The sequence below is a fragment of the Actinosynnema sp. NPDC091369 genome, assembly GCF_044757065.1.
In the GTDB taxonomy this organism is placed as follows: domain Bacteria; phylum Actinomycetota; class Actinomycetes; order Mycobacteriales; family Pseudonocardiaceae; genus Actinosynnema.
Map to the genome: position 1 here is coordinate 96,241 of NZ_JBIVUG010000007.1, position 57,671 is coordinate 153,911.

General features: G+C 73.0%; 49 protein-coding genes and 1 pseudogene (2 of these 50 only partly in view). 36 read left to right on the forward strand and 14 right to left on the reverse strand.

The window, feature by feature from the left end; genetic code table 11:
- The 3 genes from ACIQMJ_RS26530 to ACIQMJ_RS26540 form a co-directional block, all read right to left on the reverse strand.
- Positions 1 to 557 carry the 5' portion of a hypothetical protein gene (locus tag ACIQMJ_RS26530; protein ID WP_499763695.1) on the reverse strand. The gene continues 25 nt to the left of window position 1, outside the view, so 557 of the gene's 582 nt are visible here — the first part of the coding sequence; it begins with the start codon at positions 555 to 557; its stop codon lies beyond the left edge, outside the window.
- 147 nt (positions 558 to 704) lie between these two features.
- On the reverse strand, positions 705 to 1,745 hold the full coding sequence (locus ACIQMJ_RS26535) for an NAD-dependent epimerase/dehydratase family protein (RefSeq protein ID WP_499763696.1): 1,041 nt from the start codon (positions 1,743 to 1,745) through the stop codon (positions 705 to 707).
- A 75-nt stretch (positions 1,746 to 1,820) separates the two neighbouring features.
- A complete protein-coding gene (locus tag ACIQMJ_RS26540; RefSeq protein WP_499763697.1) occupies positions 1,821 to 2,489 on the reverse strand; it encodes a DUF1990 family protein in 669 nt (222 codons plus the stop codon).
- A gap of 95 nt (positions 2,490 to 2,584) precedes the next feature.
- Here ACIQMJ_RS26540 and ACIQMJ_RS26545 point away from each other — a divergent pair, with 95 nt between their 5' ends.
- A complete protein-coding gene (locus tag ACIQMJ_RS26545) occupies positions 2,585 to 3,016 on the forward strand; it encodes an OsmC family protein (RefSeq protein ID WP_499763698.1) in 432 nt (143 codons plus the stop codon).
- Between the two features lie 48 nt (positions 3,017 to 3,064).
- Entirely contained in the window at positions 3,065 to 3,388 is a 324-nt protein-coding gene (locus ACIQMJ_RS26550; protein ID WP_499763699.1) for a BBE domain-containing protein, read from the forward strand.
- Here the strand turns inward: ACIQMJ_RS26550 and ACIQMJ_RS26555 are convergent.
- On the reverse strand, positions 3,289 to 4,224 hold the full coding sequence (locus ACIQMJ_RS26555) for an AraC family transcriptional regulator (RefSeq protein WP_499763700.1): 936 nt from the start codon (positions 4,222 to 4,224) through the stop codon (positions 3,289 to 3,291). The genes ACIQMJ_RS26550 and ACIQMJ_RS26555 overlap by 100 nt on opposite strands.
- Before the next feature lie 81 nt (positions 4,225 to 4,305).
- On the opposite strand from ACIQMJ_RS26555, the gene ACIQMJ_RS26560 reads away from it, so the two are divergent.
- From ACIQMJ_RS26560 to ACIQMJ_RS26615, 12 genes are all read left to right on the forward strand, one after another.
- Positions 4,306 to 5,154 (forward strand): NmrA family NAD(P)-binding protein, encoded by an 849-nt coding sequence (locus ACIQMJ_RS26560; protein WP_499763701.1) that lies wholly within the window; start codon positions 4,306 to 4,308, stop codon positions 5,152 to 5,154.
- A gap of 755 nt (positions 5,155 to 5,909) precedes the next feature.
- On the forward strand, positions 5,910 to 6,866 hold the full coding sequence (gene sbnA / locus ACIQMJ_RS26565) for a 2,3-diaminopropionate biosynthesis protein SbnA (RefSeq protein ID WP_499763702.1): 957 nt from the start codon (positions 5,910 to 5,912) through the stop codon (positions 6,864 to 6,866).
- A gap of 26 nt (positions 6,867 to 6,892) precedes the next feature.
- Complete coding sequence (gene sbnB, locus ACIQMJ_RS26570; protein WP_499763703.1) at positions 6,893 to 7,900, forward strand: 2,3-diaminopropionate biosynthesis protein SbnB; 1,008 nt, start codon at positions 6,893 to 6,895, stop codon at positions 7,898 to 7,900.
- Between the two features lie 28 nt (positions 7,901 to 7,928).
- On the forward strand, positions 7,929 to 9,170 hold the full coding sequence (locus tag ACIQMJ_RS26575) for a phenylacetate--CoA ligase family protein (protein WP_499763704.1): 1,242 nt from the start codon (positions 7,929 to 7,931) through the stop codon (positions 9,168 to 9,170).
- Between the two features lies 1 nt (position 9,171).
- Positions 9,172 to 10,965 carry an asparagine synthase (glutamine-hydrolyzing) gene (asnB, locus tag ACIQMJ_RS26580; protein WP_499763705.1) on the forward strand — a complete coding sequence of 598 codons (1,794 nt, stop codon included), beginning with the start codon at positions 9,172 to 9,174 and terminating at the stop codon, positions 10,963 to 10,965.
- 13 nt (positions 10,966 to 10,978) lie between these two features.
- Positions 10,979 to 11,959, forward strand: coding sequence for an aspartyl/asparaginyl beta-hydroxylase domain-containing protein (locus tag ACIQMJ_RS26585; RefSeq protein ID WP_499763706.1), 981 nt, complete (start codon positions 10,979 to 10,981; stop codon positions 11,957 to 11,959).
- Entirely contained in the window at positions 11,956 to 13,242 is a 1,287-nt protein-coding gene (locus ACIQMJ_RS26590) for an ATP-grasp domain-containing protein (protein ID WP_499763707.1), read from the forward strand. The genes ACIQMJ_RS26585 and ACIQMJ_RS26590 overlap by 4 nt, the downstream gene beginning before the upstream one ends.
- Complete coding sequence (locus ACIQMJ_RS26595; protein WP_499763708.1) at positions 13,239 to 14,516, forward strand: oxamate carbamoyltransferase subunit AllG family protein; 1,278 nt, start codon at positions 13,239 to 13,241, stop codon at positions 14,514 to 14,516. The genes ACIQMJ_RS26590 and ACIQMJ_RS26595 overlap by 4 nt, the downstream gene beginning before the upstream one ends.
- Positions 14,513 to 15,703 (forward strand): MFS transporter, encoded by a 1,191-nt coding sequence (locus tag ACIQMJ_RS26600; protein ID WP_499763709.1) that lies wholly within the window; start codon positions 14,513 to 14,515, stop codon positions 15,701 to 15,703. Before ACIQMJ_RS26595 ends, ACIQMJ_RS26600 begins: the two co-directional genes overlap by 4 nt.
- A 53-nt stretch (positions 15,704 to 15,756) precedes the next feature.
- Complete coding sequence (locus tag ACIQMJ_RS26605) at positions 15,757 to 16,719, forward strand: threonine aldolase family protein (protein WP_499763918.1); 963 nt, start codon at positions 15,757 to 15,759, stop codon at positions 16,717 to 16,719.
- Complete coding sequence (locus ACIQMJ_RS26610; RefSeq protein WP_499763710.1) at positions 16,716 to 17,741, forward strand: DMT family transporter; 1,026 nt, start codon at positions 16,716 to 16,718, stop codon at positions 17,739 to 17,741. The genes ACIQMJ_RS26605 and ACIQMJ_RS26610 overlap by 4 nt, the downstream gene beginning before the upstream one ends.
- On the forward strand, positions 17,662 to 18,273 hold the full coding sequence (locus tag ACIQMJ_RS26615) for a TetR family transcriptional regulator (RefSeq protein WP_499763711.1): 612 nt from the start codon (positions 17,662 to 17,664) through the stop codon (positions 18,271 to 18,273). Before ACIQMJ_RS26610 ends, ACIQMJ_RS26615 begins: the two co-directional genes overlap by 80 nt.
- 11 nt (positions 18,274 to 18,284) lie before the next feature.
- Here the strand turns inward: ACIQMJ_RS26615 and ACIQMJ_RS26620 are convergent, their stop codons facing one another.
- Both ACIQMJ_RS26620 and ACIQMJ_RS26625 read right to left on the reverse strand, forming a co-directional pair.
- A complete protein-coding gene (locus ACIQMJ_RS26620) occupies positions 18,285 to 19,178 on the reverse strand; it encodes an NAD-dependent epimerase/dehydratase family protein (protein WP_499763712.1) in 894 nt (297 codons plus the stop codon).
- Positions 19,175 to 20,101: a ScbA/BarX family gamma-butyrolactone biosynthesis protein gene (locus ACIQMJ_RS26625; protein ID WP_499763713.1), complete on the reverse strand. Its 927-nt coding sequence runs from the start codon at positions 20,099 to 20,101 to the stop codon at positions 19,175 to 19,177. Before ACIQMJ_RS26625 ends, ACIQMJ_RS26620 begins: the two co-directional genes overlap by 4 nt.
- Before the next feature lie 180 nt (positions 20,102 to 20,281).
- Between ACIQMJ_RS26625 and ACIQMJ_RS26630 the strand changes: the two genes are divergently transcribed.
- Positions 20,282 to 20,890 (forward strand): ScbR family autoregulator-binding transcription factor, encoded by a 609-nt coding sequence (locus tag ACIQMJ_RS26630; RefSeq protein WP_499763714.1) that lies wholly within the window; start codon positions 20,282 to 20,284, stop codon positions 20,888 to 20,890.
- A 197-nt stretch (positions 20,891 to 21,087) separates the two neighbouring features.
- On the opposite strand, the gene ACIQMJ_RS26635 is transcribed toward ACIQMJ_RS26630, so the two are convergent.
- From ACIQMJ_RS26635 to ACIQMJ_RS26645, 3 genes are all read right to left on the reverse strand, one after another.
- A complete protein-coding gene (locus ACIQMJ_RS26635) occupies positions 21,088 to 22,596 on the reverse strand; it encodes a pentapeptide repeat-containing protein (protein WP_499763715.1) in 1,509 nt (502 codons plus the stop codon).
- Positions 22,597 to 22,775: 179 nt separating this feature from the next.
- Positions 22,776 to 23,261, reverse strand: coding sequence for a MarR family winged helix-turn-helix transcriptional regulator (locus ACIQMJ_RS26640; RefSeq protein ID WP_499763716.1), 486 nt, complete (start codon positions 23,259 to 23,261; stop codon positions 22,776 to 22,778).
- 92 nt (positions 23,262 to 23,353) lie between these two features.
- Entirely contained in the window at positions 23,354 to 24,517 is a 1,164-nt protein-coding gene (locus ACIQMJ_RS26645; protein ID WP_499763717.1) for an FAD-dependent monooxygenase, read from the reverse strand.
- A gap of 249 nt (positions 24,518 to 24,766) precedes the next feature.
- Between ACIQMJ_RS26645 and ACIQMJ_RS26650 the strand changes: the two genes are divergently transcribed.
- The 7 genes from ACIQMJ_RS26650 (at position 24,767) to ACIQMJ_RS26680 (ending at position 39,191) form a co-directional block, all read left to right on the forward strand.
- Complete coding sequence (locus tag ACIQMJ_RS26650) at positions 24,767 to 26,782, forward strand: chorismate-binding protein (RefSeq protein WP_499763718.1); 2,016 nt, start codon at positions 24,767 to 24,769, stop codon at positions 26,780 to 26,782.
- A gap of 625 nt (positions 26,783 to 27,407) precedes the next feature.
- Positions 27,408 to 29,168: a non-ribosomal peptide synthetase gene (locus ACIQMJ_RS26655; RefSeq protein WP_499763719.1), complete on the forward strand. Its 1,761-nt coding sequence runs from the start codon at positions 27,408 to 27,410 to the stop codon at positions 29,166 to 29,168.
- A gap of 47 nt (positions 29,169 to 29,215) precedes the next feature.
- Entirely contained in the window at positions 29,216 to 33,886 is a 4,671-nt protein-coding gene (locus ACIQMJ_RS26660) for a non-ribosomal peptide synthetase (protein WP_499763720.1), read from the forward strand.
- Positions 33,887 to 33,960: 74 nt separating this feature from the next.
- Positions 33,961 to 35,178: a 3-deoxy-7-phosphoheptulonate synthase gene (locus tag ACIQMJ_RS26665; protein ID WP_499763721.1), complete on the forward strand. Its 1,218-nt coding sequence runs from the start codon at positions 33,961 to 33,963 to the stop codon at positions 35,176 to 35,178.
- On the forward strand, positions 35,175 to 37,091 hold the full coding sequence (locus ACIQMJ_RS26670; protein WP_499763722.1) for an anthranilate synthase family protein: 1,917 nt from the start codon (positions 35,175 to 35,177) through the stop codon (positions 37,089 to 37,091). Before ACIQMJ_RS26665 ends, ACIQMJ_RS26670 begins: the two co-directional genes overlap by 4 nt.
- Positions 37,078 to 37,626 carry a flavin reductase family protein gene (locus ACIQMJ_RS26675; RefSeq protein WP_499763723.1) on the forward strand — a complete coding sequence of 183 codons (549 nt, stop codon included), beginning with the start codon at positions 37,078 to 37,080 and terminating at the stop codon, positions 37,624 to 37,626. The genes ACIQMJ_RS26670 and ACIQMJ_RS26675 overlap by 14 nt, the downstream gene beginning before the upstream one ends.
- Before the next feature lie 14 nt (positions 37,627 to 37,640).
- Positions 37,641 to 39,191, forward strand: a complete 1,551-nt coding sequence (locus ACIQMJ_RS26680; protein ID WP_499763724.1) for a 4-hydroxyphenylacetate 3-hydroxylase family protein — start codon at positions 37,641 to 37,643, stop codon at positions 39,189 to 39,191.
- Positions 39,192 to 39,254: 63 nt separating this feature from the next.
- Here the strand turns inward: ACIQMJ_RS26680 and ACIQMJ_RS26685 are convergent, their stop codons facing one another.
- Positions 39,255 to 39,923, reverse strand: a complete 669-nt coding sequence (locus ACIQMJ_RS26685) for an O-methyltransferase (protein WP_499763725.1) — start codon at positions 39,921 to 39,923, stop codon at positions 39,255 to 39,257.
- Positions 39,924 to 40,227: 304 nt separating this feature from the next.
- Here ACIQMJ_RS26685 and ACIQMJ_RS26690 point away from each other — a divergent pair, with 304 nt between their 5' ends.
- From ACIQMJ_RS26690 to ACIQMJ_RS26730, 9 genes are all read left to right on the forward strand, one after another.
- Positions 40,228 to 40,671 (forward strand): VOC family protein, encoded by a 444-nt coding sequence (locus ACIQMJ_RS26690; protein ID WP_499763726.1) that lies wholly within the window; start codon positions 40,228 to 40,230, stop codon positions 40,669 to 40,671.
- Positions 40,668 to 41,606 carry a 3-methyl-L-tyrosine peroxygenase-related protein gene (locus ACIQMJ_RS26695; protein ID WP_499763727.1) on the forward strand — a complete coding sequence of 313 codons (939 nt, stop codon included), beginning with the start codon at positions 40,668 to 40,670 and terminating at the stop codon, positions 41,604 to 41,606. The genes ACIQMJ_RS26690 and ACIQMJ_RS26695 overlap by 4 nt, the downstream gene beginning before the upstream one ends.
- Before the next feature lie 27 nt (positions 41,607 to 41,633).
- The gene (locus ACIQMJ_RS26700) at positions 41,634 to 42,530 is read left to right on the forward strand and encodes an LLM class flavin-dependent oxidoreductase (RefSeq protein ID WP_499763728.1); all 897 of its coding nucleotides are present in this window, start codon (positions 41,634 to 41,636) and stop codon (positions 42,528 to 42,530) included.
- Positions 42,527 to 43,423 (forward strand): PhzF family phenazine biosynthesis protein, encoded by an 897-nt coding sequence (locus ACIQMJ_RS26705; protein ID WP_499763729.1) that lies wholly within the window; start codon positions 42,527 to 42,529, stop codon positions 43,421 to 43,423. The genes ACIQMJ_RS26700 and ACIQMJ_RS26705 overlap by 4 nt, the downstream gene beginning before the upstream one ends.
- A 25-nt stretch (positions 43,424 to 43,448) precedes the next feature.
- On the forward strand, positions 43,449 to 45,239 hold the full coding sequence (locus tag ACIQMJ_RS26710) for a gamma-glutamyltransferase family protein (protein WP_499763730.1): 1,791 nt from the start codon (positions 43,449 to 43,451) through the stop codon (positions 45,237 to 45,239).
- 111 nt (positions 45,240 to 45,350) lie between these two features.
- A complete protein-coding gene (locus ACIQMJ_RS26715; protein WP_499763731.1) occupies positions 45,351 to 47,657 on the forward strand; it encodes an ATP-binding cassette domain-containing protein in 2,307 nt (768 codons plus the stop codon).
- On the forward strand, positions 47,650 to 48,072 hold the full coding sequence (locus ACIQMJ_RS26720) for a MerR family transcriptional regulator (protein WP_499763732.1): 423 nt from the start codon (positions 47,650 to 47,652) through the stop codon (positions 48,070 to 48,072). Before ACIQMJ_RS26715 ends, ACIQMJ_RS26720 begins: the two co-directional genes overlap by 8 nt.
- A gap of 16 nt (positions 48,073 to 48,088) precedes the next feature.
- Positions 48,089 to 48,292 (forward strand): tautomerase family protein, encoded by a 204-nt coding sequence (locus ACIQMJ_RS26725; RefSeq protein ID WP_499763733.1) that lies wholly within the window; start codon positions 48,089 to 48,091, stop codon positions 48,290 to 48,292.
- Positions 48,293 to 48,337: 45 nt separating this feature from the next.
- Complete coding sequence (locus ACIQMJ_RS26730) at positions 48,338 to 49,771, forward strand: flavin monoamine oxidase family protein (RefSeq protein ID WP_499763734.1); 1,434 nt, start codon at positions 48,338 to 48,340, stop codon at positions 49,769 to 49,771.
- 190 nt (positions 49,772 to 49,961) lie between these two features.
- On the opposite strand, the gene ACIQMJ_RS26735 is transcribed toward ACIQMJ_RS26730, so the two are convergent.
- Positions 49,962 to 50,720, reverse strand: coding sequence for an SAM-dependent methyltransferase (locus ACIQMJ_RS26735; RefSeq protein WP_499763735.1), 759 nt, complete (start codon positions 50,718 to 50,720; stop codon positions 49,962 to 49,964).
- A gap of 233 nt (positions 50,721 to 50,953) precedes the next feature.
- Between ACIQMJ_RS26735 and ACIQMJ_RS26740 the strand changes: the two genes are divergently transcribed.
- Positions 50,954 to 51,523 carry a DUF4240 domain-containing protein gene (locus ACIQMJ_RS26740; RefSeq protein ID WP_499763919.1) on the forward strand — a complete coding sequence of 190 codons (570 nt, stop codon included), beginning with the start codon at positions 50,954 to 50,956 and terminating at the stop codon, positions 51,521 to 51,523.
- 21 nt (positions 51,524 to 51,544) lie between these two features.
- Here ACIQMJ_RS26740 and ACIQMJ_RS26745 read toward each other — a convergent pair whose 3' ends face one another.
- Positions 51,545 to 52,462: an AraC family transcriptional regulator gene (locus ACIQMJ_RS26745; RefSeq protein WP_499763736.1), complete on the reverse strand. Its 918-nt coding sequence runs from the start codon at positions 52,460 to 52,462 to the stop codon at positions 51,545 to 51,547.
- 74 nt (positions 52,463 to 52,536) lie between these two features.
- On the opposite strand from ACIQMJ_RS26745, the gene ACIQMJ_RS26750 reads away from it, so the two are divergent.
- From ACIQMJ_RS26750 to ACIQMJ_RS26765, 4 genes and pseudogenes are all read left to right on the forward strand, one after another.
- Positions 52,537 to 53,529, forward strand: a complete 993-nt coding sequence (locus tag ACIQMJ_RS26750) for an alpha/beta hydrolase family protein (protein WP_499763737.1) — start codon at positions 52,537 to 52,539, stop codon at positions 53,527 to 53,529.
- Between the two features lie 54 nt (positions 53,530 to 53,583).
- Positions 53,584 to 54,765, forward strand: a complete 1,182-nt coding sequence (locus tag ACIQMJ_RS26755; RefSeq protein WP_499763738.1) for a hypothetical protein — start codon at positions 53,584 to 53,586, stop codon at positions 54,763 to 54,765.
- A 66-nt stretch (positions 54,766 to 54,831) separates the two neighbouring features.
- A pseudogene (locus ACIQMJ_RS26760) lies at positions 54,832 to 55,050 on the forward strand (FAD-linked oxidase); the annotation flags it as partial.
- 69 nt (positions 55,051 to 55,119) lie between these two features.
- Entirely contained in the window at positions 55,120 to 56,040 is a 921-nt protein-coding gene (locus ACIQMJ_RS26765; RefSeq protein ID WP_499763739.1) for a BBE domain-containing protein, read from the forward strand.
- A 62-nt stretch (positions 56,041 to 56,102) separates the two neighbouring features.
- Here the strand turns inward: ACIQMJ_RS26765 and ACIQMJ_RS26770 are convergent, their stop codons facing one another.
- Both ACIQMJ_RS26770 and ACIQMJ_RS26775 read right to left on the reverse strand, forming a co-directional pair.
- Complete coding sequence (locus ACIQMJ_RS26770) at positions 56,103 to 56,900, reverse strand: alpha/beta fold hydrolase (RefSeq protein ID WP_499763740.1); 798 nt, start codon at positions 56,898 to 56,900, stop codon at positions 56,103 to 56,105.
- 9 nt (positions 56,901 to 56,909) lie between these two features.
- On the reverse strand, positions 56,910 to 57,671 hold the 3' portion of the coding sequence (locus ACIQMJ_RS26775; protein ID WP_499763741.1) for an alpha/beta fold hydrolase. The gene runs 72 nt beyond the window's last position; only the last 762 of its 834 coding nucleotides appear in the window; its start codon lies off the right edge, out of view — the gene reads right to left on this strand; its stop codon occupies positions 56,910 to 56,912.

Consider the following 57,671-nt stretch of genomic DNA (forward strand, 5'->3'; position numbering starts at 1 on the left):
CTGCGAACCGGCATCCGGTTGGTCATCTGCAACACCAGCACCACGCAGGCGACCGCCGCGGCGAGACCGACGAGCCAGAACGCGCCGAGCCCCAGGCGTGCGGGCACCTCGACGCCGTGCCGGCCGAACACGTACCCGGCCGCCCAGCCCAAGGCCAGGACGCTCGCACCGGCGAACGTGAACAACAACGGCAGGGTGGAGCCCAGGAAGTGGGGACGGCGGCCCTGGCGGTCCTCCAACCACCGCTCCCAGAGCAGCCCTCCGGGCACCCGACCGCTCAGCTCCTCCTTGATGTACGTCGCGACCCTGAGCGTCCCGAAGTGCTGCGCCACCAGGCGACCGCACAGGAGGTACGACCCGAACGGAACGATCAACAGCAGTGCTGTCATGCCGGGACGCGTGATGGCGAACCCGAAGATCGCGCTGGTGAACGTCAACTGCAAGGTCAGCAGGTGCTGCTGTGCCTTCACCCTGTCCTGTATCTCATCGCGGAGCGCGGAGTACTCCGCCAGCGGTCCCTCGGTGCCCTCGACGGCGCTTTCGACTGAGATCGACATGACGCGACGGTACGCACGCCGAACGCCCCGCCCGGCGAATCGGGCGCCGGTCACCCGTACGGCCCACGACCGTCCGCGAACTCCGGTCCCGCCTCGAACCGCGGGCACGCGCGCCGGCGGAATCGTCGAGACGGGGTGTGCCGGTCGTCAGGTCAGCGGGGTGGCGCGCTTGTCGTCGCGCAGCCGGTCGCGGCGCAGGGCCGGCGTCGGACCGGGGGCCGCGTCGGCGAGGCCGGTGAGTTGTTCACGGGCGCAGTCGGTGCTGCTCACGCGCGGCGTCCAGGCCAGTTCGGTGCGGGCTCGCGTGGTGTCGACCAGAGGCGACCGGGTGCCCACGTCGAACCAGCCCGGTGACATGCCGATCGCCCGCAGCCGCCACAGCAGCCCCACGGCCGACCGCATCACCGGTCCCGGCACCGGAACGGCGCGGGCACCCGCCACGCGCGCCAGGTCGGACGCGGTCAGCGTGTCCGCGGCGAGGTTGAACGCGCCCGTGGCGCGGCGGCTCAGGATGCGCACGATCGCGTCGCCCACGTCGTCGGCGTGCACCAGCTGCACCAGCATCGCGGCCGGCAGCGGCAGCAGCGGCACCCGGCCGGCGTCGAGCAGCCGGATCAGCCACCGGGGCACCAGGGGGTCGAAGAACAGCGCCAGGAAACTGGCGGAGGCGGCGCGCTGCGCGACCAGGGTCGGCCGCACGACGGTGACCGCGATGTCCGGGTTCTCCCGCGCGAACCGGTCCACGGCCGCCTCGACCTCCGCCTTGCCCGCGCCGTACACCGAGCCCGGCACACCGGTGGCCGGCCACGTTTCCGGCACCGGCTGGTCGCCCGCGGGGTGGTAGGCGGCGATGGACGAGGCGTGCACGACGTGCGGCACCCCGGCCCGCCGGGCGGCTCCGAGCACCGCCGCGGTGCCCTTGTGGTTGGTGCGGTGCAGCCGCTCACCCCGCCTGATCGGCTGGAACATCCACGCCAGGTGGACCACGGCGTCGGCGTCGACCACGGCCCGGTCGAGCACGTCGCGCGCGCCCTCCTCCCCCAGGTCGCACGCCTGCCACACCACCCCGTCGAACACGCCGTCCGCGGGCGGGCGGCGGCACAGGGCCACGACCCGGTGGTCCGGGTCGTCCGCGGCCAGGGCGCGCAGCAGGCCGGTGCCCACGTTGCCCGAGGCTCCCGTGATCACGACTTTCACGACACGTCCCCGTCCGATCGGACCTTCCCGGTCGGCCTGGACTACCCGTCGCCCGGCCCCGCAACCTCACCGCAGCGGATCGGGCAGGCTCACCCCCCGACCGGGTGAGCGCTCCACTGTGGCCGGTGCCATGGCCACCGGGTCGTGGAGCAGGCGCCGCAACCGCTGCCCCGCCCGCCGGTAGAACCGCAACTGCACGCGCCGCCCGAACCACCGCCACCCCCACCGCATCCACCACGGGGCACGCGGGTGCAGCTGGGAATGGCTGCGCGCGACGAACTCCACCTCACCGGTGGCGTGGTGCTTGACCAGCGCGTAATCCACCCGTCCGCGCTCCAGGTGCCCTTCCAGCGTCTCGTACCCCCAGCCCCACACCGTCCGCTCCGCGGACGTCTCCTCCAGCACGCCGGTCACCCGCACGCCCATCAGGAACCGCAGCCCCGGCAGCCGCGCCTCCAGGAGCATGTCCCGACCGGACAACTCCGAACCGGGCTCGAAGTACGCGCGGACGATCTCCGGTGGGCTGAACTCGTACGCCGCGACCAGGGGCTTGGCCCGCCACCACACCCCGCCCTCGACCGGCGGCCCGACCGCCTCACGCCCCAACGCGTGCCGGTGCACGTCGAACGTCCACTCCGGACGCCGCACCTCCGCCGGCTCGTAGTTGAGCCCACGCCTCCGGAGTTGCCGCAGCAACGCCCTCACGTCCACCCGACCGGACCGCACCACGCGCACGACGACTCCAACCTCTCGGCACCTGTCGTCGAGTACCCGCCCGCGCGCCGCGAACACGGCAGGGTGGTCCGACGGCGTCAACGGTTGGCCGACGGGTGACGGGCTACCCGTGGACGACGATCGAGCACAAGCGGACGGCGGACATGACGAAGCTCTACAGCACCGCGGCGGTCTCCCGGGACGGCCGCGTGGAGGTCGACGGCGCCGCGCTGACCGTCACCCAGCCCGCCGAACTGGGTGGCACCGGCGGCGGCTGGGACCCGGAACGCCTCTTCGCCGCGGCCCTGGCCACCTGCCTGCACCAGAGCCTGGTGCTGACCGCCTCGTCCGGCGGGCACGACACGGGCGGGAGCGCGGTCCGCGCCGAGGTGTCGCTGAGCGCGCACGGCGCCCAGCAATACGACCTCACCGCCCGCCTGTTCGTGGAACTGCCCAACGTCACCGACGAGGGACAGCGGCGCACCCTGGTGGACCGGGCCGCGCAGCACTGCCCCCTCGCCGACGGCTGGGAGGTGTCCGTGGCCTGACCAGGAACTTCCGCACCCGCCGGGTGGCTGATCACCTCCTACGGCGGCGTGCCGGCGCCCGGCGAGTTGTACGACGGCTCCTACGTCAACCAGCCGGACGTCGACCTCGCCGACCCGGCCTGGAACACCTCGGGCGTGCCGTGGCACACCCTGTACTACGAGGGGAACTACCCGAGGCTCCGGCAGGTCAGGCCAAGTGGCATCCGCGCGACGTGTTCAACCACGCGCTCCCGGTGCGGCTGCCGAGCTGACCGCGGACCGGCGTGGCGGGCTCAGCCGGCCCGCCACGCCGGTTCCGGGCTGCGGTGGTCGCTCGGCCGCGTGCCGCGCAACCGCTTGAACGCCACGCTCAGCGCGAAGGCGTTGGCGTAGCCGACCTTGCGCGCGATCGTCGCCACCGTGTGGTCGGTCTCCCGCAGCAGGTCGGCGGCCAGGGTGATCCGCCAGTTCGCGAGGTAGGCCATCGGCGACTCCCCGACCATCGCGCTGAACCGCCGGGCGAGCGCCGCCCGTGAGACACCGACCTCGGCGGCCAGGTCCGCCACCGTCCACGGGTGGGCCGGCATGTCGTGCATCAGCCGCAGGGCGATGCCCACGACCGGGTCCTCCAGCGCGCGGCACCAGGCCGGCGCGTCGGCGGCCGGGTTGTCGAACCACCCGCGCAGCGCCGAGACCAGCATCAGGTCCAGCATCCGGTCCAGCACCAACTGCTGCCCCGGCCGGTCCCGGGCGACCTCCTCGGCCAACACGCCGGCCGACGGGTAGGTGTTGTCCCCGGCCGGCACGACCAGCACCGGCGGCAGCGCTTGCAGCAGCCGCTCGCTGAGCTCGCCCCGGCGCTCGAAGGCACCGCTGAGCAGCACGGTCGCGCCGTCGTCCGGCGTGCCGCAGGTCCGACCCCTGATGTGCTCGACGCCCTCGGCCGTCGAGCAGTAGTCGGCGCTGGTCACCACCACCGAGGGTGTGGTCGAGGGGTCGTCGGCCACGACGTAGGGCACGTCGCCGCGGACGACCGCGACGTCACCGGTGGCCAGGAGCACCGGGTCACCCCGGTCCGGCACGATCCAGGCGTGGCCGCGCAGCATCGTGGCCAGGGTCAGCGGTGCGCCGCTGGCCATCCGCAGGGCCCAGGGTGGCCGCATGATCGCCTGGCGGAAGACGGCACCACGCGCGCGTACGTCCGCCAGCAGGTCCGAGACGGCGTCCATGGCCCCGAGTGTAGACGCTGAGACATCAAAGAGAGCTATTCAGCCATGGACCGTCTCGCCGGCTCCTAGTTCGATGAATCCATGCCTGATCAACCAATTCTCGTCACGGGGGCCACCGGCAAATCCGGTAGCCGCGTCGTCAAGCAGCTGCGGGCCCTGGGTCGTCCGGTCCGCGCCGCCGCGCGGCACGGTGAGCACGTCTTCGACTGGACCGACAGCGGCACCTGGGACGCCGCTCTCGAGGGTGTCCAGTCGGTCTACATCGTCCAGCTCGACGGCACCGTGCTCGTCCGCCCGTTCGTCGAGCTGGCGGTGAAGCACGGCGTGCAGCGGATCGTGCTGGCCTCGGGCCGGGGCATCGACAACCCGGACTACGCCACCGACAGCAGCGGCATGCTGGACGGGCTCGTCGACAGCGAGACCTCCGTGAGGGAGAGCGGCCTGGAGTGGACGATCACCCGGCCGGGTTGGTTCGCGCAGAACTTCAGCGAGGGCTTCTTCGCCGACTCCATCCGCGCCGGCGAGCTGCGGCTGCCCACCGGTGACGGTGCGGCCGGCTTCGTCGACGCCGAGGACATCGCCGCCGTCGTGGTCGCCGCGCTGACCGAGGACGGCAAGCACTCGGGCCAGATCTACGAGCTGTCCGGTCCCGCGGCGGTCTCGGTGGCCGAGGCGGTCGCCACGATCTCCGAGGCCGCGGGCCGCGAGATCCGCTACGTCCCGCTCTCCGTCGAGGACTACATCGCGGAGCTGGTGGAGCAGGGCCTCTCGCGCGAGGGGGCCGGCATGTACGCGGACATGGTGGAGCCGCTGCGCAACGGCACGGACGAGTACCTCTCCGACGGCGTGGAACGCGCCCTCGGCCGCCCGCCGCGGACCTTCGCCGAGTTCGCCAAGACCACCGCGGAGGAGGGTGGCTGGGCGATCTGATCTTCCCGAGGCTCATCCGACCCGATCTACACCCCGGCACGGGAGTGCCGCAGGGGGGAACGACCATGACCGGGACGACCACCGGCGACGACTCGTCCTAGGCGCGGCAGGACTGCGCGACGTGATCGTCGTGGGAGCCGGACTCGCGGGAGCGCGGCGACGACCGCGCCGACCGGTGCGCGCTGTACGTGGCCCGCCTCGCCACCCGCGAGCCGGCCGGACCAGGGCCCACGCCGGAGTCGGCTCCGGCCTGGCGGCACAGGTCGCGGCGGGCACCGATCTGATGGGCGAGGACGCCGAGGGGACGCGATTGCCGTTCGCGCGTGTCCGCCCTCCTCACTTCCACGGGGTGCTAAATCACGAGTCCCGGCATGCTTGAGGATCCTGACGGGATCACCGCCTGCGACCGCGACGGACCCAGCGGCGAGCCGCGCGACTCGGTCCGGGCGTGACCGGCCACCGCCGTGGGACGTCTTCGACGCCATGCCCCTCCGATGCGTCCGGTCGGCCGTCTGACCGGCCGCACCGTGTCGGCCGATCGACGTAACAAACCGCTTGACAGGTTTGTGGGTACCGCAGGACGAGCCTGTGACCTGCACATACAGAAGATTCTTGCCTAAAAACAAACCGCTTGATAGGTTTGTTTCCGATGTCGTGACGACTCGCTGCCACGGGTGGGTGAAGTCCTCCCGTGCGGGTTCGGGACCGGAACCCGTCGAGACGGAGAAGTGATGATCTTCCGACAACCACACGAGATGATCATTGACGACGTTTTCCTCGACCTGGAAGGGCTGGTCGACGGAAGCGACGTGTTCCTCAAGCTGGAAGGGATGAACCCCGCCGGCTCCATCAAGCTCAAACCGGCCGTCGCGATGGTCGAGGACGCCGAACGCCGCGGCGTGCTGTGGCCGGGCGGCAGGGTGATCGAGTCCTCGTCCGGCAGCCTCGGCGTCGCCCTGGCCATGATCGCGGCGAGCAAGGGCTACTCGTTCACCTGCGTGGTCGACCCGAACGTCTCCCCGCAGAGCTTGAACGTCATCCGGGCGCTCGGCGCGGAGGTCGTCCGGGTGGACCGGCGCGACGCCAACGGCGGCTACCTCGCCACGCGCATCGCGGCCGTGCGGGAACGGCTCGACCGGGACCCGGAACTGGTGTGGCTCAACCAGTACGCCAACCCCGCCAACCCGCACGCCCACGCCACCGGCACCGCCACCTCGATCCTGCGCGAGATCGGTCGGGTCGACTACCTGTTCGTCGGTGCCGGCACCACCGGCACGCTCATGGGTTGCGTCCGCCACTTCCGGACGTTCTCGCCGGCGACGCGGATCGTGGCGGTCGACTCGGTCGGCTCGGTCACGTTCGACGCACCGCCCGGGCCGCGCTACATCCCCGGCCTCGGCGCCAGTCGCAAACCCGAGATCCTGCGACCCAACTCGGTGGACTCGGTCGTGCTGGTGTCCGAAGTGGACGCCGTGCGTACCTGCCGCCACCTGGCCGGCCGGTACGGCTTGCTGGCCGGGGGCTCGACGGGGTCGATCGTCGCGGCGGTCATGCAGACCGACATCCCGCCGGGTTCGCGCGTGGTGGCCCTGTCACCGGACCTGGGCGACCGCTACGTGCAGACCGTCTACAACGACGACTGGGCCGCTGCCACCTACGGCCCCGATGCCCTTTTGCCGCTCGTGCCCGGCGTCGACCGGGCTGCCGTCTGACCACCACACCTCCCGGGGGACGACCCGTGTTCGACTTCGACCTGGTGCGCGGACCGGTGGTCCGCACCCTCATCACCGAAGACCGCAAGGCCATCGTGGACGTCGTGCGCTCCGCCTACCTGGAGCACCACGCCGGACTCTCGGTCAACCCGCGCAGCTACTTCCTGCGCTTCCCCGACAAGCCCTCCGCGCGGATCATCGCCCTGCCCGCGTACCTCGGCGGCGAGCACGACGTCGCGGGCATCAAGTGGATCGGCAGCTTCCCGGAGAACATCGAGCGCAACGTGCCGCGCGCCTCGGCCGTGCTCGTCCTCAACGACTACGCCTCCGGTTACCCGTTCGCGTTGCTGGAGGCGTCGCAGATCAGTGCCGCGCGCACCGCCGCGTCCGCCGTGCTGGGGGCGGCGCAGCTGACCGGCGGCCAGGTCGCCGACCGGGTGCTGATCGTCGGCGCGGGCGTCCTGGCGCGCACCACCGCGGACTTCTTCGCCGCCGAGGGCTGGAAGTTCGGCGACGTCGCCGTCCACGACAAGGTGCCCGAGCACGCCGCGGCGCTGGCCCGTCACGTCGAGCGGTTGGGCTACCCCGCGCGGCTCGCGCCCGACGTCCGCGCCGAACTGCCCGCGGCCGACCTGGTCGTGTTCCTGACCACGGCCGCCGAGCCCTGGATCACCGAGCCCGGCTCGTTCCGGCCCGGTCAGGTCGTGCTCAACATCTCCCTGCGCGACATCGGGCCGGAGATCATCGGCGAGGCGCACAACGTGGTCGACGACGTGGACCACTGCCTCAACGCGGGCACCTCGCCGCACCTGGCCCAGCAGCACTACGGCCACACGGACTTCATCGACGGCACGCTCGCCCAGCTCATCACCGGCGAGATCACCCTCGGCACCGACAAGCCGCGGATCTTCTCCCCCTTCGGGCTCGGCGTGCTCGACCTCGCCGTCGGCGGGCACGTGCACCGCGCAGCCGTCGAGCGCGGTCTGGCCGACACCGTCCCGCACTTCTTCGGCGAGACCGAACGGTGGTCCTGACCAGCCGTCCCGAGCGGAAAGGCTCCCCGTGTTACCGACAACGCTGACCCATCACGAGGCACCCGTCCGGGCGCCGCGCAACCTGGTCGAGCGCTACGCGCTCCGCTTCCCCTGGTACGGCCGCATGCTCGACTCGCTGGGCGTGCGCCACAGCGACCGGCTCGCCGACCTGCCGCTGATGGACCAGGCCACCCTGGAGCACCACTACTACTCGTCCGACGACCAACCGCCCGGCACGCACGCGTTCTTCACCTCCGGCACGTCCGGCGGCAGGCGCAAGAGGATCCTCTACGGGGCCGAGGACGAGAACGCCTACGTCGCGCAACGGCGCGCGTTGTTCGAGCGGTTCACCCGCGGCATCCCGGCCGGCTCGACGGCCGTCGCGGACCTCGGCACCGGCCACGCCGCCGCCTCCGCGCGCCGGATCTTCGAGGAGATGGGCTTCACCGCGCACGACATCGACTTCCGGGCGCCGTTGCCCGAGCACGTCGCCAGGCTCAACCGGTGGCAGCCGGACGTGCTGTTCACCATGCCGATGATCCTCGACCGCCTGATGCGCTCACCGGAGCCGCTGCGGATCAGCCCGCGCAAGATCATGGTGGTCGGCGACCTGGCACCGGCGGCGTGGCGGGCGAACGCGGCCCGGCACTTCGGGCTGCGCCCCGAGGACGTGATGGACGTCTTCGGCAGCATCGAGATCGGCGCCATCGCCCACACCGACCCGGACACCGGCCTCTACCACTTCCACGACCACATCATCGCCGAGGTCGTGCCGCCGCACGTGCTGCTGCCCGACCTGCCCGACCGCGACCTGCCGCCGGGCGACGGGGTGCTGCTGCTGACCTCGCTGACCCGGCCGAACTTCCCCGCGCTGCGCTACGTGACCGGCGACCTCGTCTCGGGTCTGCGGGTGATCGAGCACCGCGGTCGCCCGGTGACCGCGTTCGACCGCATCGAGGGCAGGCTGACCGGCGACTTCAAGCACGGCGAGCGGGTCAGCAGCCACGACCTCTGCGAGGCCGCGGCCCTCGTGTTCCCCGGCAGGGCGTTCGAGGTCGTCGACGACGGTGGGCTGCGCGTGCGCGTGGTCGCCGACCACGTCACCCCCGAGCAGGTGCGCGCCTTCCGCGCCGCGGTCGACGCCGCCGCGCCCGACGTCGCCACCATGGTCGCGTCCGGCCTCGTGCGCCCCGTCGAGGTCGAGGCCATCCGCGCCGAGGACATGCGGTCCGAGGGTGCCAAGCGCCGCTTCCACCTCAAGGAGTCCTGACATGTGCGGCATCGCGGGCACCACCGCGTTCGGGCGGTCCGCGCCGGACCGGGACTTCGTCGCCGCGGCCTGCGCGGCCATGCGCCACCGCGGGCCCGACGAGGACGGCGCGCACCACGGCGCCGACGTCTCGCTCGGCATGTGCCGGCTCAAGGTCATCGGCCTGGTCGGCGGCTCGCAACCCGCCTACGGCGCGGACGAGCGGGTCGTGTGCGTCGTCAACGGCGAGATCTACAACCACCGCGCCCTGCGCGAACTCCTGGCCCGCCGCGGCCGGCAGGTGCGCGGCACGAGCGACGTGCACGTCATCCCCGCCCTGTACGAGGAGTTCGGGGACGCGTTCGTCGAGCACCTGCACGGCATGTTCGCCATCGCGCTGCACGACGGCCGCCGGCGGCGGCTGCTGCTGGTCACCGACCGGGTGGGCAAGAAGCCGCTGTTCCACGCGCGGCCCGCGCCCGACACCGTCGCCTTCGCCTCGGAGTTGGCCGCCGTCCTGGAGCACCCGGGGATCGACCGGGAGGTCGACCCGGTGGCGGTCGACCAGTACCTGTCCTACCGGGTGGTGCACTCACCCCGCACGATCTACCGGGGCGTGCGCAAGGTGCCGCCGGCGACCGTCCTGGCCTTCGAGGCCGACGGCTCGACGCACGAGCGGCGGTACTGGTCCTTCCCGTACACCGGTGAGCTGGCCGACATCGACGAGGACGAGGCCGTCGACCGGCTCGACGCCCTGATCCGGCAAGCGGTGGCCGACCGGCTGGAATCGGAGGTGCCGCTGGGCGCGATGCTGAGCGGCGGGCTGGACTCGAGCCTCGTGGTCGCGGTCGCCCGGCGCCTGCTCGGCCGACGGCTGCACACGTTCTCCGTCGGCTTCGACCACCCGGCCTTCGACGAGTCCGCCGCCGCCGCGTTCGTCGCCACGCACTTCGGCACCCTGCACCACACCCGGCGGCTCACCGCGGCCGACGCGCGCAACACCGCCGACACGATCCTCCGGCACGTGGGAGAGCCGTTCGCGTTCCCCTCCGCCATCGCCTCGCACGCGATGTACGAGCTGGCCGGCCGGCACGTCACGGTGGTGCTCACCGGCGACGGCTCGGACGAGGTGTTCGCCGGCTACAACCGGTACAAGCGCCTCCTCGCGACACCCGGTGGCGACCTCGCCGACCGCTACGAGTCGGTCCTGGTGGACGGCGTGCCCACCCACCTGAAGAGGGCGCTGTACGGCCGCGGCCTGCTCGACCGCCTGCCCGACTTCCCGGTCAACCACCTGCGCGAGCAGTTCGCCCGCACCCACGAGCAGGCGGAGGACCTGGACCGCGCCATGCACGTCGACTCCGGCGCCTGGCTGCTCGACGCGCAGCTGGTGAAGACCGACCGGATGTCCATGGCGCACTCGGTCGAACCGCGCAGCCCGCTGCTCGACCACCGCCTGATCGACGTCGCGGCCCGCATCCCGGCCTCCCGGAAGCTGGTGAGCGGCAACGAGAAGGCGTTGTTGAAGAAGGTCGCCGCCCGCTACCTGCCCGACGAGGTGGTCAACCGGCGCAAGCAGGAGCTGGCGGTGCCGCTGGAGCGCTGGTTGGGCGCCGAACTGCGCGCCGACATCCAGTCGACCCTCCTCGCCGACAGCTCCCTGGACCGCGGCTACTTCAACCCCGACGTGCTGCGGGCGCTCGTCCTCGAGTTCCGCCCCGAGCACAGCTACGCGCTCTGGACGCTCCACATGCTCGAACGCTGGCACCTCCTGCACGTCGACCGATCCGATCTCGCACTGGAACCGGCTCACTGAGATTGAGGAGACCATGACCACGACCGAGACACGCCTCGTGCCCATGCCCGCCGAGGCCGCGCGCCTCCTGCCCTCCTTCGACGCCGAGCGGATGCTGGACGAGCTGACGTCCGTCCGCGAGCACAAGTGGGACCGCCAGCGGGTCTACGACGAGAAGGGCGTCGGCGCCGAGACCGACGTCGACTGGCGCTGCCTGGCGCTGCGCAGCCCCGGCGGCGACCCCGACCGCACCGATCCGGGTGGCCCCGGCGCGCAGGACTTCGCCGACACGGCCTGGCTCGACCGCCTGCCCTACCTGCGCGAGGTGCTGGAGGCGATCCCCGCCCCGCTGCACGCCGTGCGCCTGATGGCGCTGGGCCCGGACACCGTCGGCATCGACCACCGCGACCCGAAGTACGGCCCCCGCTGGGGCGTGGCCCGGCTGCACGTGCCGGTCGTCACCAACCCCGACGCGCTGCTGGTGCTCGACGGCGTCGAGCACACCTGGCAGCCCGGCACGTTCTGGTTCGGCGACTTCAGCCGCCTGCACCGGGTGCAGAACCACGGCGCCGAGACCCGCACGCACCTGGTCGTCGACGCGCTCGTCGTGCCCGGCCTGGCCGCGGTGTTCCCGCCGGAGTGGCAGGAGTACTTCGAGGGCGGCGACGTGCTGTTCAACCGGCAGAGCCAGCCGCAGCGCCCGCACGAGCGCGCGCGCTACGAGGTGGACCTCCGGTTGCCCGCGGGCTTCACGCTGTGGGAGGAGGAGACCGACTTCGACGGCCCCACCACGGCGGCCACCGTCCGCGACTCGGGGGACCTGCTCGTGCTGGAGGTGGAGAGCGGCCAGCGCCTGGGCCTGGTGCACCTCGGTGACGGGGAGTACCGGTTCGCCGGCTGGAGCGAGGAGCGCACGATCCAGCTGTTCGTGGACGGCCCGACGCCCGGTGCCGTGCTCCGCGTGCGGGCCGGTCGCGAGGTCCGGGAAGTGACCGTGCCGCTGGACCGGCGATGAGCGCCGGCCGCCCCGCGGTCGTCGTCGTCACCGACCTGGTGGTGCTGTGCCGGCACCTCGACCTGGTGGCGGAGATCCGCGGCCGGGACCTGGTGCCGGTCCTGGTGTTCGGTCCCGAGACGCCCGCGGCCGAGCTGGCCGCCCGGCTGGCCGACCCGACGCACCCGCTGTCGTCGGTGACCGAGGTCGTGCACCTGCCCGACTACGGGCTGGACACCCTCCTCGGCGCGGTGGTCGGGCTCGCCGACCGCCTCGACGTGCGCGGCATCGTCTCGTGCGGTGAGTTGTTCGTCGACGCCGCCGGTGCGCTCGCGCAGGCCCTCGGCCTGCCGGGCCCCGGCGGCCAGGCCGCCCGGGTGGCGCGGAACAAGCTGCTCCAGCGGCTGACCGCGCCCTCCCTGGCGCCCCGCTGGCGGCTGGTCGGCCCCGACCGCCGGGTCGAGTGGGACGAGTTCCCGGCCGTGCTCAAGCCGATCGGCCGGATGTCCAGCTCCGGTGTGCTGGAGGTCGGCTCCCGGGCGGAGCTGGACGCGGCCCTCGCCGCCTTCCCCGGCGACGAGCTGCTGCTGGTCGAGGAGCGGGTGCGCGGCCCCGAGTACTCCGTCGAGGCGCTGGTGCACGACGGCGAGGTGGTCTGGGCGGGCGTCACCGCCAAGCGCACCAACGAGAGCGGCACCGCGTTCTTCACCGAGATGGGGCACACCTCCCCCGCCGCCGGGCTGGACGCGCGGAGGGAGGGCCTGCTGCTCGACGCCAACGCCCTGCTGCTCGGCGCGCTCGGCTTCGGCAGCGGCATGAGCCACGCGGAGTTCCGGGTGGACGGTGACCGGGTGGTGCTGATGGAGGTCGCGGCCCGGCCGCCCGGTGACGCCATCACCAAGTTGTGGCTGCTGTCGTCGGGTGCTCCGCTGGAGCCTTCGCTGCTCGACCTCGCGCTGGGCGTGCGGCCCAAGCCGCCCGCGCGGCTGCGGCGGGCGCAGCAGGTGTACCTGGACCACCCGCGAGGTGTGCTCCGGGACGTGCGGTGCGACGAGGCGGAGGTCTCGTGGATCACCGACGACGGGCGGTGGCCGGGGTTCGCCCCGGCCCTGCCGGACGCGCCCGCCCGGCTGTGCGCGGTCGTCGTGACGCGCCGCCGCGGCGACGTGCTCGGCGAGGTCGCGGACTCCGGTGGCCGGTCGGTGTCGGTGGTCGTGGACTGCCCGCTGGACGAGGACGTGGACGAGGTCGGCGCCCGGTTCGCGCGCACGGTGTCGTTCGTGGTGGAGGAGGTGGCGTCGTGAAGGTGGCGGAGCCGACGACGGCCGACGCCCTGGCGGTGCGGCGCATGCAGCGGTCGGAGCCGGTCTTCGAGGACGTCGCGCCCGCCGGCGAGGTCGTGCCCGGGATGACCCGGCGCACGATCCTCACCTCCGGCGCGCCCCTGCCCTGGGACCGGTACCGGGGCGCGCAGCGCCGCGCGATCCTCGGTGCGGCGGTGTTCGAGGGCCTGGCCGCCGACGAGGACGACGCGCACGCCCGGCTCGCGTCCGGGGACATCGAGCTGCGGCCGTGCCACGACCACGGGGCGGTCGGCTCGCTGACCGGCGTGACCACGTGGTCCATGCCGGTCGTGGTGGTCCGCGACCAGGCCAACGGCACCAAGGGCTTCTGCCGGCTCAACGAGGGCGGCTCGACCGAGTCGTTGACCTTCGGGGTGTGGTCGGAGGGTGTCGCCAAGCAGCTCGCGCACGTCCGGGACGTCGTCGCGCCCGCGTTCCGGGCGGTGCTGCGGGCCACCGGCGGCCTGCCCGTGCGACCGGTCGTGCGGCGGGCCCTGGCGATGGGCGACGACCTGCACAGCCGGCACACCGCGTCGGGCGCGCTGCTGCGCCTGCACCTGCTCGACGCGCTCGTCCGGGAACCGGACCTCGTGCCGGGCGACGCGCGACGGGCCCTGGCCGAGTACCTGCAGGAGGCCGAGTACCTGTTCCTGCACGTGGCGATGGCCGCGTCCAAGGCCGCCGCCGACGCCGCGTCCGGGGTGCCCGGCAGCGGCGTCGTCACCGCGATGGTCCTCAGCTGCGACGAGTTCGCGTTGCGCGTGTCCGGGCTGGGCCGCGAGTGGTTCCGCGCGCCGCTGCCACCGCTGGCCGACCTGCGCGGCAGGCTGTTCGACGACTGGACGACCGACGACCTCGACTACGTGGGCGGGGAGAGCCTGATCACCGAGACCACGGGTCTCGGCGGGTTGGCCGCGGCGGCCTCGTTCCCGCTCCAGGACTTCTCCGCGGGCACACCCGAGGCGATGGTCGAGCTGACCGAGCGGATGTACCGCATCACCGTGGCCGAGCACCCCGAGTACCGCATCCCGGCCCTGCGGTACCGGGGCGTGCCCTGCGGCATCGACGTCCGCGCCGTCGCCGCCACGGGCATCGTGCCCGCGATCCACCTAGGAGCCACCCTGCGCCACGGCGGGCACGCCGGCGCGGGGCTGTTCACCCCGCCGGTGGCGGCCTTCCGGGCCGCCGCCGACACGTTGACCGCCAGGTCGGGAACCACTGGAGAACAACCGTGACTGCAACCCCCGTCGACGTGCGCGCGTCGACGTCGATCCGCGACTGGCTGGCCGTGGTGGCCGTCGGGCTGGGCGTCTTCGCGTTCACCACCACCGAGATGGTGCCCATCGGGCTGCTCACCACCATGTCCGACGACCTCGGGGTGTCGGAGGGCTCCACCGGGCTCACGGTGACGCTCTACGGCGCCATCGCCGGGCTGTTCGCCCCCGTCCTCACCTCCGCGACGCGGCGACTGGACCGGCGCACGCTGCTGCTGGTGGTGCTCGCGGTGTTCGTCGTCGGCAACGCCCTGACCGCGATGTCGCCCACCTACGGCCTGCTGATGTTCTCCCGCCTGCTCACCGGGTTCGCGCACGGCGTCATGTGGTCGATCTCGGCGAGCATCGCCGTGCGGCTCGTCGCGCCGGAGGCGTCGGTGCGCGCCACCGCCGTGGTGTTCTCCGGCATCTCCGTCGCGTCGGTGATCGGCGTGCCGCTGGGCACGTTCATCGGGGAGGCGGCCGACTGGCGCGCCGCGTTCTGGGTGATCGCGGCGCTCGGCGCGGTCACGGCGGTCGCCGCGGCCGTGCTGCTGCCGTCCCTGGCGCCGCTGGGCGTCGTCAACCTGCGGGAGCTGCCGCGGCTGCTGCGGGTCCGCAACCTCCGCGTCGCACTCCTGGTCACCGCCGTCGTGGTGGTCGGGCACTTCGCCGCCTACACCTACGTCACCCCGTTCCTGGAGCGGAACACGGGCGTGGAGACCCGCTGGATCAGCGGTCTGCTGCTGCTCTACGGCGTGGCGGGCATCGTCGGGAACTTCGCGGCGGGCGCGGCGGCGGCGCGGGCCCTGCGCGGCACGATCATCGCCTGCCTGATCGGTCTGGGCGGCTCGGTGGCGCTGTTGGTGGTCGTCGGCACCTGGCACCCGGGCGCGATCGCCCTGCTCCTGCTGTGGGGCGTGGCGTACACGGCGTTGCCGGTGGCGCTCCAGACCCTGGTGTTCCGCAGCGCTCCGGACGCGCCGGAGGCCGCGACCTCGCTCTACATCCTGGCGTTCAACGTCTCCATCTCGCTGGGCGCGCTGTTCGGCGGCATCGCCATCGACAACGCCGGCCCGACCGCGGTCATGGTGCTCGGCGTCGTGCTCAGTCTGGTCGCCGCCGCGGTCATGGCGTTCCGCCACCAACGCGGGGAGGCTCCCCGGTGAGCGGCAGGCTGATCGACTTCCGCTCCGACACCGTGACCAAGCCCGACGAGGTGATGCGCGCCGCGATGGCGCGCGCCGAGGTCGGCGACGACGTGCTGGACCGCGACCCGACCATGCGCGAGCTGGAGGAGCGGATCGCCGGGGTGCTCGGTGTCGAGGCGGCGCTGTGGGTGCCGAGCGGGTCGATGGGCAACCTCATCGCCCTGTTCCTGCACCTGCGCCCCGGTGACCGGATGCTGGTCCCGGACCGGGCGCACGTGCTCGACAACGAGGTCGGCACCGCGTCCTGGCTGGCCGGCGGCACGCCGCACCCGCTGCCGTGGGACGGCGGTCCCGGCCGGCCCACACCTGCCACCGTGCGGGCCCACGCCGCGCCGGGTGGACCCTACTTCGCCCTGCGCAACGCGTTGTTGTGCCTGGAGAACACCCACAACGCCGCGGGCGGGACGGTCACGCCGGTCGCCGAGCACCGGGCGCTCGTCGAGGCCGCCCGCGAGCGTGGGCTCGCGGTGCACCTGGACGGCGCGCGGCTGTGGAACGCGGCCGTGGCGCTGGGCGTGCCGGTGGCCGACCTCGTGGCGGGCGTCGACACCGTGCAGGTGTGCCTGAGCAAGGGCCTGGGCGCGCCGGTGGGGTCGGTCGTCGGTGGTTCGGCGGCCTTCGTCGAACAGGCGCGGCGGGTGCGCAAGATGCTCGGCGGCGGCGTGCGCCAGGGCGGCGTGCTGGCGGCGGCCGGGCTCGTGGCGCTGGACCGGGTGGATCGGCTGTCCACCGACCACGACAACGCCAAGCTGCTCGCCGAGGGGCTGGCCGAGCTCGGGTGGCAGGTCGACCTGCCCGAGACGAACATCGTCATGGCCACCGTGGACGATCCGGAGGCCGCGGTGTCGTCGCTGGCCCGGCGTGGCGTGCTGACCGTGCCGGTGGGTGGTCGGCTGCGCTGGATGACGCACCGGGACGTGCGACGGGAGGACGTGGTCGACGCGTTGGGGCGACTCGTCCCGGTGGCGGCGTGAGGGCGGTGTGGCCGGTCGTCGGGTCGTTGGCGGCCGGCGCGGTCCTGGCGCTGGAGATCACCGTCAACGGCGGGCTCGGAGCGGCCGTGCGGCCGGTGACCGCGGCGGCGTTCTCGAACGTGCTCAGCCTGGTCATCGTGCTCGCGGTCGCGCCGTTGCTCCCGGGGTTGTCGCGGGCCTTCGGGGAACTGCGCACCGCGCTGCGATTACGCACCCTCCGCCCGTGGCACTGCCTCGGCGGGGTGGCGGGCGGGGCGATGGTGCTCACCCAGGCGACCGCGGTCGACCAACTCGGCGCCGCCCTCTACTCGCTGGCGCTCGTGGCCGGGCAGACAGCGGCCGGCGTGGTGGTCGACCGCATCGGCCTCGGGCCGGGCTCCCCCCGTGCGATCACCGCGCGGCGCGTGGTCGGGGCCGTGCTGACCGTGGTGGCCGTCGTGCCGCCGGTGTTCGGCGCGACCGGCCCGGGTGACGCGGCGTGGATGGCCCTGCTGCCGCTGGCGGCGGGCGCGGGGCTGTCGTTCCAGCTCGCCGTGAACGGCCGGGTCGACGAGGCGGTGCGCAGCCCGTACCCGTCGGTGCTGATGAGCTTCATCGCGGGGGTCGTCGTGCTCGGCACCGCGGCCGTCGTGGACTTCGCGGCGAACGGCGTGCCCTCCGGGTGGCCCGACGAGCCGGTGCTGTACGCGGGGGGTGTGTTCGGCGCGGTGTTCGTGCTCTCATCGGTGCTGCTGGTGCGGCGCAGCGGCGTGCTCATCGCGGCGCTGGGCATGATCGCGGGGCAGGTGGTCGGCTCGGTGGTGATCGACGTGGCCCTCGGGAGGACGACGGGAGCCGCCCAGCTGGTCGTGATGGTGCTCTGCTCGGCGTTGCTCCTGTCGAGCGTCCTCATCGTCAGTGTGAAGCCAAAAGAAACCGTCCATGTGGTTTGGTCTCGGAATGATGAACGAACTCCGCCAAGCGCGGGCCTGGACGAGCCACGACCGGCTGATCCGGTCGGCGGCCCGGATCTTCGACCGTGACGGGTACGCCTTCTCCACGTTGCAGGACATCTGCGCCGAAGCCCTCATGAGCAAGGGTGCGCTCTACTTCCACTTCCCGGAGGGCAAGCGCACCCTTGCCGACGCGGTGGAGGGCCTGGCCCTCGACGAGGTGCGCAGAGTGCTCCACGGCACCAGCGCCGGGTCGGCCGCGCAGCGGCTCATCGACGGCAGCCACGCCCTGGCCACCGCGGTGGAGAGGGATGTGGTGGTGCGGGCTGGCTTCGTCCTCGGCTGCGACCGGGCCCGCCGCGGCGCGGCGACGGCGTACCGGGCCTGGCGGGACTTCGTGCGGCACGCCCTCGACGCGGCCTGCGCCGAGGGCGTCACCACCACCGACGCCGCGACCGCGGCGGAACCGGTGATCACCACGATGCCGCTGCTGGCCGTGCTCGCCGACCTCCCCGCCGTCGAGCCGGCGGCCTGGTGGCGGCTGATCCTGCCGCAGCTGGTGACGGCCGCGGCCCTGCCCACCCTGACCCCGACCCCGTCGGCGGACGCCGCGCCGGGCTGAGCCCGCCACCGTCAACCGGAGCGCTGGAGCGCCGCCCGGTACCACGCGGCGTGGTCGGCGAACGCCGCGGCGAACGCGCGGTCCCCGCCACCGAGCCGGTCGTGCAGCGCCGACCCGTCGAACCAGTGGTCCACGGCGAACAGGTCGAGGTGGTGTCGCGTGCCGCCCGCCGCGGTCCAGCGCCGCGCCGCCTCGTCGGGGTCGACGACCGGCGGCACCGCGAGGCCGAGGGTCCGCGTCACCGCGTGCGCCAGTTCGACCAGACCCGTCGGGGTGCGCGGGCAGGCGAGGAACGCGCCCCGCGGCCCGTCCGGGGTGGTGAGGGCGACCAGCCAGCGCGCCAAGTCGCGCACGTCGGTCAGCGAGAGCCGCGCGTCGCCCGGCACGCCGCCGACCCGCTCCAGCACGTCCAGCAGACCCGGGACGACCCAGCGGTCACCCGCGCCGAACACGAAGTACGGTCGCAGCACCACCCCGCCCGCCGCGAGCACCAGGCGCTCCCCCGCCAGCCGGGTCGCGCTGCGGACCGACGCGGGCCGCGGTGTGAGCCGTTCCGTCGCGGCCGTGAAGGGCCCCGACCCGTACACGGCCGCGGTGCCGAGCCGGACCACCGGGCGGTCCCCGATCTCGGCCAGCAGGTGGCGGGTGCCCAGGTCGTTGACCGCCGCGCAGCGCTCCGGGTCGGCGCCCACGTACGACGCCAGGTGCAGCACGACGTCGACGCCGTCGCCGATGCCGCGCAGCGACCGCGGATCGGTGACGTCGCCGCGCACCACCTCGGTCCCTTGTGGCACGTCCGGCCACTGCTCGTGGACCAGGACCCGTGCCGCGCGACCGCCGCGCGCGAGTTCGCGCAGGACCGCCGAGCCGACGAACCCGCTCGCCCCGGTGACGAGCACGGTCACCGCACGTCCACCTCGCACCTGAACCGGACCTCGCCGTGCTGCTCGGCCTGCACCAACAAGGTGCGCGGTGCGATCGGGATCGCGTCGACCACGCACGGCGCGTCCAGCTCGACGAACTTCGTGAAGGTGCTCCGGAAGCCGACCAGCCGGGCCCCGGACCGGGCGAAGGCGGCCTGGCGGGCCGCTTCGAGCAGGACCATGCCGGGCACGTGGTCCACCGGGTGGTCGAACAGCACGGGATGGGACTCGTCGGCCCGCAGCGTCCACGTCCCGCCGGGGCCGCGGGTGAGCACCACGTCGTGGTCCGCGGTCCGGTCGACCTCCGGTCCGGGCACGGGCGGTCGCAGCGGCACTCGCGCCGCGCTGTGCGCGTGGTCGCCCCGTAATCGCCGGTAGACGTTCGACGGGACGCACGACAGGCCGAACCGGCCGGTGCCGAGCGGCACGCCGTCACCGGTGATGGCGACGTGCAGGTCCATCGACGACACCACGCCATCGCGCTCGCGGACGTCGGTGCAGCACACCTCCAGTTCGACCTCGGTGGCCGTGGCGCCGACGACCGGCGGCCCGTCCACCAGGTCGAGGTCGAAGTGCTTGAGCAGGAAGTGCCGGTCGAACGGCACGCCGTAGGCAGCGTGGCTGATCAGCAGCGACGTCTGCCTGATCGTCTCCGCGGCCAGCAGCGGATCGTGTCTGCCGGTGGCGTCCGGGCGGTGGAAGGAGTGGCTCCTGGGCCACTGCGCGTCCACCTGCATCCGGTGTTCGTCGCGCCGCCGCCAGCCCGTCAGGAACACCTCGGCGATGGCCGAGCGGTGGACGAACTGGCGGGGAACGGTGGCGGCGAACCTCGGCGCCCCCTGGGCGGCGTCGGGACGAGCGAGCAGGCCGGTGGAGCCGGAAGTGGTCGTGCGGTGATCGGGCATGACGACAGTCCCCAGATCAGCATCGTTGCCTACGTCGGTCAAAACCATACTAGTCGGTTTGTTTTCGTCCGGCCATACAGCCGATTGAAGTAGACTGCCGCCCGAACGCCGCGTCGGGGCGGGCTCAGTGACGCGGCAGGACCGAGCACGGAGGAACCAGTGGCAACGCAGGAACGCGGGGTGCGCACACAGGTCAAGGTGTTGGAGGCGGCGGCGGACGTCATCGACCGGCGCGGGTACGCGAGCGCCAGCATCGCGGAGATCCTGGAGGTCGCCGGGGTGACGAAGGGGGCGATGTACTTCCACTTCCCCTCGAAGCAGCACATCGCACGCGGCGTGATGCAGGCGCAGACCACCTTCGAGGACATCCCGGAGGACGAGTCACCGCTCCAGTCCATCATCAACCTGACCCACCACCTGGCGCTGCGGTTGCAGGACAACGTGGTGCTCCGGGCCAGCATCCGGCTGACCATCGAGCACGGTTCGTTCGACGACGTGGAGCCCGATTCCCCGTACCACTGGTGGCTCCAGCGCTTCACGCGGCGCTTCCTGCTGGCCAAGGGCGCGGGCGAGTTGCGCGACGGCGTCACGCCGGAAGAAGCGGCGGAGACGATCGTCGGGGCGTTCTCGGGCATCCAACTCCTGTCCCAGGTCCTGGACGGCCGGCGTGACCTGGTCCGGCGGATCACCGTGTGGTGGAAGCACCTGCTCCCGGGCTTGGCCAGTGAAGCCGTCCTCCCGCGCCTGTGCCCGGAGGGCACCCTGGACCGCCTCGTCAAGCCCAGGTAAGGGCCGCACTCCCCGGAGGGCGGTGGGGCGCCTCGGGCACCAGCGCCGATCCTGCTCCAGCAGGGCCGTCCTGACCGAATCGGCGATCAGGACGGCCGCCGCCGAGTCGGGCGGCGGCCGGTCCGTCTCGATCAGCTTCGCCTGTGGTCGGTTGCCGGTGTCGGCGCATACCCGCTCATGAAGGCTGGTCGGAGAAGTCACCGGTCGTACAGGCGGCCCCAGCGGCCCGGCGTGTCGCGCAGAACCGTCGCTTCCGCGGTCGGCGGCGTGGCGAGCAACCAGCCGCTCGGCCAGATGCGGAAGCCGTCCACGTCCAGGCGGGCGTAGGCGCCCTCACAGGTGAGGGCGCCGGTGAACGTCACCCCGTGGAAGCTGACCTCCCCGCCGAACAGGGCGTTGTCGAAGTTGGCGTGGCGGCCGAACTCCGAACCGCCGAACAGGGCTTGACCGTCGAAGCGGGTGCTGCGGAACCTGGCCTCGGCGAGCAGCTTCGTCTCGGTGAAGATCGCGCTGTCCGCGAAGACCGCGCCGTTGAAGCCGACGAAGTCGTGGAAGACCGCGTCGTCGAACACGACGCGGTCGGCGAAGCGAACGCCGGCGAAGACCACGTGCTGGAGGAACTGCGCGGCACGGAAGAAGGTGGGCCCGTCGAAGCGGGGCGCGTCGTGCTCGTCGGCACCGAAGTAGGCGTGGCCGGTGAACCGCGCCCCGTCGAACAGGGCTGTTCGCGCGAAGCGCGCGTTGCCGAACCCGGCGTAACCGAATTGCGTGCCGCTGAAGCGGGCGTCCCCCTCGGCCTGCATTCCGTTGAAAGACGCGGTTGAGTGGAACGCGGCCTCCGCGAAGTCGGCCTCGTGGTCGAACCGCGCCCGGGTGAAGACCGCGGACTCCGCCCAGGTGGTGTTGGTGAACCGGGCGTCACCGGTGAACCGGGCGTCGACGAAGGACACCGGGCCGGTGAACGAGGTCAAGCTGAACTCGGCAGTGCCGTGGAACCGGGCGCCGTCGAACGCCGCGCCGTGCAGCACGCAGCGGCCGAGGTCGAAGTCGAAGAGGGAGGCGCCGGCCAGGTCGAGCGTGATGTGCGGCCAGAACGCGTCCGCCGACGGGTCTCGTCGCAGGTGCGCGACCAGGAGCCGTTGGGCTGTCAGCCGCACCTGTCGTTCCTGGGCCCCGCGCAGCTCTCGGTCCGGGTCGGGCTCCGCCGGGTCGGCCCTTTCGGCCGTGTGCGGCATGCGCAGGTAGGCGCACAGCACGTTGACGATGACCTGGCGCTGGTCGGGGTTGTTCTGCGCCAGGCGTTCCAGCGCGTAGATCCCCGCGATCCGCACGTGGGCGTGCTCGGAACCGAGCTGGGCGGCGGCCATCGTGTACAGCTCGGTGACCCGCCGTTCCACCGCGTCGCGAGCGGTGTGGGCCTGCTCGGCATCCTTCTGGCGGAGCTCGCGGTCCTTCTGCGCGACAGCCAGCTCCGCGGTGCGCTGGCGGCGCACCGCGAGCCACAGCGCGACCGCGCCGCCGGAGCCGATCACGATCGTGCCGGCGGTCTTGATCGCTTCCAGGCTGTTCCGCGGGTCGCCTCGGCCGTAGGCGAGCACCAGCCAGGTCGCGACGCCGACGCCGATCACGACCATGAGGACCGCGAGGCGAACGACCGTGCGTGACCGCAGGACCTCGTACGTGGGGCCTTCCTCTTCCTGCTTCAACGGCGGGAGGTGGCCGGGCCGACAGGCGACATCGTGGTGACCCTACGGCCATGTGTTCCCGTGGTCACTGCTCCAGGCGGGTGCCGTGACGAGGCGCGCCGGTACGCGGGCGCTGACCTCCGGCAGTGGTGCGGCACCACCACGAGCACGACCACCGACAGGCCGGGCCGGCGGTGAGGTCAGGCGTCCCGCTCCAGGGGGGTCTGGGCCTGCTCGTACAGGGCGTCCGCCACCTTCTTGCACAGCTCGGCGAAGATGCTGCGCTCGCCCGGGGAGAGGACGGCGTTGCTCACGGCGGCGACCTCGCGTCGGCTGTCGGCCGCACGGGTGAGGAACTCGTGGCCCGCGGGGGTCAGGGTGGTGGTCAGCTCGCGGCGGTCCGCGCCGTCGGCGACCTGGGCGATCAACTCGCGGTCCTTGAGGAAGCGCAGTGCCTTGGACAGGCTCTGGCGGGACACGCCGAGTGCTTCGCTGAGGTGGGACGGGGTCATCCGGCCCCGGAGGCGCAGGTTCTCCAGCACGTCGTACTGCTGCCAGGTGACGTGTTCGGGGTTGGCCCTCGTGCGCCTCGCCACCAGGACGCACTGGAGGTGGGTCAACGCATCCTCCAACTCGTCCGGCACGTCCGGCAGGGGAGTCTGGTCGGGCTCGCTCACGGTGGTCATGGACGCCTCGCAATGCTCCGCTGCCACACCCCTGCGGGCACGACAAAACGGTTTCCTCCTGGAAATATGTTAACACGCCCGAGGCGCTGTGATCAGGCCGTCGAGGCGAGCGCGCGGGAAAACCAGTTCCGCACGCGCTCGACGTGGGCCGGGTCGCGCAGGGGCAGGTCGCGGTGGCTGATGCGGCCGCTGCGGGTCAGCAGCTGGAGCGCGAACTCGTCGCACGGGAGGCCGACGTGCTCCTCCACGTGTTCGAACCAGTCCCGGCTGATCTCGGCGACCCGCTGCATCCGCTCGACGGCCGGTTTCCGCTCCGCCTCGTAGGCGGCCAGGGCATCGGGCAGGTCGCGGTGGTCGGTCACCGAGATCGCCAGCGCGACCGCGTCCTCCATGGCGAGCTTGGTGCCGGAGCCGATGGAGAAGTGCGTGGTGTGCGCGGCGTCGCCCAGGAGCACCACGTTGCCGTCGCTCCAGCGGTCGTTGCGCACCGACGTGAACCGGCCCCAGCGCGACCCGGTGCAGATCAGGCGGTGGTCGCCGAGGAGTTCGGGGTCGCCGTCGAACAGCGCGGCGACGGCGCGGGCGGTGGCCTCCGGCGAGCGGTCGGGCACCTCCAGGCCGGAGTCGCGCAGCACCCGGTCGGTGGTCTCCACGATGAAGGTGCTGCGTCCCGGCGCGTAGGGGTAGGCGTGCACCTGCACGGGTCCGTGCGGCGTCTCGACGACGGCGAAGGTGAGCGCGTCGAACACCCGGTCGGTGCCCATCCACAGGTAGCGCGAACCGCGGGGTTCCAGGTGGGCGCCGAACGCCTCCGCGTGGGCGGAGCGGACCGCCGAGCCGACGCCCTCCGCGGCGACGACGAGGTCGAACTCCGTGCGCAGGGCGGCCGGCGGCGGGGCGGGCGTGCCGAAGCGCAGCGCCACCCCGCGGTCGGCGCACCGCGCGCGCAGGAGTCCCAACAGCGCCCGGCGACCCACGGCGGAGAACCGGTACCCGTCGTGGGACAGCGTGCGGCCGCGGTAGCGCACGTCCACCGACTCCCAGCGGACGAACCGGTCGATGACCGCCTCGAACAGCTCGGGGTCCGCGGCCTGGACGCCGCCCAGCGCGCCGTCGGAGAACACCACGCCGAAGCCGAAGGCGTCCTCGACGCCGCCGCGTTCCCACAGCACGACCTCGTGCCGGGGGTCCACCTGCTTGACCAGTGCGGCGAAGTACAGGCCACCGGGCCCCCCGCCGATCACCGCGATGCGCATCGTGACTCCTCCCAGCCGTGCCGGCCGTCCGCCTTGGGGCGCGTCGGAGACGCAGTCATTTCCCCCAGGAAACCACCCACCGGAGCGGTGCTGCAAGTTGATCGCGGACCGGTCGCGATGATCCCCGAAGTCCGTTGAGCGCCACCGGATATCCGGCCGTCGAGGTGCGGACGTTGCGAGGCAGGGCTAACGTTGGTTACCGGAGGGAAAACACCGCTGTGCGACCCAGGGGCCGACACGATCATGGCGATGCTCCGAACCGACGACGAGGTGCGCGAACTGCTGGCCGGGCTCGTCGATCCACCGCACCCACCCGCGTTCGCGGTGCTGTGCCGCGACGCCGACGAGGTCGACGTGCTGGTCGGGACGATGACGACGGCGCCGTCGACCGCCGCGATCCCGACCGGCCCGGTCGGAACGGTGGCGCTGCTGCCGTTCCGCCAGCTGACCGAGCGCGGGCTGCCGTGCCGGGACGACGGCACGCCGCTGCGCGTGCTGTTGGCCGCCGAGCGCCACCGCGTGTCCCGGGCGGTGTTGGAGCGGGTGCTGCCGCGGGGCGCCGCGGTCACCGGGGCCGGCTTCGACGAGGAGGACGAGTCCTACGCCGAGCGGGTGCGCCGCGTGGTCGCCGGACGGCCGGAGGACGTGACGCACTGCCTGCTGCGCAGGGGTTACACCGCGCGCCTGGAGCGGCCCGGTTCGGCTGCCGCGCTGGCGCTGCTGGGCGGTCTGCTGCACGCCGAGGAGGGCGCGTACTGGACCTTCGCGGTGCACGAGGGCGGACCCGACGGCCTGGCGCTGGTCGGCGCGCCCCCGCAGGGGCAGGTGCGGCTGGCGGGTGGCGAGGCGGTGCTGCACCCGACCTGCGGGACCTACCGCTACCCCACGACCGGCCCGACCGCCGAGGGCCTGGCCGCGTTCCTGCACGACGACAAGGAGTTCGACGAGCTGGCGGCCACCGTCGACGCGGAGTTGGCCGCGCTGTGCGCGCTGGAACCGGACGAGGTCGTGGTGGACGGCCCGGTCCTGCTGCCGATGAGCCGCCTGGCGCACACCGGCTGCGTGGTGCGCGCCACCGGTGTGCCCGACGCGCGGCGGGTGCTGGCGGGCACGATGTTCGCGGCCACCGCGATCGGCAACCCGGTGGCGGGCGCGCTGCGGGTGGTCGCGGAGCACGAGCCGGACGGCCGCGGCTACTACGGCGGCGCGGTGGTGCTGCTGGAGCCGGACGGCTCGCTGGACGCCGCCACCCTGATCCGGACCGCCGAGGTCGACGGGTCGGGTCTCGTGCGCGTGTCCGTGGGCGCCACGGTCGGGGACCGCTCATCCCCCGCCGCGGAGGCCGCCGAGACCCGGGTCAAGGTCGACGCCCTGCTGTCGGCGCTGCGCGGTGGCCCGGCATCGGAGCGGGGCGCGCCGGGCGACCACGAGCCGCCGTCCCGGCAGTCGGGGGCGCCGGACGCGGAGCCGGTCCTGGAGGCCCTGGCCGCGCGGCGCGGGGAGATCGCCCCTCACTGGACGCACCCCCCGCCGCGGGCGGCGGGCAGCTGCGGTGAGCTGCTGGTGGTGGACCTGGGGGACGGCGGTGCCGCGGCGCTCGCGCACCTGGCCCGCCGGCGCGGGTGGCGGCCGGTGGTGCGCGCCGCCGCCGACCTCCGCGACACCGACCTCGGCGTCGACGGCCTGGACGCCGTGCGCGGCGGGCGTTTCCCCGGCCGCGTGAGCCTCGCGCACGGCGCACGTGACGCGGACCTCGCGCGTGGTGCAGGCGGTACGGCCCTCGCAAGCGGCACGGATGTCGTGGGAGACAGGGGCGTCGGGGGTCCGGGCGTCACCGGACCCGTCCGGACCATCCTGCTCGGCCCGGGCCCGGGCCACCCGGACGACCCCGGGTTGGAGCGCGTGCGGCGCTTCGCGTGCGCGGCGCTGCACGCCGGGTACGAGGTGCGCGGCGTCGGGTTGGGCTTCCAGTTGTTGGCGCGGTTGCTGGGTTTCCCGGTCGCCCCGCGGCGGACCGGGAACGGACCGCGACAGGTCGAGGTCTTCGGTGTCCGGCACACGCCGGTCCTGCGCAACCGGTTCGCCGTGACCGGACCGGCGCCCGCGGGCGTGCGCGCCTGGTCCGACGACGCCACGGGTGAGGTGCTGGCGCTGCGCGCCACCGGGGTGGCGGGCGTGCAGTTCCGACCCGAGGCGGTCCTGGCCCGCGGTGGGGTCGACGTGCTCGACGCCTTGCTGCGCCCCGGCCTGCCCACGACGGCGTGATCGCCCGGCCAAACCACCCGGCGGCCGATTCACCGAATTCTCGCAACGGCGTTCGCGCTGAGTGCGCTCGATGGTCGACGTGCCTGCGCCGGACGGGCGGCCGGGGCGTGGCGAATACTGCCACTGCGGTGATCACTCTCCGCATTTGATTTCCTGACGGACACCTTCTCGGGTGTCACGCTTTCATGGACACACCTCGGGACCGCTCTCGGACGGGACCGCGCACGCCTCTCCACGAGGCGACTGGGGGCGGTTGACATCGTCCGATCGGAGGTCACGACGACTACCCACTGACCTCGGAAAATATGCACGTCCTGGGCATTCTGACCGACTTTGACATCAACTGCGACCGTGCGGTCGAGCACTGTTCCCCCTGTCGGCAGATCAGTTCGTCACCACATTGCGCGATCACCCGTTCGCGTTGACACCTCAAGCTGGAAGTAGCAAACTGGTTTCCCGACGACAATCAGCTGAGTTCGCGTGAGCCGGTCGTGCCGACCGGGTTCCGCCCACTCGCGAGAGTCGGGAATTCCGCCCCAGCCTCTGCCGGGAGGACCGTGCCGTGCCGGAACAGACAGTGCAAGACAGGAGAACGACGAACGCCGCACCTGCCGCTGACCCGGCGGTGCTGACCTCCCTGTTCGACGGGGTGGTCCGCCGGTTCGCCGACCTGCCCGCCCTGGTCGAGGGCGACCGCGTCACCAGTTACGCGGAGCTGGACCGCGCCTCCGACCGCGTGGCGGCGCGGCTGCGCGAGCGGTGGGGCGTCACGCCCGGCGAACCGGTGGGGGTCCACATGGCCCGGTGCACCGAGCTGTACGCGGTGATGCTGGGCGTCCTCAAGGCGGGCGCCTGCGTGACGCCGCTGAACCCCGAGCACCCCGCCCGCTTCGTGGACCGCGTGGTGGCCGAGTCCGGCATGCGGGTGGTGGTGCACGACCGGGACCTGGACTTCGGCCCGGTCCGCACGGCACCGGTGGCCGACCTGGTGGCCGACGACGGGAGCGACCCCGGGAAGTCCGAAGTGGACCTGGACGGGGACAGCCCCGCGTTCCTGATGTTCACCTCCGGCTCCACCGGTCGCCCCAAGGGCGTGCGGATCGCGCACCGCGGCCTCGCCCGCCTCGGCTCGGGCCAAGGGTCGCTGGCCGTCTCCGAGCGGGACACCCTGGTGCAACTGGCCGCCTACTCGTTCGCCGCGTCGACCATCGAGATCTGGTTGAGCTTCCTGCACGGCGCCAAGCTGGTCGTGCTCCCCTCGGGACTGCCGTCGCTGCCGGTGCTGCGGGACGCGGTCCTGCGGCACGGCGTGACCGTGATGAGCATGCCCGGCGGCTTGTTCAACGTGCTGGTGGACGAGGAGCCGGACGTGCTGGCGGGGTTGCGGGCCGTGCTGCTCAGCGGCGACTTCCCCTCCCCCGGCCACCTGGCCAAGGCCGCCGGCCTCACCGCCGGGACCATCTACAACGGCTACGGCTGCACGGAGAACTCGACGATCTCCCTGCTCCACCCGATCCGCACCGCGGCGGACGTGACCCGGTACGACCGCGTCCCGGTGGGCAAGCCGCTGCCCGGCGTGGTGGCGCGGGTGCTGGACTCGGACATGCGACCGTGCCCGCCCGGCCGGGTGGGACAGCTGTGCCTGGGCGGCGCCGGCGTCGCCCTGGGCTACCTGGACCAGCCGGAGCTGACCGCCGAGAAGTTCGTCCCCGGACCGGACGGCGAGGTGCTGTACCGGACCGGTGACCTGGCCCGGATGACCGAGGACGGCGAGGTGGCGCTGGTCGGCCGGGCCGACAGCATGGTGAAGGTCCGCGGCTACCGGGTCGAGCTGAGCGAGGTGGAGCTGGCGCTGCGCGCCCACCCCTCGGTGCACCAGGCCGTGGTCAAGGCGTTCGGCTCCGACACCGAGGACAAGCGGCTCGTCGGCTTCTACTCCACTGTGGACGGGACGGCGCTACCGGTGGAGGACCTGGTCGCCCACCTGCTGGACGAGGTGCCCCGGTACGCCCTCCCCTCCACCTTCCAGCACATGGACCGATTGCCGCACAACGTGAACGGCAAGATCGACCGCAGCGCGCTGACCGATCCGTCGGCACATCCCACCAACCCGAAAGGCGATGACACCATGAGCGAATCCGCTGCCCTGCTCGAGCCGGTGATCCTCCAGGCGTGGAAGGACATCTCGGGCAACCACGAGTTCACCGCCACCGACTCCTTCCTCGGCCACGGCGGCAACTCCCTGCACTTCGTCCAGCTCGCCAACCGGCTGCAGAAGATCTTCGCGGTGGACGTCGAGACCGAGGACGTGTTCCGCCACGGCACCGTGCGGCGCCTGGCCGAGTTCATCGACGGCGTCCGCGAGCGGGAGTCGGTCAAGCGCTAGCGCTCACCCGGGCACGCCGGCAGGTCGAGACGGAGGAACGAGGAACTGTGAACTCACCCCTGGAATCCGCGGTGCTGGAGCTGGCGCGGACGGTCACCGGTGTGGCCGACCTGTCCCCCGCCGACTCGCTGTCCCGGCGCTGCGGCGGTTCCGAGGCCGTGTCCCGGGTCGGCGCGGCGGTGCGCGCGGTGTTCGCCGCCGGCCTCACCGACGAGGCACTGCGCGGGATCGACACCGCGGGCGAGCTGGCCGAGGCGGTGGAGCGGTCGCGCGGGACCGGTACCCGTCCGGTGCTGCGCGCGGGTCTGGCGCCGCGGCGGGGCGAACCGCTCCCGGCCTCGTCCGGGCAGAGCGGCATCTGGCTGGTCGACCAGTACTCGCCGTCGTCCACCGCGTACAACGGCCCGTTCCACGTCGTGCTCCCCGAGGCGCTGGAGCCGGGGGCGGTGCGCGAGGCCGTGCGGCGCGTGGTGGGTCGTCACGAGGTGCTGCGCACCAACCTCCGGCTGAGCGACGGCGTGGTGACCCAGGTCGTGTCGCCCGAGCCGCGGTTCCGGTTCGAGGTGCGCGAGTACTCCTCGGACGAGGAGCCCGAGGCCATCGCCACCGAGGTCGCCCGCACGAGGATCGACCTCGGGACCGACCCCGTGGTGACGGTCGTCTGCGCCACCCGGGCCACCGGGTCCGGGCAGGAGCCGGAGACCGCCCTGGTGTGCGACATCCACCACGCGGCGTCCGACGCGGCCTCCGCCGGGCTGTTCCTCACCGAGCTGCTCGCGCGCTACGACGAGGTCGTCGCCGGCCTGCCCACCGACGACGGCCGCGACCGACCCCAGTACGCGGACTTCGCGCACTGGCAGGAGCTCCGGCTGGCCGGCCCGGAGCTGTCGCGGGTGCTCGACCACTGGGCGGACCGGCTCGGCGGCGACCTGCCCGCGCTGGACCTCCCGGTCGACCGGCCGCGCCCGGCGACCCGGCGCTTCGCGGGCGACGTGCTGCCGTTCACCGTGCCCGCCCCGCTGGTGCGCGAGCTGCACGCGCTCGGCGCCGCCGAGGGCGTCACGCTGTTCATGATCGCCCACGCGGCGTACGCGCTGCTGCTGTCCCGCTACGCGCGCCAGGACGAGGTGGCCGTGGGCACCCCGGTGTCGCTGCGCGACCCGGCCGAGGCGCACGACATCATCGGCTACCTGGTCAACATGGTGGTGCTCCGGCACCGCCTGGACGACGACGCGACGGTCCGCGACCTGCTGCGGGCGGTGCGCGACGAGGCCGCCGACGCGATGCGGCACAAGTGGGCGCCGTTCGAGAAGGTCGTCGAGCGGGTGCGGCCCAAGCGCGGCGGCGGCTACTCGCCGCTGATCCAGACCATGCTCGTGCTCACCCCGCCGGGGTCGTCGCACGTCGAGCACCGCGGCCGGCGCGTGCGCATCCGGCGCGACGTCGGCCACGGCGCCAAGTACGACCTGTCGCTGGTGGTGCAGCCCGGTGACGACGGCGAGCTGGACGCGGTGTTCGAGTACGACACCGACCTGTTCGACGCCGCCACCGTGCGCGGGCTGGGCGAGCGGCTGGTGCGGGTGCTGGAGGCGTTCGCCCGCGAGCCCGGCGCCCGGCTGGGCGACGTGCGCCTGCTGTCGGACGAGGAGGAGCGCGACGTGCTCGCGCGCGGCGACCGGGTCGCCGGGCGCACCCCGCCGCGGCCGACCTCGGAGCTGTTCGAGGAGCGGGTGGCCGCCACGCCGGACGCCGTCGCCGTGGAGCACGAGGGCGGCTCGCTGACCTACCGGGAGCTGAACGAGCGCGCCAACCGCCTCGCCCGCGCCCTGCGCGACCGCCCGGTCGGGGCAGGCGACCGCATCGGCCTGTACCTGCCCCGGTCGGTGGACGCGGTGGTGGCGCTGCTGGCCGTGCTGAAGTCCGGCGCGGCCTACGTGCCGGTCGACCCGTCCTACCCGCGCGAGCGCGTGCGGGACATGCTGGCCGACGCCGACGTGCGGCTGGTCCTGACCACCTCGGCCGCGGCGGGCGACCTGCCCGACGGGGTGCGACGGCTGGAGCTGGACCGCGTCGACCTGTCCGGGTGGTCCGCCGACGACCTCGGCCGGGTCAAGAGCCCTCAGGACGAGGTCTACGTCGTCTACACGTCCGGCTCGACCGGCCGCCCCAAGGGCGTGGTCATCCGGGACGAGACGGTGGACAACCTGGTGCGGGTGCAGGACCGGGTGTCCCCGGTGGGCGCTACCGGCCGGACGTTGCAGTACATGTCCCTGTCGTTCGACGTCTCGGTGATGGAGATCCTGGGCACGCTGTGCGCCGGCGGCACGCTGGTGCTCATCACCGAGGAGGTCCGCAAGGACCTCCACGCCCTGGCGGATTTCCTGCGCGAGCACGAGGTCCACCGGGTGTACCTGCCCTACGTGGCGCTGCAGGGGCTCGCGGCCATCGCCGTGGACGCCGGCCTGCGGCTGGACGCGCTGCGCGAGGTCGCCTCGGTCGGCGAGCAGCTGGTCGTCTCGCCGCAGATCCGCCGCTTCTTCGCCGAGCACACCGGCGCCCGGCTGCTGAACATGTACGGCCCGTCGGAGACCCACCTCGCGACCTGGCACGAGGTCGCCGGCGACCCGGCCACCTGGCCGGAGGCGCCCGCGATCGGCGAGGGCATCCCCGGCCTGCGCGTGGCCGTGCTGGACCGGCGCGGCGCGGTCGTGCCGCCGGGCGTACCGGGCGAGCTGCACCTGGGCGGCCCGGTGCTGTCGCCGGGCTACCACCGGCGGCCGGAGGAGACGGCCCGGCGCTTCCTGCCCGACCCGTTCCACCCCGGCGAGGTGCTGTACCGGACGGGCGACCTGGTGCGCACCACCCGCGACGGGCTGGAGTACCTGGGCCGGGTGGACGACCAGATCAAGATCCGCGGCTACCGGATCGAGCCCGCCGAGGTCGAGGCGGCCATCGACGCGCTGGACCTGGTGGCGGCGTCGGCCGTCACGGCGGTGGACGTCGCGCCCGGCGACCGCCGGCTGGTGGCGTTCGTCGTGGGCGGCCCCGACGACCCGCGCGAGGTCGGCCGGGCGCTGGTCGGCGTGCTGCCCGACCACATGGTGCCCGCGCACGTCGTGCGGCTGGAGCGGTTGCCGCTGACCCCGAGCGGCAAGGCCGACCGCAAGGCGCTGCGGGAGCGGTTCACGCTGGACGACGTCGTCGCCGACGCGCCCTCGGCACCGCCCGCCGGACCGCTGGAGGAGGCCGTGGCCCGGCAGTGGACCGAGGTGCTGGGCGGCGTCGTCCCGGGCCGCCACGACGACCTGTTCGCCCTGGGCGGCCACTCGATCATGGCCACCGAGCTGGTCTACCGGCTGCGCCGCGAGCACGGCGTCGACCTGCCGCTGCGGGTCATGCTGGACAACCCGACGGTCGCGGGCATGGCCGCCCGCATCGCCGAGGCCCTCGACACCGGCAGGACCGCCGCGCCCCGCGCGCTCGACCTGCCGGCCGAGGTCCGGCTGCCCGAGGGCTTCGCGGTGCGCGGCGCCCCGGTGGCCGACCACGAGGTGACCGACGTGCTGCTGACCGGCGCGACCGGCTTCCTCGGCGCGTTCCTGCTGCGCGACCTGCTGCGCACGACCCCGTGGCGGGTGCACTGCCTGGTCCGCGCCAACGACGCGGAGGCGGCGTGGCGCCGGCTGCTGGACACCGCACGGCGCTACGGCATCGCCGACGCCCTGGACCCGGGGCGCGTGGTGGCGGTGCCCGGCGACCTGGCCCGCGAGCGCTTCGGCCTCACCGAGGAAGAGCACGACGCGCTGGCCTCCGCAGTGGACGCGGTCTACCACGCGGCGGCGCACATCAACTTCGTGCTGCCCTACGGCTCGGTGAAGCCCGCGAACGTGGACGGCACCTCGCGCGTCGTCGCGTTCGCCGCGCACCGCCGGGTCAAGCGGCTGCACCACGTGTCCACCATCGCGGTGTTCTCGCCCGCCGAACCGGACGGCGTGATCACCGAGCTGTCGGTGCCCCGCGCGCCCGAGGCGCTGGGCATCGGCTACACGCAGAGCAAGTGGGTGGCCGAGCGGATCGCGACGGCCGCCCGCGACGAGGGGCTGCCGGTCACGGTGTACCGCATCGGCCGCGTCTCCGGCGACAGCAGGACCGGCGCGTGCCAGGCGGACGACTTCCTCTGGCGGCAGGTCAAGACCTTCATCCAGCTGGGCGCCGCCCCTCCCGGCGACACCATGACCACCGACCTGCTGCCGGTGGACTTCGTCGCCCGCGCCGTCGTGGCGCTGTCCCGCGACCCGGGAGCGCACGACCGCGCGCTGCACCTGTTCCACCCCCGCGGAGCCGACTTCGACACCGTCTACCGGGGCATCCGCGCGAGCGGCCACGACGTGCGCGTGGTGCCCTCGGACCAGTGGTGGGAGCTGCTGGAGCGCTCCGCCGCCGAACCCGGCGGCAACGCCCTGGCCGCCACCCTCCCGCTGTTCCGCGAGGGAGCCCTGGAACTGGGCGACAACACCTACCGCAACGACGACACCGCGGCGCTGCTCGACCGGCTCGGCCTGCCGTTCCCCGACATCGAACCGGCGGCCATCACGCGGCTGATCCGCTACTTCGAGGGCACCGGCGAACTGGCCGACGCGCGTCGACCGGCCCCGTCCGGGGCGGACCCGGCCCGAGCGGTCTCACCGCGATCCGGAGTGCCCCAACCGGCGGCCTGACCGCGCCCGGTCGCACCCACCGACGACCCGACCCGATCCGTCCCCGCGCGAGCGGGGACGTGGGAGGAACCACCATGACGACCCACACGTCCGGCACGGACCGCCTGCTCAGCGAGGTGCTCGCCGCGGCGGCGCGGCCGGCGCGGCAGCAACCCCAGTGGTGCGACCAGGGCCGTTTGGCCGAGGTCCGCACCCGCCTGTCCATCTCCGAACCCATCGTCGACCACGAATCGGTGCGCCAGTTGTCGGGCCTGCTGGCCCGCGCCGCGCACGGCGAGTTCGGAATCCTCCAGGCGGGCGACTGCGCGGAGGACCCGGCCGAGTGCGGGGTGGACGACATCCGCCCCAAGGTGGAGCTGCTGGACATGCTCGGCGACGTCATGGGCGTCGGCGCGGGCACGCCGGTGCTCAAGGTCGGCCGCATCGCCGGTCAGTACGCCAAGCCGCGCTCCGCCGACCACGAGGTGCGCGACGGCGTGCAGCTGCCCGTCTACCGCGGCTCGATCGTCAACAGCCCCGTCCCCACGCCCGAGGCCCGGCGGGCCGACCCCGAGCGCGTCCTGCTCGGGCACGTGGCGGCGCGGCGCACCGTCGCGGCGGTGGACGAACTCGGCCGGGGTGAGGGCGCGGCGCCCGAGCACCGGGTGTGGACCAGCCACGAAGCGCTGCTGCTGGACTACGAGGTGCCGCAGGTCCGCACCACCCCGGACGGCCGGGTGTACCTGGCGAGCACGCACTGGCCGTGGATCGGCGAGCGCACCCGGCAGCTCGACGGCGCGCACGTGCGGCTGCTGTCCCTCGTGGACAACCCGGTGGCCTGCAAGGTCGGCCCGACCACGAGCGTGGACGAGGTGCTCGCCCTGTGCGCCGCGCTCGACCCGGACCGCACGCCGGGCCGGCTGACCCTCATCCCCCGCTTCGGCGCGGAGCACATCGACGACCTGGGTCCGCTGGTGCGCGCGGTCGTGCGCGCCGGCCACCCGGTGCTGTGGCTGTGCGACCCGATGCACGGCAACACCGTCGTCGGCGACCACGGCCTGAAGACGCGCAGGCTCGGCGACGTGATGGCGGAGATCCACCGCTTCGTCCCGGTGGTGACCGCCAACGGCGGGCTGCCCGCCGGCCTGCACCTGGAGGCGTCGGCGGCGAACGTCTCCGAGTGCGAGGGCGCGGGGGTCGTGGTGGCGCGCGGCGAGCACTACCGGACGCTGTGCGACCCGCGGCTGAACACCACGCAGGCCGTCGCCGCCGTCGCCCACTGGCACCGGACGCCGATGCGGGTGGCCGCGTGAGCCGGTCCACGCCCACCCTGCCCGGCCTGCCGGAGAGCGGCCCGTTCGCACTGCTGCACCGCCCCGGCGACGGCGCGGACGCGGTCGAGGTGCTCGCGGGCCCGGTCCGCCGGGCCGACCGGCTCGACGGGCTGGACCTCGACGGCCCGGCGACGCGGGGCCGCGACGGGCACACCGCGCTGGTCGTGATGCCCTACCGGCAGATCGCCGAACGCGGTTTCGACTGCCCCGACGACGGGGAGCCGCTGCTGCTGATGGAGGTGCGCGACCGGCACCGGGTGCCGGTGCCGGACGCCGTGGCGGCGCTGCCCGACCGGATGCCGCCGCTGGAGGAGCTCGGGTTCGACCTGGACGACGAGACCTACGGCCGGCTGGTGGACCGCGTGGTGCGGTCGGAGATCGCGGCCGGCGAGGGCTCGAACTTCGTCCTGGCGCGCAGCCTGCGCGGCCGGTTCCGCGAGTTCGACCGGTCCGCGGCGCTGGCCCTGTTCCGGGGCCTGCTCACCGGGGAGAGCGGCAGCTACTGGACGTTCCTCGTGCACACCGGCGACCGGTACCTGGTGGGCAGCTCGCCCGAGCGGCACGTGCGGGTGCGCGGCGACGAACTGGCCATGAACCCGATCAGCGGCACCTACCGGATGCCGGAGGGCGGTGCGGACCACGACGGCCTGCTGCGGTTCCTGCGCGACCCCAAGGAGGTCGACGAGCTGTACATGGTCGTCGACGAGGAACTGAAGATGATGGTGTCGCTGTGCGACCGCGACGTCGTGGTGTCCGGGCCGTCGCTGACGTGGATGTCCTGCGTCGCGCACACCGGCTACCACCTGACCGGTCGCTCCGACCGGCCGCTGGCCGAGGTGCTGCGGCGCACCATGTTCGCGCCGACGGTCACCGGCAGCCCGCTGGAGAACGCCTGCCGCGCCGTGGCCCGCCACGAGCCGGCCGGGCGCGGCTACTACAGCGGCGTCGTCGCGCTGGTGGGCGCGGAGGGCGGTCGGCGGTCGCTGGACTCCGCGATCCTCATCCGCACGGCCGACATCACGCCGGACGGCGTGGTGCGGCTGACCACGGGGGCGACGGTGGTCCGCGACTCGGTGCCCGCCGCGGAGGCCGCCGAGACCGCCGCCAAGGCCGCCGGGCTGCTGCGGGCGATGAGCGGCGAGCGGCCGGGCCGCGCGACCGCTCCCCCGGCGGGCTCGTTCGACCGGGTGCTGGCCGGCCGCAACGACGGGGTGTCGGCGTTCTGGCGGTCGGCGGACGCGCAGCGCGTGGCCGACCCGCTGCTGGTGGGCGTGCCGGTGACCGTCGTGGACGCCGAGGACGACTTCAGCGCGATGCTGGCCTACCAGCTGCGGGCGCTGGGCTGCGCGGTGCGGCTGGTGCCGTGGCGGCGCGCGGCCCCCGGGATCGGGGACGACGGCGTGCTGCTGCTCGGCCCCGGTCCCGGTCAGCCGACCGACCGCCGCCACCCGCGGATCGCCGCGCTGCGCGAGCTGGCGGCCGACGCGCTGGAGCGCCGCCGCCCCCTCGCCGCGGTGTGCCTGGGCCACCAGGTCGTCTGCGACCTGGTGGGGCTGCCGCTGGTGCGGCTGCCGCACGCCAACCAGGGCAGGCGGCTGCGGGTGCGGCTGCACGGCCGGGAGCGGTGGCTCGGCTTCTACAACAGCTTCGCCGCCCGCGCCGACCGCGGGGGGCCGGTGCTCGACCGGTCCGTGCGCGTCGAGCGGGACCCGGACGGGTGGGTGCTGGCGCTGCGCGGCCCGGGGCTGGCGACGGCCCAGTTCCACGCCGAGTCGTTCCTGACCGAGGGCAGCCCCGAGGTGCTGCGGGCACTGCTGCTCGACGCGCTCGCGGGCGACCCGGGCACCCGCCCACCCCACGCGAGAGGAGCGCACGTCCATGAGCACGCCTAGCACCGTCACGTCGGCCGTCGAACCGATGGCGCTGCGCCGGTTCCTGGGGAACTTCCCGACCGGGGTCACCGTGGTGACCTGCCGGCGCGGCGACGTGGTCCACGGCGCGACGGTCAACGCCTTCACCTCGGTGTCGCTGGCGCCACCCCTGGTGCTGACCGCGCTGGACCGGCGCAGCCGCGCCTGCGGTCACCTGACCGAGGGCGCGTTCGTGGTCAACGTGCTCGCCGAGCACCAGCGGGACGTGGCACTGCACTTCGCGGGCAGGCCGATGGCCGGCCCGGTGCCGTGGCTCGACGAGGACGGCGAGCACCCGCGCCTGGACGGCGTGGTGGGCCACCTGTTCTGCCGGGTGTGGCGCAACTACGACGGCGGCGACCACGTGCTGCACGTCGCCGAGGTGGAAGACCTCCGGCTGCACGGCGGCCGACCGCTGCTGTTCCACCGGGGCGACTTCCCGCGCGTGGCCGACGGCGACCCGGTGTGGTCGCTGACGCTGGACGGCTGGGCGCCCCAGTTCACGACGACCCGCTGACGGAAGGGAAGCAGATGAACACCCCGCACGACCCCGCGCCCGCCGGGACCCCGCGGCGCGTGACCCGGCCGATGACCGGTGACGAGTACCTGGAGAGCATCCGCGACGGCCGCGAGGTGTGGGCCTACGGCGAGCGGGTCGACGACGTCACCAAGCACCCGGCGTTCCGCAACACCGCGCGGATGACCGCCCGCCTCTACGACGCGCTGCACGACCCGGAGCACCGGGACGTGCTGACCGCGCCCACCGACACCGGCAGCGACGGCTACACGCACAGCTTCTTCCGCGTGCCGCGCGGCGTGGACGACCTGGTGCACGACCGCGACGCCATCGCCCGGTGGGCGCGCCTGGGCTACGGCTGGCTGGGCCGCAGCCCGGACTACAAGGCGAGCTTCCTGACCACGCTGGGCGCGAAGCCGGAGTACTACGACGACTTCGCGGACAACGCGCGCCGCTGGTACGCGGAGGCCCAGGAGAAGGTGTTGTTCTGGAACCACGCGGTGATCAATCCGCCGGTCGACCGCAACCGCCCGCCGGACGAGGTGGACGACGTGTTCGTGCACGTCGAGGAGGAGCGCGACGACGGCCTGATCGTCAGCGGCGCGAAGGTGGTGGCGACCGGGTCGGCGCTGACCCACGCCAACTTCATCGCCCACTACGGGCTGCCGGTGAAGAAGAAGGAGTTCGCGCTCGTCGCCACCTTCCCGATGGACTCGCCCGGTCTGAAGCTGATCTGCCGGCAGTCCTACGAGCTGGCCTCGGCGCGGATGGGCAGCCCCTTCGACCAGCCGCTGTCGAGCAGGCTGGACGAGAACGACACGATCTTCATCCTCGACCGGGTGAAGATCCCGTGGGAGAACGTGTTCATCTACGGCGACACGGCGAAGGCGGGCACGTTCCTCACCCAGTCGGGGTTCACCCACCGCCTCACCTTCCACGGCGTGACGCGCCTGGGGGTGAAGCTGGACTTCCTGGCCGGCCTGCTGCTCAAGGGCCTGGAGGTCACCGGCACCAAGGACTTCCGCGGCGTGCAGACCCGCGTCGGCGAGGTGCTGGCGTGGCGCAACCTGTTCTGGGGCCTGAGCGACGCGATGGCGCGCACGCCCAACCCCTGGCACGGCGACGCGGTGCTGCCCAACCTGGACTACGGCATGGCCTACCGGTGGTTCATGACGCTGGGCTACCCGCGGGTGCGCGAGATCATCATGCAGGACCTCAGCAGCGCCCTGATCTACCTCAACTCGCACGCCAAGGACTTCCAGGAGCCGGAGCTGCGGCCGTACCTGGACCGCTTCATGCGCGGCTCCAACGGGTACGACGCGGTGGAGCGGGCCAAGCTGATGAAGCTCATCTGGGACTCGGTCGGCACGGAGTTCGCGGGACGGCACGAGCTGTACGAGCGCAACTACTCGGGCAACCACGAGAACGTGCGCATCGAGCTGCTGCTGGCCCAGACGGCGTCCGGGCAGGTGGACGACTACAAGGGCTTCGCCGAGCAGTGCATGGCCGAGTACGACCTGGACGGCTGGACCGCACCGGACCTGGTCAACCCCGGTCGGGCGTGACGCCGTGGCCGCCGACCGCCCGTGCGGCGCGGGCCGCGGCACCACCGCGGCCCGCGCGCCCGGTCACCCCGTGACGAGCGCCAGGGTGAACCCGTCGTGGCCCTTGACGCCCACCGTCTGGAGGGTCGTCGCCTCGACCCGCGGCTCGTGCGCGAGCTGCTCGAGGAAGCGCCGCACGCCCTGCACTCCCCGGTCGGGGTGCTCCGGGTCCGCGACCGCGCCGCCCTGCACCACGTTGTCGACCACGATCAGCGAGCCGGGCCGGGTCAGCTTGAGCGCCCACTCGAAGTACTCGGGGATGTCGGGCTTGTTGGCGTCGACGAACACCAGGTCGAAGGGCGCGGCGGGGTCGGCGGTCAGCTCGGGCAGGATGTCCAGCGCCCGGCCGACCCGCTGGCGGACGCGGTCCGCGACGCCGGCCTTCGCGATGTGCTCGCCGGCCGCCCGGGCGAAGGACTCCTCGTACTCGACGGTCACCAGCGTGCCGTCGGCGGGCAGCGCCCTGGCCAGCCAGATGGTGCTGTACCCGCCGAAGGTGCCGATCTCCAGGATCGTCCGGGCGCCGCGGGTCCGCGCCAGCAGGTGCAGGAACCGGCCCTGCGCGGGCGAGACGGCGATGTCCGGCAGCTCGAACCCGACATTGGCCCGGGCCGCGTCCCGCAAAGCCTCGTCCGGGGCCGGAGAGACGCTGTCGAGGTAGTCGTCCACTGCATTCCAAGTCTGTTCTGCCATACCGCCCATTTTACGGAGGAAATCACTTCCAGCCAACCCAGGGAAAGCAGAAAAACGCGATCCACCAACCGCACCGCCGCGTCGATCAAGTGAGCAAAGGCGCAGCTCACACGCTTTCGCGCACCCTTTTTCACATCGTCTCGGAAAAGTCGCAACCATCGTCCGGAAAAGTTGCACAACCGTCCCCGGACTGCTTAGCATCGAATCACGAGACCATTGCCGAGCCTCTCACGAAGGAATTGCCATGACCGGTTCCATGACTTCGTCGAGCCGCGTGCGCACGTTACCGCCGGCCGCTCCGCGAATGCACCACGTCGGTATCCAGACCCGTGACCTGGCGAACTGCGTGGCCTGGTACCGCGACTTCTTCGGGTGCGAGGAGAAGTGGAGCCTGGAGGAGTTCTCCGAGCTGACGACCAGCAGGCTGCCCGGCATGAAGCGGCTCACCGAGGTGAAGGTGGGCGACCTGCGCTTCCACCTGTTCGAGCGCGCCGACGACACCGACGACCTGCCCGGCGGCAACAAGATCCAGTTCCAGCACGTGTGCCTGGCCGTGTCGTCGCCGGAGGACCTGGTGGCCTGGCGGGAGCGCTGGCTGGAGCTGCGCGCGTCCGGCCGCTACCGGTTCGCCACCAACGAGGCGCCCACCGACATCGTCACCGACGCCGACGGCGTGCAGAGCTGCTACCTGGTCGACGTCAACGGCCTGGAGTTCGAGCTGACCTACACGCCCGGCGGTGACCGATGAGCCCGTCCACCGCCGTGCTCGCGGACCTGCCGGTCCGCGAGGGCTGGGACTTCGGGGACTTCCCCTACGGCCTGGAACCGCTGGTGCTGCCCGACCCGCCGGGTCGGGACGAGCGCGGCGGGCCACCGGACCGGGTGAGCGACGAGGGGTCGGCCGCGCTGCTGCGGGAGCTGGGCGCGCTGCCCGCCTGTCGTCGTTCCGCGCCCGCGCTGGCCGGCTCCGACGAGGCCAACCAGGTGTTCTGGTTCCGCTGGATCACCGGCCACCAGACGACGTTCGCGGTGTGGCAGTACCTGGCGCGCGCGCAGCACGACGCCGAGGCCGAGCCGGACGAGCCGCGCCACCTGGCGGTCATGGGCCGGCTGGTGCAGGCGTACACCGCGATGCTGCTCTACACCGGCTCGTGCCCGAACGACGTCTACCACGAGGTCATCCGGCCCAGCATGTTCCTCCAGCACCGAGGGTTCAGCGGCGCCTGGGCCCCGGACTTCGCGCCGGTGCGCAGGCTGTTGCGCGGGCGCCGCTTCCCGTGGTCGGACACCCCGGCCGGGCAGGAGCTGGAGCGGCACGTCCGCACCTACCACGAGGTCCACGCCGGCATCGCCGCCAAGCTGGTCCCCGGCGGCCGGTCGCTGCTCCAGGAGACCGTCGCGGAGACGCGGCTGCTGCACCCCGAGATGCGCGCGGTCGTCTACGACAACTACTTCCTGACGCTGCGCGCCCCGGTCGCCCGCCACGAGGTCGCCCGGCAGCTGGTGCGCCGGCTCAAGGCCATCGCCCTGGACGTCACCGAGAACGGGCTCTACCCGGGTCAGGACGCCGACACCCCGGACCTGCCGCCGGAGCTGCGCTCCCCCGAGGTCGTCGCGCACGAGCGCGAGTTCACCTCGATCGTCACCGGCCTGGCCGCCCTGATCACCGGCGTCACCGCCTGACCCACCCCGGACCCGCGAGGAGCGAGAGTGCGACACGGAGTGCTGATCCTCCCCGAGCACCGCTGGCGAGAGGCGAGGCGGCGGTGGGCGCGGGCCGAGGAGTACGGGTTCGACCACGCCTGGACCTACGACCAGCTGATGTGGCGGTGGCTGCGCGACAAGCCGTGGTTCGGCACCGTGCCCACGCTGACCGCCGCCGCGACCGCCACCACCAGGATCGGCCTCGGCACCATGGTGGCCACGCCCACCTACCGCCACCCGGTCCCGTTCGCCAAGGAGGTCATGTCGCTGGACGACATCAGCGACGGGCGGTTCGTGTGCGGGCTCGGCGTGGGCGCGGGCGCGGTGGACGACCTGGTGGTCGACCGGACCGAGCGCACGCCGCGCGAGCGGGCGGACCGGTTCGCGGAGTTCGTCGAGGTGACCGACCTGCTGCTGCGCCAACGCGTGACCTCCTACGCGGGCTCGCACTACCGGGTGGACGAGGTGTGGATGAACCCGGGGTGCGTCCGCGCGCCGCGCGCCCCGTTCGCCATCGCCGCCACCGGACCGCGGGGGATGCGGCTGGCCGCGCGGCACGCCGAGACCTGGATCACCGCCGGGCGGCCCGCCACCTTCGACGCCCGCCCCTACGAGCGGGTGCTGCCCGACATCGCGGCGCAGGTGCGCGCCGCCGAGCGGGCGTGCGAGGAGGTCGGGCGCGACCCGGCGTCCCTGCGCCGGTTGCTGCTCACCGGCGCGGCCGTCGGGGGTGTCCTGGACTCGGTCGAGTCCTGGCGGGACGCGACCGGCCGCTTCGCGGAGATCGGCATCACCGACCTGGTCGTGCACTGGCCGCGCCCCGACTTCCCCTACGCGGGCGACGAACGGGTGCTGGAGGACATCGCGAACGACCTGACGACGACGGTGGGAGGGCTGCGGTGAGCGACCGCATCGACTACGACCGGATCGACTACGAAGTGGTGGACATGTTCGCCGTCGGCCCGCTCAGCGGGTGCGCGCTCGGCGTGGTCCCGGACGCCGGGCGCCTGTCCGACGAGGCGATGGCCGCGGTGGCCCGCGAGATCGGCACCTCCGAGACGGTGTTCGTGCTGCCCGCCGTGGACCCCGGCGTCACCCACCGGGTCCGGGTCTTCACCCCGTCGGGTGAATCGCCTTTCGGCGGTCACTCCGCGGTGGGCACGGCCGCCACCCTCGTGCGCCTGGGGCTGCTGCCCGCCGGCCGGCTCGTGCAGCAGTGCGGTGAACGCCTGATGGCGGTGGAGGCCGACGACGACGGCGCGACGCTCACCGCCGCCGAACCGCTGGAGATCGTCCCGTTCGACCCCACCGCCTCGGCGGAGGCGGTCGGCCTGGGCCCGGCCGACCTCGCCGGCCCCGCCGTCACCGCGGGCTTCGGCCCCGCGTTCCACCTCCTGCCGGTGCGGCCCGACGCCCTGCCGCGCGCCGGGCTGCGCCCCGGGCACGCGGTGTGGCGCGACCAGCCGGACGTGGTGCTCGTCGCCTGGGACGAGCGGACGGCCACCGCGCGAGCGCGCGTGTTCGCGCCCGGCTACCGGATGCCCGAGGACCCCGCCTGCGCCTCGGCCGCGCTGGCGCTCGGACCGTGGCTGGTGGCGAACGGGTTGCTCCCCGCGACCACCGGCTCGCACCCGTACCTGCTGCGCCAAGGCTTCGAGGTGCACCGACCGTCCACCCTGTCCTGCCACGTGGACGTCAGGGACGGCCGGGTCACCGGGGCGTCGGTCAGCGGCGTCGTCCTGCCCGCGGCCCACGGCCGCATGGTCCTGCCCACCCCGGCCGCCGTACCGGCCTAGCACCACCCGAGAGGAAGCGCACACCGTGTTGACCCGACCCGAACTGCGCGGCACCCAGGCCGCGGTGTCCTCCACCCACTGGCTCGCCTCGGCCGCCGGGATGGCGATGTTCGACCTGGGCGGCAACGCCTTCGACGCGGCGGCCGCCGCGGCCTTCGTGATCCAGGTGGTCGAGCCCCACCTCAACGGACCGGCGGGTGACGTGCCGATCATGGTCCACCGCGCCGGCTCCGAGCGGGTCGAGGTGGTGTGCGGGCAGGGCCCGATGCCCGCCCGTGCCACGATCGCCGAGTTCCGCGACCGCGGCCTGTCCGCCGTTCCGGGTTCGGGCCTGCTGTCCGCGTGCGTGCCCGGCGCGTTCGGCGCGTGGCTGCTGCTGGTGCGCGACTACGGCCGGCTGCCGCTGGCCGACGTGCTCGCGCCCGCCGTGCACTACGCCGAGCACGGCTACCCGGTGCTGCCCAAGGCGGCGGAGATGATCGGCTCGCTGGAGGAGCTGTTCCGCGACGAGTGGGCCGAGTCCGGCCGCACCTACCTGGTCGACGGGCAGGCGCCCCGGCCGGGCGGGCGGCTGCGCAACCCGGCGCTGGCGGCCACCTACCGGCGGGTGCTGGCCGAGTCTCAGGCCGCGGGCGGCACCCGCGAGCAGCGCATCGACGCCGCGCACCGGGCGTTCTACGAGGGCTTCGTGGCCGAGGCGATCGACCGGTTCGCCACCACCGCGCGGGTCGTGGACGCCACCGGCCGGCGCAACGGCGGCCTGATCACCGGCGACGACCTCGCCGCGTGGCGGCCGACGGTCGAGGACTCGGTCTCGCTGTCCTACCGGGGTCTGAGCGTGCACAAGCCCGGCCCCTGGTCGCAGGGACCGGTGTTCCTCCAGCAGCTGGCCCTGCTGGAGGGGTTCGACCTGGCGTCCATGGGGGCGGGCAGCGCCGACCACCTGCACACCGTGGTGGAGTGCGCCAAGCTGGCGTTCGCCGACCGCGAGGCGTGGTACGGCGACCCGCAGCACGCGGACGTGCCGCTGAAGGCGCTGCTGGACCGCGGGTACGCCGACGAGCGGCGGGCGCTCGTCGACGCGGTCGCCTCGGGCGTGCTGCGGCCCGGCTCCCCCGACGGCCGCGACCCGTTCGTGCCACCGCTGGTGGACCACGACGCGCCCGCGGACGAGCCGTCGTGGTTGGCCCAGATCGACGACGGCGTGCCCGCGGTGGTGCGGCGGACCGCCGCGCGCGGGGACACCTGCTGCGTCACGTCCATCGACGCGGAGGGCAACGTGGTCGCGGCGACGCCCAGCGGCGGCTGGCTCAAGAGCTCCCCGGTGGTGCCCGGCCTGGGCTTCCCGCTGGGCACCCGCGGCCAGATGGCGTGGCTGGCGGAGGGCCACCCGAACTCGTTGGCGCCGGGCAAGCGCCCGCGCACCACGCTGAGCCCCACCGTCGTGCTGCGCGACGGCCGGCCGTACCTGGCGTTCGGCACGCCGGGCGGCGACCAGCAGGACCAGTGGACGCTGAACTTCTTCGTCAACCACGTCGACTTCGGGATGGGGGTGCAGGAGGCGGTGGAGGCCACCGCGTTCCACACCGACCACGTGCCGTCGTCGTTCACCCCGCGCCGGTCCCGCCCGCTCGCGCTGGTCACCGAGGAGGGCCGCGACCCGGCGGTCCTCGACGAGCTGCGCCGCCGCGGCCACGAGGTGCACGAGGTGCAGGCGGGAACCCTGGGCAAGGTGTGCGCGACCGGCCGCGACGAGGACCTGGTGCTGGCCGCGGCCAGCCCGCGAGGCCAGCAGGCGTACGCCGTCATCAGGTGAACCAGCCGGCCGGGACGGCGGTGGGCGCCCGGTGGTCAGCCGTGTGGCGAGGCGACGGCGGCCGCTATATGATTGCCGCACGGAAACCATCCGGGGAGCGGGAGGGTGGAGATGAGCGATCGCGGAGGAGTCCGCTCCGGTGGGCACATCGTGGTGGGCAATGCCCGGGAGAACAACCTCAAGAACGTCTCCCTGCGCATCCCCAAGGGGCAGCTCACCGCCTTCGCCGGCGTGTCCGGCTCCGGCAAGTCGTCGGTCGTGTTCGGCACCATCGCGGTCGAGTCGCAACGCCAGCTCAACGAGTCGTTCCCCTCGTTCATCCGCAACCGGCTGCCCCGCTACGAGCGGCCGGACGCGGAGGTCGTGGAGAACCTGTCGACCGCGATCGTCGTCGACCAGAAGCCGGTGGGCGGCAACTCGCGGTCCACGGTGGGCACGATGACCGACGTCCACCCGGTGCTGCGGGTGCTGTTCTCCCGGCACGGCAAGCCCACCGCCGGACCGTCCACGAAGTTCTCGTTCAACGACCCGCAGGGCATGTGCCCCGACTGCGAGGGACTGGGCCGCACGGTCCGGCTCGACCTGGACAAGCTCATCGACGAGGACAAGAGCCTCAACGAGGGCGCCATCCGGTTCCCCACGTTCGCCAAGGGCACCTTCCAGTGGCAGCTCTACGCCGAGTCCGGCCTGTTCGACCCGGACAAGCCGATCAAGCGGTTCAGCGCGGCCGACCGGGAGAAGCTGCTGCACGGCAGCGGGTTCAAGGTCGACCGCGCGGGCCGCCACGGCGTCTACAAGAACGAGTACGAGGGTGTGGTGCTGCGGTTCACCCGCCGCTACCTCAAGAAGGGCCTCGACTCGCTCAACGAGCGCGACCGGGCCGCCGTCGAGGAGGTCGTGAGCGAGGGCCCGTGCCCCGCGTGCCGCGGCGGGCGCCTCAACCGCGCCGCCCTCGCCTCGAAGATCGCCGGCTACTCCATCGCCGACCTCACCGCGATGGAGGTCGACGAGCTGATCGACGTGCTCGCCGGGCTCGACGTCCCCGCGGCCAAGCCGATCACCGCCTCGGCGCTGGCCGCGCTGCGCCGGATCTCCGACATCGGCCTGGGCTACCTCACCCTCGACCGCGAGACGCCCACCCTGTCCGGCGGCGAGAGCCAGCGCCTCAAGACCGTGCGCCACCTCGGCAGCAGCCTCACCGACCTCACCTTCATCTTCGACGAACCCAGCGTCGGCCTGCACCCGCGTGACGTGCACCGGCTCAACGAGCTGCTCATCGCGTTGCGGGACAAGGGCAACACGGTGCTCGTCGTCGAGCACGACCGCGACGTGCTGCGGATCGCCGACCACGTCGTGGAGATGGGCCCCGGCGCGGGCACCGAGGGCGGTGAGGTCGTCTTCGAGGGCACCGTGGCGCAGCTGCGCCGGGCCGCCACGCCCACCGGCAGGGCGATGCGCTCGGTACCCGGCCTCAAGGAGACCTTCCGGGAGCCCACCGGCGTCCTGCCGGTGCGCAAGGCGAAGCTGCACAACCTCAAGGAGGTCTCGGTCGACTTCCCCACCGGCGTGCTCACCACGGTCACCGGCGTGGCCGGCTCCGGCAAGAGCACGCTGGTGGCCAAGGTGCTGCCCCGGCAGCACCCCGACGCGGTCGTGGTGGACCAGTCGGCCGTCGGCATCTCGCTGCGCTCGGTGCCCGCCACCTACCTCGACGTCATGGACCCGGTGCGCACCCTGTTCGCCGGCGCCACCGGCCAGGACCCCGGGCTGTTCAGCTTCAACTCCACCGGCGGGTGCCCGGAGTGCAAGGGGCGCGGCGTCATCCAGACCGACCTGGCCTACCTCGACCCCGTCACCACCACCTGCGAGGCGTGCGGCGGCAGCCGCTACCGGCCCGAGGCGCTGGCGCACACCGTCGACGGCCGCACCATCGCCGACGTGCTCGCCATGACCGCCGACGACGCCCTGCGCTTCTTCACCGACGACGGCATCCGAGGGCGGCTGGAGCTGCTGTCCGAGGTCGGCCTGGGCTACCTCACGCTCGGCCAGCCGCTGTCCACCCTGTCCGGCGGCGAGCGCCAGCGGCTCAAGCTCGCCGGCAGGCTGCACGAGACCGGCAACGTCTACGTGCTCGACGAGCCCACCACCGGCCTGCACATGTCCGACGTGGACCGGTTGCTGGCGCTGCTGGACCGCATGGTGGACGCGGGCAACACCGTCATCGTCATCGAGCACGACCTGGACGTCGTGCGCCGCTCGGACTGGGTCGTCGACCTGGGCCCGGAAGCCGGGCGGCACGGTGGCGAGGTCGTGTTCGAGGGCACGCCTGCGCAGTTGCTCAAGGCCAAGGGATCGCACACCGCCCGATGCCTCAAGGCGGACTTGGAGGAGTTCTCCGGCGGGAGGCGCGATGCCTGAGGACCACCTCGCGCCGATCGGCCGGGTCGCCCGGTGGTTCGGGATGCGCGTGCCGGCGCTGCGCTTCTACGAGGAGCAGGGCCTGATCACCACCCGGCGCCGCAACGGCCGCCGGCACTTCGACGAGCAGGACCTGCGCCGGCTCGCGCTCGTGCGGACCTACGTCGAGGGCGGGAAGCTCAGCCACGACGAGGTCCGGACGCTGCTCTCGTCCGACCCCCGGTCGGGCGCGCGAACGCTGGCGGAGCAGCACATCCCGGTGCTGGAGGCGCACCTGGGCAGCGCCTCCTCCGCGCTGCGCCTGCTGCGCCACCACGTCGACCACGACCACCCGGACCAGTTGACCTGTCCCCGCTGCGCACAGGAGCTGCGGGAACGGCTGGACCGGTACACCTGCCGCCGCGGACAGAGGTGAAGGGACGACAAGACCCATGCCGCAGATCCACGTGACCCTGTTGAAGGGCCGGGCGGAGAGCGAGATCGCCGCCCTGGGCAGCGCGCTCACCGAGGCCACCGCGCGGGCGCTCGGCGTGTCACCGGAGGTGATCCGGGTGACCGTCACCGAGTGCGAACCGGCGCACTGGTTCGTCGCCGGCGAGTCGGTGGCCGACCTGCGCGCGGCAGGCCGCCGCTGAGCGCGGCGACACAACCGCCGCTACCGAGGAAGAAGGTGCGTGAACGTGCGAGAGCCGACCCAGGCGCAGGTGCGCCGTGAGCTGGAGAACGGACTGCCCGGCCTGCGCCCCCCGCGCAGCGTCGTCGTGGTCGGAGCGGGGCTCGCCGGGCTGGCCACCGCCTACGAACTGGCGAACCGCGGGTGCGACGTGACGGTGCTGGAGGCGTCCGAGCGCCCCGGCGGGCGGGCGTACACGCTGCGGCACCCGTTCGCCGACGGCATGCACGTCGAGGCGGGCGCCATGACGATCACGCCGCACTGCCACTACGTCCACCACTACGCCCGCGAGCTGGGTGTGGAGATGGACGTGGCGGACCTGGTCGACTCCCAGTTCGCCTACTTCATGGGCGGGCGGTTCTTCGGCCCGGACCAGGAGTCCGTCGCGGGCTCCGGCCTGGCGCTGACCGACGAGGAGCGCGACCTCGACGTGCCCGGCATGATCAAGCGGTACGTCACCGGGCTCGCCGACGAGCTGCGCCCGGACCTGACGGCCGAGCAGTGGCACGCCACGCCGAAGCTGCTCCCCTACGACGAGCGCTCGGTGTACGACGTGCTGCGCGAGCGCGGGGCCTCCCCGGCGGCGATCGACCTGATGGAGCCGCTGTTCCTGGAGATGCGCGGCGGCGACCTGAAGTCGGCGTCCGCCCTGGCGTGGCTGAGGCACGAGGCGAGCCCGCACTCGCTCACGCACGCCGACCCCCGGTGGTCGAAGATCAAGGGCGGCACGGACCGCCTGCCGCACGCCTTCGCCGACCGGTTGCGCGGCCGCATCCACTACCGCAAGCCGGTGGTGCGCGTGCGCCAGGACGACGACGCGGCCGAGGTGACGTTCCTGGAGCACGGCAGGCTGCGCTCGATCACCGCCGAGCACGTGGTGATCACCGTGCCGTTCAGCGCGATCCGCCACATCGACCTGGGTGAGGCCCGGCTGCCCGCCGACAAGGTCGAGGTCATGCGCAAGCTCAAGTACTCGTCGATCGTGCGCGTCTACCTCCAGGTCCGCCGGCAGTTCTGGGAGGGCCGCGCGGTCAGCTACTCGACCGACCTGCCGGTCCGCTGGCTGCGCGACGCCACGCCGCGCGCGGAAGGACCGCGCAAGATCCTCGAGTGCCTGCTGACCGGCTGGCGCGCCCGCGCGATCGGCGCGATGACCGCCGAGGAGCGCGTCGACTTCGCCCTGGACCAGGTGGAGCAGGTGCTGCCGGGCACGCGCGAGCACTTCGAGGTGGGCACGTCGGTGGTCTGGGACAAGCAGCCCTACGTCGAAGGCTCGTACATCCTGCCCGAAGTGGGCCACGAGAAGCTGCTCCCGATCATCCGCCGTCCCGAGGGCCGCGTCCACTTCGCCGGTGAGCACGCGGGCTTCGAACCCAACGGCGGCTCGATGACCTTCGCCCTGGAGTCGGCCGTCCGCACGGTGGTCGAGCTGGGCGCGTGAGTCCTGGGAACCCCTCCGCAATCGGAGCTGACGAGCGGTGAACCGGTCGAGTCGGCCGGGGGTCGAGATGAGACCCCGGCCGACTCGACCGGTCAGCCCGAACGCAGCCCGCCGGCGGCCTTGGGTGACAACGGCCGGATCCCCACGGTGAAAGCGCCGGCAACCACATCGGCAGCGATGTGAACGCCGATCAGCCGCGCGCGCCGGCGGCGGCGACGTCGTGCAGGACGAAGGTGGCGAACCCGAGCTCGCGTCGCGCGCCGCTCAGCCACGCTTCGCGGCGCTCACGTGCAACGGCAAGCGCCTGGTCACGATCCTCCGTCGTCGGGGCCTCCCGCACGGCCCAGTCGACGAGCGACCCGGTCCAGCTGAACTGGTAGTCGTCCCACTCGGCCAACGTGCTCACGTGCCCGTACGACGGCTCGAACCCGTGCTCACGGGTGGCTCGCACGAAGCCGGCGAGGTCGGGATAGGCGTCGGCGGGAACCTCCAGCGCCGCCAGGGCAGAGGCCGACGGGGTGCCCTCCCAGATGCTGTCGCCGATCAGCGCTTGGCCGCCGGGGCGCAGATGCCGCCGGACCGCGACCAGCATGTCCGTCAGCCGGCCGAAGGCGTGGCTCGCACCGACGCACAGCACCACGTCGAAGAGCCCGTCGGCCCAGGTGGCGGCATCCGTTTCGACCCAGCGCACGCGGTCGCTCAGCCCCCGCTCGCCGGCACGCCCGGCCGCAGAGGCCGGGAGCATGTGGTCGATCCCCACGCCCGTGATGCCGGGGTGGGCAAGCAGCAACTCCTGCAACCACTCGCCCTCGCCGCACCCGAGGTCGACGGCGCGGGCGCCGTCGCTCGGGCGCAGCCAACCGACCAGTTCGCGCAGCCGCTGGGGCCCCACGGGTGCCGCGATCGGATGGCGCAGGTGGGCGATGTCGAAGATCTCGGAACGCTCCACTGCGGCAACTCTACAAGCAGGCTCACCGAGGCTGAGGCGTGCCGGAGTGGGGCACATGATCGCCGCACGTGCGTGGATCGGCGACCAGGCGGGGTGCGTTGCCCGCTCGCCACCGGTGCTTCGCGCTGACTTCGGCAGCGCCACAAGAACGTTCGCACTCCTGTGGAACCGGAGCGGGCGGTCGACGGCGTCAGCCCCCGCATGCTGTCCGCCCATACGATGCGCGAGTGGAGATGGACGACTGGTGGGCTGTGGTCGAACGGGCACGTGTCGCCGTGGGTGACCGTGCGGGGGACCGCAACCACGCGGACGATCCGTTGCCCGCCGCGCTGACCGACGAGCTCTCGAAGCTCGGCGCTGACGAGATCGTCGACTGGGAGGTCACGTTCGTCCGGGTCACGGACTCGGCGTACCGGCACCCGTTGTGGCAAGCGGCGTACCTGATCGAGGGTGGCTGCGGTGACGACGGGTTCATGGACTTCCGGGACGGACTGATCCTGCAAGGCCGGGACGTGTTCACCCGTGCGGTCGGCGACCCCGACACGCTCGCCGACGTGCCGGTGGTCCGTGCGATGGCCGGTGAGGAAGGCGACGGCTGGTTGGGCTTCCAGGCCATCGGCACGTGCGTCGAAGAGGCGTACGAACGGGTGTGCGGCGAAACGGACTCGTTCCACGAGGCCGTCGACCAGGCGCTCGCCGCTGTGACGCGGCCGGAGGAGCCGGCGGGACCGGGTTGGCACTGGTCCGACGAGGACGCGTTCCGCGAGCACCTGCCGCGGCTGTCCGCGATGTTCCTGGCCTGAACGTCCGCGGCGCGCCGGCGGTCACGACGAGTGCCGGTGGCGGTAGCGCACCGGCGCCTCGCCGACCTCCCGCTTGAAAGCGGTGCTGAAGGCGCTTTCCGAGGTGTAGCCCAGCCGGGCGGCGAGTGCGCCGATCCGGACGTCCCCGTCACGCAGCGCCCGCTGAGCCAGCAGCATCCTCCACGAGTTGAGGTAGGTCAGCGGGGGGACGCCGGCCACGGACCGGAAGCGCACGGCGAATGACGTCCTCGACATCGCGGCCGCGCGGGCCAGCTCCTCCAGCCGCCAAGGCCGACCGGGTTCGCCGTGCATCAGGACCAGCGCCGGACGCAGCCGGTCGTCGGTCAGCGCCCGGAGCCATCCCGGTGGCAGTTCAGCTTGGCGGAGGTAGGCGCGGAACACCTCCAGGACCAACAGCTGGGCGTGCTGGCGAACCGCGAAGGCGGCACCCATCCGCCGGCCCGTCACCTCCTCGACCAGCCGGTCGAAGCACGCGCGCAGGGCGGGCGCGGCGGAGTCGGATGCCCGGACGACTGCCACCGGCGGCAGCGCCTGCGTCACCAGGGCCGCACCGGCCGGGTTGAACCCGACGTGACCGCCGACGATGACGTCGTCGACGGCGAAGTCCGCGCCGCCGACGCGCACGTCGTAGTCATCGGCCTCGGGCGCGAACTCCACGAGCGGGCCCTCGCCCGTGCCGCCCTCGGCGCACAGCCACGAGCGGCCGGTCAGGAGCGCGATGTCGCCGGCTTCCACCCCGATCGGCGCGTCGAGCCCGTCGGTCGACAACCGGCACCGGCCGCGAACCACCACCGACACCTTCAGCGGGCTGGTGACGGCGGACCGGGTGACCCAGCGCCCGCGTGCCGCGAACGCGCCGGAGAGCTGGCCGCGGACCTCGACGAGGTCGAGCACCTCGGAGAGGGGGTCGCTGATCACGCCTGAACTTTCGCGAAGAAAAACCGTCCCGTCAAGCATTCTCAGTTCAGCCGAACGATCGCAGACTGGAAGCCATGGAGCACACCGAGGGACATCTGGAGCCCGCGAAAGACCCGTCGACGTATGCCGCCGGGTTCCCGGTGACGGACCCCGCACCCGTCGCCTCGTACCACCCCGTCCTGATCGACGTCCCGGGCCGCCCGGTCCCGCTGGCGGTTCGCGTATCGGCCCCGACCGTCGGCACCGACCTGCCGGTGATCGTCCTCTCGCACGGGCACGGCCCGTCGAACTTCGTCTCCTCGTCCTACGGTTACGGCCCGCTGGTCGACTTCTGGGCCGCCCACGGGTTCGTCGTGGTGCAGCCCACCCACCTCGACGCCGCGTTCCTCGGCCTGCGAGAGCTCGACCACCCGGACGCGCCGCTGTACTCGCGATCACGGGCCGAGGACCTTCGCCTGGTGGTGGACCACCTCGGTGAGATCGAGCGCACCGCACCCGGGCTGGCCGGGCGGGTGGACGCCGGCCGGATCGCCGCCGTCGGGCACTCGGCCGGCGGCCACGCGGTGGGACTGATCTCGGGCCAGACCACCACCGACACCCACGACGGCTCGACCGTCGGAACCGTCGACGCGCGCTTCGGCGCCCGCGTCATGATCGCCGCGCCCGGCCGCGGCGAGGACCTGAACGGCCCGGCGGCCCAGTCCTACGCGGTGCTCACGACCACCGAGTTCGACGGTATGACGCCGGAAGTCCTCGTCGTCGTCGGCGAGAAGGACTGGCACCCGTTCTTCTCCGACCGACGTGACTGGCGCAGCGACCCCTACACGGCGGCTCCGGCACCCAAGACCCGGTTGGAGATCTTCGAGGCCGAGCACGGACTGGGCGGCATCTCGGCCTTCGACGCGGCCGAGACCACCGACGAGGACCCCGAGCGCGTCGCCGCCGTACGCGCGCTCATCTGGGCCTACCTGCGCAGCGCGCTCTACCCCGGAGACCCGGCCTGGGCGCGGGCCACCGCGATGCTGGCCGACGGCACAGCACCGATCGGGCGCGTCGACTCGAAGTAGGCACCCCACGGCTCTCGCTCGCCGGTACCCTGTGTCGATCACGGGGGTGATCGCATGTACCAGCCTTATCTGGCCGAGTACCGGTACTACGCGTTGTTCAAGGACGGCTTCGGCATGTCCGACGTCAGCAACGCCGAGAACCTCTACCGCTCGGTCACCGGCTACGACGAAGAGCGGTACGAGGGTCACGGCAGGTGGACGTCGAGCACCGACCTGTCCAGGGCGAACGAACGCGACTCCGACGACGAGTACCGCGAGGTGACCCCGACCGAGGTCGAGCGGTTGATGCGCCGGACCGACGCCGAGCGGCCCGAGCAACCACCTCCGCCGTCGTCACGGGAGAAGCGCGAGGGTGGCGCCTTCGCGGTGTTCCGGAACCAGGCCGACATGGTCGACCTGCGCTCCGCGGTCGCGGTGGTCGAGGAGCTGTCGCCGGACCACCGGTTCACGCTGCCGCTGGCCGAGTACCAGCGGGAGGAGCTGGCCGCTGTCCTCGCCCTGCTGGCGGCGCGGCGGCGCGCCGAACCGGTGGACGGCCACTACTACTTCGCGGAGTTCGAGCACCTGGTCGACGTGGTGGACGTGGACCGCGCGCACGCCCTGCTCCGGTGCCCGGCCGCCGATCAGGGCGACTGGGAGACGTTCATGCACGGCGGAACGTGGGTGCGGGGGCGGGCGCCGTGGCAGAAGCACCTGCTGCCGGTCGGCCCCGAGGACGTCGAACGGATCCGTCGGGGACGGGAGACGGCCGAGGTCAGGTACTTCGACGTGTGGCACGGTCACACCTCCCACGAGGGGCTCCGCCGCCACGATCTCGTCCGCCGCACCGGCTCGGTCGACGAGACGATCGACGACCTCGGCTGGCAGCCCACCGACGTGCTCGGGCGGCTGGAGCCGGAATGGTGGGTGGTGGAGCTGGGTGAGCGCGGTTTCCGCTCTTCCCGCTACGTCGCCGTGACGATGGGGAGGGTGCGCGGGGTCGGCGACCGGAGTGACGACTACCACGCGGTCTTCCGCAAGGGCGACGACGTCTACCACCTCGACAACGCCCTCTTCCTCGCCAAGCGCCTGCTCAACCCGTACGAGCTCGAGTACGAGCTGTGGACGTCGGACGGCTGGCAGCCGACCGGCAGCATGCTGCTCGAGTACACCACGCTGCCGATCAGCGAGGAGGAGTTCCAGCGGCTGGCGGCGACTCGCCCGGACGGGCCGAACACCGCCGACCTCGGGCGCTGAAGTCCACGCGGTCGTGCCGGTGTCGACCGTGAACGGGGGAAGCCACTCGTTCTCCCACGCGGTTCACCCTCGCGTGGGTGTGCGGGCGGGCACGTCGTAGGTGGCGGCTACGGCCTGCTGTCGCGCCGGGACGGGCTGACCGTGGACCGCCCGCACGGCGTCGAGGTCGTCACCGCCGGCGGCGAGGTCCGCCTGGTCACCCGCGACAGCACCGGCGCCGACGGCGACCTGTGGTGGGCGCACACCGGCGGCGGGGGCGGGAACTTCGGCGTGGTCACGCGTTAGCTGCTGCGCGGGCCCGGCGCCGACGACCGCACTCCCCCGCGCGGCCTGCTGCCCCGCGCCCCGCGGCAGGTGCTGCTGCACGACCTCACCATCGGGTGGGACCAGGTCGGCTCCGGCGGCGGGGAGCCGGCCGCGATGCCGGGCCGCTTCAGCCGCTGGTGCGAACACCACTCCGCGCCCGACGCGCACGCGGCCAACCAGCTGTTCGCCCTGTCCCGCGTGTTCCCCCGGGTGACCTCCGACTCGCGGGCGATCAACCCGACCACCCAGGTCGCCATCGACGACGACACCCCCGACAGCCTGACCCGGGCCCGTGCCACCCTGAAGGACTTCCTCGGCGCGGTCCTCACCGTCTCCTCCGCGGCCACCAAGCCGCGCAGCCTCGACGGCCACCCGGCGCGCCCGTGGCTCAACGCCACCCACGAGCTGGGCCAGGGCACCTGGCACCACCGCGCCGACTACAAGTCCGCCTACCACCGGCGTCTCACCGACCACCAGGTCGACGCCCTCGTGCGGACCTTCGCCGCCGCGGGTCGGGGTGCGGAAGGAGCGCGGGTCTCCCTGGACACCTACGGAGGTCGGGTCAACGCCGTGGCCAAGAACGCCACCGCCACCCCGCACCGCGACTCGGTGATCAAGGTCCAGTACATGTCCTTCTGGGGCAACCCCGCGCAGGACGACGACCACGTCGAGTGGCTGCGCAACGCCTACTGCGAGATCTACGCCGAGACCGGCGGCGTGCCCGCGGCCGCGAACGACGACCCGGACGGCACGGCCACCGACGGCTGCTTCGTCAACTACCTCGACGCCGACCTCCCCCGGGGACCCACCGCCGGCGCGGCGAGTTGGTGGCAGCTGTACTACGGCGACACCAACTTCGCCAGGCTGGTGCGCGCGAAGCGGGCCGTGGACCCGGACGACGTCTTCCGGCACGCCCAGTCCATCCCCCTCACGCCGCCGGGGACTCCACCACAGCCCCGGTGTCCTTGAGGCCGGTGGGCGACTGAGAACGTCCTCCGGTCCCCGCGATTCGCGGGGACCGGAGGAAGGGATCAGCCCGCAGCGCGGACCACGAGCTTGACGACCGCGTCCGGACGCGAGACCGCCACGGCGTGCGAGGCCCCCTCGACGGTCACCGTGGCGCGTGAGCCGGCCCGCTCGGCCATGAACTCCTGCGCCCGCAACGGGATGTTCTTGTCGGCGCCGGCCAGCAGGAACCACGAGGGGATGCTCGTCCAGGACGGGGTGCCGGACGCCTCGCCCAGGGCCGCGTCCCGGATGGGGCGCTGGGTGCTCGCCATCACGGCGGTCTGCCGGGCCGGGACGTCGGCCGCGAACTGCTGCCGGAAGAGCGAGGGCTTGATGTAGAGGTCCTGCGAGCCGTCGGGCAGCGGCACCGGCGCCAGCGTCTCGCCCAGGGTGCTGCCGGGGTACTTCCCGGCGAGCTGTGCCGCCGCTTCGCCCTCGGCGGGCGCGAAGGCGGCGACGTACACCAGCGCCTTCACCTTCGGTGAACGCGTCTTCACGTTCGTGATGACGGCACCGCCGTACGAGTGGCCGACGAGCACCACGGGTCCGTCGATGCCGGCGAGGCGCGCGTCGAGGGCGTCGGCGTCGGAGCGGACTCCGCGCAGGGGGTTGGCGACGGCGACGGTGGTGAAGCCGTGCCGTTGCAGGCGCTCGATGACGGGGGTCCAGCCGGAGCCGTCGGCGAAGGCGCCGTGGACGAGGACGATCGTGGGCTTCTGCCCGGCCGTCGGGTGGGCGGCCACCGCGGTCGACGCGCCGAGGGCGGCGACGGCGACGAGCACGGCCAGCAGAGCGGTGACGCGGTTCGCGAGCTTGTGCATGTCCGGTTCTCAGTCTGCGAGGAAGGCGATCAGGGCCGCGTTGACCTCGGTCGCGTGGGTGAGCAGCAGGCCGTGCGGTGCGCCGTCGACCTCGACGTAGCGCGCGTCGGGCAGGCGTCGGCGGAACTCGCGGGCGGTGGCGTCGATCGGCAGGATGCGGTCGGCGGTGCCGTGCAGGATCAGCGACGGCACGTCGATGCGCTCCACGTCGGCCCGGAAGTCCGTCAGCCACGCCGGGACGCACGCGTACGCCGCCACGGGGGCCGAGTCGATGGCGGTGGCCCAGTTCGCCCGGAGCGCGGCATCGCTGAGCCGGGACCCGAGCGTCTCGTCGGTGTTGAAGAAGTCGACGAAGAAGTTCTCGTACCAGGCGTGGCGATCGGCCTCGGCCTGCTCGGCGATGCCGTCGAACACCGACTGCGGCACGCCCGTCGGGTTGTCCTCCGCCTGGAGCAGGAACGGCTGGAGCGCGCCGAGGAAGGCCGCCTTCGCCACCCGCTCCGAGCCGTAGGTGCCGAGGTAGCGGGCGACCTCGCCCGAGCCCATCGAGAAGCCGACGAGGACGACGTCACGCAGGTCGAGCCGGGTCAGGACCTTGTCCAGGTCCGCGGCGAAGGTGTCGTAGTCATAGCCCGTCATGGTCTTGCTCGACCGGCCGAAGCCCCGGCGGTCGTAGGTGATGACGCGGTAGCCGGCCTTGACCAGCGCGGCGGTCTGCTTCTCCCACGACTGCCCGTCCAGCGGGTAGCCGTGGATCAGCACGACCGGTTG

Coding starts and splice junctions, on each gene's coding strand:
- sbnA (WP_499763702.1), top strand. CDS start 5,910: ATGATCATTGACGACGTTTTCCTCGACCTGGAAGGGCTGGTCGACGGA.
- ACIQMJ_RS26740 (WP_499763919.1), top strand. CDS start 50,954: ATGGACGACTGGTGGGCTGTGGTCGAACGGGCACGTGTCGCCGTGGGT.
- ACIQMJ_RS26585 (WP_499763706.1), top strand. CDS start 10,979: ATGACCACGACCGAGACACGCCTCGTGCCCATGCCCGCCGAGGCCGCG.
- ACIQMJ_RS26590 (WP_499763707.1), top strand. CDS start 11,956: ATGAGCGCCGGCCGCCCCGCGGTCGTCGTCGTCACCGACCTGGTGGTG.
- ACIQMJ_RS26560 (WP_499763701.1), top strand. CDS start 4,306: ATGCCTGATCAACCAATTCTCGTCACGGGGGCCACCGGCAAATCCGGT.
- ACIQMJ_RS26715 (WP_499763731.1), top strand. CDS start 45,351: ATGAGCGATCGCGGAGGAGTCCGCTCCGGTGGGCACATCGTGGTGGGC.
- ACIQMJ_RS26725 (WP_499763733.1), top strand. CDS start 48,089: ATGCCGCAGATCCACGTGACCCTGTTGAAGGGCCGGGCGGAGAGCGAG.
- ACIQMJ_RS26695 (WP_499763727.1), top strand. CDS start 40,668: ATGAGCCCGTCCACCGCCGTGCTCGCGGACCTGCCGGTCCGCGAGGGC.
- ACIQMJ_RS26555 (WP_499763700.1), bottom strand. CDS start 4,224: ATGGACGCCGTCTCGGACCTGCTGGCGGACGTACGCGCGCGTGGTGCC.
- ACIQMJ_RS26675 (WP_499763723.1), top strand. CDS start 37,078: ATGAGCACGCCTAGCACCGTCACGTCGGCCGTCGAACCGATGGCGCTG.
- ACIQMJ_RS26750 (WP_499763737.1), top strand. CDS start 52,537: ATGGAGCACACCGAGGGACATCTGGAGCCCGCGAAAGACCCGTCGACG.
- ACIQMJ_RS26640 (WP_499763716.1), bottom strand. CDS start 23,261: ATGACCACCGTGAGCGAGCCCGACCAGACTCCCCTGCCGGACGTGCCG.
- ACIQMJ_RS26650 (WP_499763718.1), top strand. CDS start 24,767: ATGCTCCGAACCGACGACGAGGTGCGCGAACTGCTGGCCGGGCTCGTC.
- ACIQMJ_RS26665 (WP_499763721.1), top strand. CDS start 33,961: ATGACGACCCACACGTCCGGCACGGACCGCCTGCTCAGCGAGGTGCTC.
- asnB (WP_499763705.1), top strand. CDS start 9,172: ATGTGCGGCATCGCGGGCACCACCGCGTTCGGGCGGTCCGCGCCGGAC.
- ACIQMJ_RS26625 (WP_499763713.1), bottom strand. CDS start 20,101: ATGCCCGATCACCGCACGACCACTTCCGGCTCCACCGGCCTGCTCGCT.
- ACIQMJ_RS26720 (WP_499763732.1), top strand. CDS start 47,650: ATGCCTGAGGACCACCTCGCGCCGATCGGCCGGGTCGCCCGGTGGTTC.
- ACIQMJ_RS26770 (WP_499763740.1), bottom strand. CDS start 56,900: ATGCACAAGCTCGCGAACCGCGTCACCGCTCTGCTGGCCGTGCTCGTC.
- ACIQMJ_RS26685 (WP_499763725.1), bottom strand. CDS start 39,923: ATGGCAGAACAGACTTGGAATGCAGTGGACGACTACCTCGACAGCGTC.
- ACIQMJ_RS26755 (WP_499763738.1), top strand. CDS start 53,584: ATGTACCAGCCTTATCTGGCCGAGTACCGGTACTACGCGTTGTTCAAG.
- ACIQMJ_RS26680 (WP_499763724.1), top strand. CDS start 37,641: ATGAACACCCCGCACGACCCCGCGCCCGCCGGGACCCCGCGGCGCGTG.
- ACIQMJ_RS26615 (WP_499763711.1), top strand. CDS start 17,662: ATGAACGAACTCCGCCAAGCGCGGGCCTGGACGAGCCACGACCGGCTG.
- ACIQMJ_RS26690 (WP_499763726.1), top strand. CDS start 40,228: ATGCACCACGTCGGTATCCAGACCCGTGACCTGGCGAACTGCGTGGCC.
- ACIQMJ_RS26605 (WP_499763918.1), top strand. CDS start 15,757: ATGCGCGCCGCGATGGCGCGCGCCGAGGTCGGCGACGACGTGCTGGAC.
- ACIQMJ_RS26645 (WP_499763717.1), bottom strand. CDS start 24,517: ATGCGCATCGCGGTGATCGGCGGGGGGCCCGGTGGCCTGTACTTCGCC.